41 protein-coding genes and 1 pseudogene (1 of these 42 running past the window's edge) are annotated in these 42,271 nt (G+C 67.0%); 16 read left to right on the top strand and 26 right to left on the bottom strand.

The window, feature by feature from the left end:
• Positions 1 to 119 (bottom strand): MmpS family transport accessory protein (locus H7J73_RS10125; protein WP_264067218.1); only part of this gene is annotated, 119 nt, incomplete at its 3' end.
• A 636-nt stretch (positions 120 to 755) separates the two neighbouring features.
• Here H7J73_RS10125 and H7J73_RS10120 point away from each other — a divergent pair.
• Entirely contained in the window at positions 756 to 1,346 is a 591-nt protein-coding gene (locus tag H7J73_RS10120) for a class I SAM-dependent DNA methyltransferase (protein ID WP_264067210.1), read from the top strand.
• Here H7J73_RS10120 and H7J73_RS10115 read toward each other — a convergent pair.
• The gene (locus tag H7J73_RS10115; RefSeq protein WP_264067209.1) at positions 1,339 to 3,024 is read right to left on the bottom strand and encodes an acetolactate synthase large subunit; all 1,686 of its coding nucleotides are present in this window, start codon (positions 3,022 to 3,024) and stop codon (positions 1,339 to 1,341) included. The genes H7J73_RS10120 and H7J73_RS10115 overlap by 8 nt on opposite strands.
• A 198-nt stretch (positions 3,025 to 3,222) precedes the next feature.
• On the opposite strand from H7J73_RS10115, the gene H7J73_RS10110 reads away from it, so the two are divergent.
• The 3 genes from H7J73_RS10110 to H7J73_RS10100 are packed head-to-tail and all read left to right on the top strand — an operon-like array spanning position 3,223 to position 6,442.
• A complete protein-coding gene (locus H7J73_RS10110) occupies positions 3,223 to 4,377 on the top strand; it encodes a PP2C family protein-serine/threonine phosphatase (protein WP_264067217.1) in 1,155 nt (384 codons plus the stop codon).
• A complete protein-coding gene (locus H7J73_RS10105; protein ID WP_264067208.1) occupies positions 4,374 to 6,005 on the top strand; it encodes a sensor histidine kinase in 1,632 nt (543 codons plus the stop codon). Before H7J73_RS10110 ends, H7J73_RS10105 begins: the two co-directional genes overlap by 4 nt.
• A complete protein-coding gene (locus H7J73_RS10100) occupies positions 6,002 to 6,442 on the top strand; it encodes a response regulator (RefSeq protein WP_264067207.1) in 441 nt (146 codons plus the stop codon). Before H7J73_RS10105 ends, H7J73_RS10100 begins: the two co-directional genes overlap by 4 nt.
• 32 nt (positions 6,443 to 6,474) lie before the next feature.
• Here the strand turns inward: H7J73_RS10100 and H7J73_RS10095 are convergent, their stop codons facing one another.
• Both H7J73_RS10095 and H7J73_RS10090 read right to left on the bottom strand, forming a co-directional pair.
• On the bottom strand, positions 6,475 to 6,936 hold the full coding sequence (locus H7J73_RS10095) for a GNAT family N-acetyltransferase (RefSeq protein ID WP_264067206.1): 462 nt from the start codon (positions 6,934 to 6,936) through the stop codon (positions 6,475 to 6,477).
• A 13-nt stretch (positions 6,937 to 6,949) separates the two neighbouring features.
• A complete protein-coding gene (locus H7J73_RS10090; protein WP_264067205.1) occupies positions 6,950 to 8,212 on the bottom strand; it encodes an amidohydrolase family protein in 1,263 nt (420 codons plus the stop codon).
• Positions 8,213 to 8,236: 24 nt separating this feature from the next.
• Here H7J73_RS10090 and H7J73_RS10085 point away from each other — a divergent pair, with 24 nt between their 5' ends.
• Positions 8,237 to 9,085, top strand: coding sequence for an AraC family transcriptional regulator (locus H7J73_RS10085; protein ID WP_264067204.1), 849 nt, complete (start codon positions 8,237 to 8,239; stop codon positions 9,083 to 9,085).
• A gap of 7 nt (positions 9,086 to 9,092) precedes the next feature.
• Here the strand turns inward: H7J73_RS10085 and H7J73_RS10080 are convergent, their stop codons facing one another.
• The 5 genes from H7J73_RS10080 to H7J73_RS10060 all read right to left on the bottom strand — a co-directional run bounded on the left by H7J73_RS10080 (position 9,093) and on the right by H7J73_RS10060 (position 15,147).
• Entirely contained in the window at positions 9,093 to 10,235 is a 1,143-nt protein-coding gene (locus tag H7J73_RS10080) for a hypothetical protein (RefSeq protein ID WP_264067203.1), read from the bottom strand.
• Positions 10,232 to 11,578 (bottom strand): hypothetical protein, encoded by a 1,347-nt coding sequence (locus tag H7J73_RS10075; RefSeq protein WP_264067202.1) that lies wholly within the window; start codon positions 11,576 to 11,578, stop codon positions 10,232 to 10,234. Before H7J73_RS10075 ends, H7J73_RS10080 begins: the two co-directional genes overlap by 4 nt.
• A 94-nt stretch (positions 11,579 to 11,672) precedes the next feature.
• Entirely contained in the window at positions 11,673 to 12,998 is a 1,326-nt protein-coding gene (locus H7J73_RS10070; RefSeq protein ID WP_264067201.1) for a CHAT domain-containing protein, read from the bottom strand.
• On the bottom strand, positions 12,995 to 14,590 hold the full coding sequence (locus tag H7J73_RS10065; protein ID WP_264067200.1) for a hypothetical protein: 1,596 nt from the start codon (positions 14,588 to 14,590) through the stop codon (positions 12,995 to 12,997). Before H7J73_RS10065 ends, H7J73_RS10070 begins: the two co-directional genes overlap by 4 nt.
• A 65-nt stretch (positions 14,591 to 14,655) precedes the next feature.
• Positions 14,656 to 15,147 carry a lipoprotein LpqH gene (locus H7J73_RS10060; RefSeq protein ID WP_264067199.1) on the bottom strand — a complete coding sequence of 164 codons (492 nt, stop codon included), beginning with the start codon at positions 15,145 to 15,147 and terminating at the stop codon, positions 14,656 to 14,658.
• Between the two features lie 177 nt (positions 15,148 to 15,324).
• On the opposite strand from H7J73_RS10060, the gene H7J73_RS10055 reads away from it, so the two are divergent.
• Complete coding sequence (locus tag H7J73_RS10055; RefSeq protein ID WP_264067198.1) at positions 15,325 to 16,797, top strand: amidase; 1,473 nt, start codon at positions 15,325 to 15,327, stop codon at positions 16,795 to 16,797.
• Between the two features lie 59 nt (positions 16,798 to 16,856).
• A complete protein-coding gene (locus H7J73_RS10050; RefSeq protein WP_264067197.1) occupies positions 16,857 to 17,774 on the top strand; it encodes an alpha/beta fold hydrolase in 918 nt (305 codons plus the stop codon).
• A gap of 9 nt (positions 17,775 to 17,783) precedes the next feature.
• Here the strand turns inward: H7J73_RS10050 and H7J73_RS10045 are convergent, their stop codons facing one another.
• The 3 genes from H7J73_RS10045 to H7J73_RS10035 all read right to left on the bottom strand — a co-directional run bounded on the left by H7J73_RS10045 (position 17,784) and on the right by H7J73_RS10035 (position 22,516).
• Positions 17,784 to 19,079 (bottom strand): competence/damage-inducible protein A, encoded by a 1,296-nt coding sequence (locus H7J73_RS10045; RefSeq protein ID WP_264067196.1) that lies wholly within the window; start codon positions 19,077 to 19,079, stop codon positions 17,784 to 17,786.
• 2 nt (positions 19,080 to 19,081) lie between these two features.
• Positions 19,082 to 19,747 (bottom strand): GNAT family N-acetyltransferase, encoded by a 666-nt coding sequence (locus H7J73_RS10040; RefSeq protein ID WP_264067195.1) that lies wholly within the window; start codon positions 19,745 to 19,747, stop codon positions 19,082 to 19,084.
• A 126-nt stretch (positions 19,748 to 19,873) separates the two neighbouring features.
• Entirely contained in the window at positions 19,874 to 22,516 is a 2,643-nt protein-coding gene (locus H7J73_RS10035; RefSeq protein ID WP_308207402.1) for a glycoside hydrolase family 2 protein, read from the bottom strand.
• Positions 22,517 to 22,790: 274 nt separating this feature from the next.
• Here H7J73_RS10035 and H7J73_RS10030 point away from each other — a divergent pair, with 274 nt between their 5' ends.
• Positions 22,791 to 23,924, top strand: a complete 1,134-nt coding sequence (locus H7J73_RS10030) for a nitronate monooxygenase (RefSeq protein ID WP_264067194.1) — start codon at positions 22,791 to 22,793, stop codon at positions 23,922 to 23,924.
• Between the two features lie 12 nt (positions 23,925 to 23,936).
• Here the strand turns inward: H7J73_RS10030 and H7J73_RS10025 are convergent.
• A pseudogene (locus H7J73_RS10025) lies at positions 23,937 to 24,367 on the bottom strand (hypothetical protein).
• Between the two features lie 172 nt (positions 24,368 to 24,539).
• Between H7J73_RS10025 and H7J73_RS10020 the strand changes: the two are divergent.
• Positions 24,540 to 25,211: a hypothetical protein gene (locus H7J73_RS10020; RefSeq protein ID WP_264067192.1), complete on the top strand. Its 672-nt coding sequence runs from the start codon at positions 24,540 to 24,542 to the stop codon at positions 25,209 to 25,211.
• Positions 25,212 to 25,218: 7 nt separating this feature from the next.
• On the opposite strand, the gene H7J73_RS10015 is transcribed toward H7J73_RS10020, so the two are convergent.
• Positions 25,219 to 25,866: a hypothetical protein gene (locus tag H7J73_RS10015; protein WP_276031111.1), complete on the bottom strand. Its 648-nt coding sequence runs from the start codon at positions 25,864 to 25,866 to the stop codon at positions 25,219 to 25,221.
• A 31-nt stretch (positions 25,867 to 25,897) separates the two neighbouring features.
• Entirely contained in the window at positions 25,898 to 26,506 is a 609-nt protein-coding gene (locus tag H7J73_RS10010) for a Pr6Pr family membrane protein (RefSeq protein WP_264067214.1), read from the bottom strand.
• 195 nt (positions 26,507 to 26,701) lie between these two features.
• Here H7J73_RS10010 and H7J73_RS10005 point away from each other — a divergent pair, with 195 nt between their 5' ends.
• The gene (locus H7J73_RS10005) at positions 26,702 to 27,949 is read left to right on the top strand and encodes a cytochrome P450 (protein ID WP_264067191.1); all 1,248 of its coding nucleotides are present in this window, start codon (positions 26,702 to 26,704) and stop codon (positions 27,947 to 27,949) included.
• Positions 27,950 to 28,021: 72 nt separating this feature from the next.
• On the opposite strand, the gene H7J73_RS10000 is transcribed toward H7J73_RS10005, so the two are convergent.
• Both H7J73_RS10000 and fdxA read right to left on the bottom strand, forming a co-directional pair.
• Positions 28,022 to 29,212: a DUF7159 family protein gene (locus H7J73_RS10000; protein ID WP_264067190.1), complete on the bottom strand. Its 1,191-nt coding sequence runs from the start codon at positions 29,210 to 29,212 to the stop codon at positions 28,022 to 28,024.
• Between the two features lie 185 nt (positions 29,213 to 29,397).
• A complete protein-coding gene (gene fdxA / locus H7J73_RS09995; protein ID WP_264067189.1) occupies positions 29,398 to 29,751 on the bottom strand; it encodes a ferredoxin in 354 nt (117 codons plus the stop codon).
• A 112-nt stretch (positions 29,752 to 29,863) separates the two neighbouring features.
• On the opposite strand from fdxA, the gene H7J73_RS09990 reads away from it, so the two are divergent.
• Positions 29,864 to 30,241: a thiol-disulfide oxidoreductase DCC family protein gene (locus H7J73_RS09990; protein WP_264067188.1), complete on the top strand. Its 378-nt coding sequence runs from the start codon at positions 29,864 to 29,866 to the stop codon at positions 30,239 to 30,241.
• Here the strand turns inward: H7J73_RS09990 and H7J73_RS09985 are convergent.
• The gene (locus H7J73_RS09985) at positions 30,238 to 30,774 is read right to left on the bottom strand and encodes a hypothetical protein (protein WP_264067187.1); all 537 of its coding nucleotides are present in this window, start codon (positions 30,772 to 30,774) and stop codon (positions 30,238 to 30,240) included. The two genes, H7J73_RS09990 and H7J73_RS09985, sit on opposite strands and share 4 nt — an antisense overlap.
• A 109-nt stretch (positions 30,775 to 30,883) precedes the next feature.
• Entirely contained in the window at positions 30,884 to 31,768 is an 885-nt protein-coding gene (locus H7J73_RS09980) for a TIGR03854 family LLM class F420-dependent oxidoreductase (RefSeq protein WP_264067186.1), read from the bottom strand.
• A 187-nt stretch (positions 31,769 to 31,955) separates the two neighbouring features.
• On the opposite strand from H7J73_RS09980, the gene H7J73_RS09975 reads away from it, so the two are divergent.
• Positions 31,956 to 32,402 carry a transglycosylase family protein gene (locus H7J73_RS09975; RefSeq protein ID WP_276031110.1) on the top strand — a complete coding sequence of 149 codons (447 nt, stop codon included), beginning with the start codon at positions 31,956 to 31,958 and terminating at the stop codon, positions 32,400 to 32,402.
• Between the two features lie 47 nt (positions 32,403 to 32,449).
• Here the strand turns inward: H7J73_RS09975 and H7J73_RS09970 are convergent, their stop codons facing one another.
• Together H7J73_RS09970 and H7J73_RS09965 are read right to left on the bottom strand one after the other, a co-directional pair.
• The gene (locus H7J73_RS09970) at positions 32,450 to 32,887 is read right to left on the bottom strand and encodes an SRPBCC family protein (RefSeq protein ID WP_264067185.1); all 438 of its coding nucleotides are present in this window, start codon (positions 32,885 to 32,887) and stop codon (positions 32,450 to 32,452) included.
• 17 nt (positions 32,888 to 32,904) lie between these two features.
• Complete coding sequence (locus H7J73_RS09965; protein WP_264067184.1) at positions 32,905 to 34,068, bottom strand: pyridoxal-phosphate dependent enzyme; 1,164 nt, start codon at positions 34,066 to 34,068, stop codon at positions 32,905 to 32,907.
• Positions 34,069 to 34,151: 83 nt separating this feature from the next.
• Here H7J73_RS09965 and H7J73_RS09960 point away from each other — a divergent pair, with 83 nt between their 5' ends.
• Positions 34,152 to 35,435: a cytochrome P450 gene (locus tag H7J73_RS09960; protein ID WP_264067183.1), complete on the top strand. Its 1,284-nt coding sequence runs from the start codon at positions 34,152 to 34,154 to the stop codon at positions 35,433 to 35,435.
• A 14-nt stretch (positions 35,436 to 35,449) separates the two neighbouring features.
• On the opposite strand, the gene H7J73_RS09955 is transcribed toward H7J73_RS09960, so the two are convergent.
• Entirely contained in the window at positions 35,450 to 35,851 is a 402-nt protein-coding gene (locus H7J73_RS09955; RefSeq protein WP_264067182.1) for a hypothetical protein, read from the bottom strand.
• Positions 35,852 to 35,937: 86 nt separating this feature from the next.
• On the opposite strand from H7J73_RS09955, the gene H7J73_RS09950 reads away from it, so the two are divergent.
• A complete protein-coding gene (locus tag H7J73_RS09950) occupies positions 35,938 to 37,269 on the top strand; it encodes a cytochrome P450 (RefSeq protein WP_264067181.1) in 1,332 nt (443 codons plus the stop codon).
• Here H7J73_RS09950 and H7J73_RS09945 read toward each other — a convergent pair.
• The 3 genes from H7J73_RS09945 to H7J73_RS09935 all read right to left on the bottom strand — a co-directional run bounded on the left by H7J73_RS09945 (position 37,243) and on the right by H7J73_RS09935 (position 39,783).
• The gene (locus H7J73_RS09945; protein WP_264067180.1) at positions 37,243 to 37,701 is read right to left on the bottom strand and encodes a hypothetical protein; all 459 of its coding nucleotides are present in this window, start codon (positions 37,699 to 37,701) and stop codon (positions 37,243 to 37,245) included. The genes H7J73_RS09950 and H7J73_RS09945 overlap by 27 nt on opposite strands.
• Before the next feature lie 67 nt (positions 37,702 to 37,768).
• Complete coding sequence (locus tag H7J73_RS09940; RefSeq protein ID WP_264067179.1) at positions 37,769 to 38,881, bottom strand: glycosyltransferase; 1,113 nt, start codon at positions 38,879 to 38,881, stop codon at positions 37,769 to 37,771.
• An 89-nt stretch (positions 38,882 to 38,970) separates the two neighbouring features.
• Entirely contained in the window at positions 38,971 to 39,783 is an 813-nt protein-coding gene (locus tag H7J73_RS09935; protein ID WP_264067178.1) for an acyl-CoA thioesterase, read from the bottom strand.
• An 11-nt stretch (positions 39,784 to 39,794) separates the two neighbouring features.
• On the opposite strand from H7J73_RS09935, the gene H7J73_RS09930 reads away from it, so the two are divergent.
• Entirely contained in the window at positions 39,795 to 40,157 is a 363-nt protein-coding gene (locus H7J73_RS09930) for a PNPOx family protein (protein ID WP_435405460.1), read from the top strand.
• Between the two features lie 15 nt (positions 40,158 to 40,172).
• Here the strand turns inward: H7J73_RS09930 and H7J73_RS09925 are convergent, their stop codons facing one another.
• The gene (locus H7J73_RS09925) at positions 40,173 to 41,090 is read right to left on the bottom strand and encodes a dienelactone hydrolase family protein (RefSeq protein WP_264067176.1); all 918 of its coding nucleotides are present in this window, start codon (positions 41,088 to 41,090) and stop codon (positions 40,173 to 40,175) included.
• A gap of 143 nt (positions 41,091 to 41,233) precedes the next feature.
• On the opposite strand from H7J73_RS09925, the gene H7J73_RS09920 reads away from it, so the two are divergent.
• A protein-coding gene (locus tag H7J73_RS09920; protein ID WP_264067175.1) for an N-acyl-D-amino-acid deacylase family protein crosses the window boundary here: on the top strand, positions 41,234 to 42,271 show its 5' portion. It continues 750 nt past the right edge of the window; only the first 1,038 of its 1,788 coding nucleotides appear in the window; the start codon lies at positions 41,234 to 41,236; its stop codon lies beyond the right edge, outside the window.

The following is a 42,271-nucleotide window of genomic DNA, read 5'->3' as shown; positions in this document are numbered from 1 at the left end:
TGACTCGCCGGATCCGGCGCCCCGAAAAACGTCTTGATCCGCATCACGGTGAAAGCCCCGATCAGCACCACCACGACAATCAGCACCGGAATCCAGGCGCGCTTCAGCACGCGTGTCATGCGGCGGCGGTTTCCGCGCTGGCGACTGGAGCGGGAATTCCCCGCGAAGAGCCGTTTGTCCGTGGCATATCGACCTCATTCTTCTTACCGTCGCCATAGATTAGTACATTTAAGTTCTAAGCGGCACCACAGAATACGCATGTAGCTGTGGGAAGCTTCACCAGAGGCTCGACGGTGAGCATTCGGCGTTCGGGGTGACGTTTATTTCACCACACTCGACTCGCCTTTCCCGCTGACGGGAAACAGTGTTGATTCCGGCGTCGCCGAACGCAGCGACCGGGCGACCGAACGAGGCCGGCCGGACGCATCTCCACCACTACGCAGTGCACTGTCGATCAACCACAGAACCGCGAATCATTCTTCACAACAAGGGAATTGAGTCAACCGCTGCGGCCGGCTCGGACACCGAACGATATCGACGACCGAACGATCCCGACGGAACGCGCCGTCGACGGGCACGCGCCAGCGGACGGAAGCGCAATTTCCCGCACCCTGCGGAACAGCTCCGAATGCACGTTGTGCTAACACCCCGCCACCGGTCAATTCACGTACATGCGTACGTAAACCCCGGCCCTCAACGACCCTAGCCGGCGGTGCCGGGGAGTTTGCCCGCTGCTGGCGACCTACTATCGACGCGTGAGCACCAGGTGGCAGCGGACAGGTGCGCCGCGCGGCGACGACTACGACGCCCGCTGGGATGCTCTGGCCGCGCAAGGACACAACCCGCACGGAGAAGCCGACCTCGTCGAGGAGCTCCTGCGCGAGGCCGGCGGTTCCCGCGTGCTCGACGCCGGCTGTGGTACCGGCCGGGTGGCGATCGAGCTGGCCCGCCGGGGGTTCGCCGTCACCGGTGTCGACGCCGATGCCGGGATGCTGAACGCGGCCCGCGTCAAGGCGCCCGCGCAGACCTGGATCGAAGCGGATCTGGCCGACCTCAGCGGACATGTCGACGGTGTGTTCGACCTGATCGTGCTGGCCGGCAACGTGATGATCTTCCTCGAGCCGGGCACCGAAGGCGACGTGCTCCGAGACCTGGCCGCCCGGCTCCGCCCGGGGGCGCTGGTGGTCTCGGGATTCTCGCTGCGGCCGGACCGCCTGTCGCTCGGCGACTACGACACGCTGGCGACGGCCGCCGGGCTGGAACCCGTCGCACGCTGGGGGACGTGGGATCGTCGACCGTTCGACGACGGCGACTACGCGGTGTCGGTGCACCGGCTCGTCAGCTGAACGAATCGTCCAACTCGCCGAGCGACGCGATGAGTGCGCTGTTGGCCGAATAGTCGACTGGGCAGGCGATGATGCTGACGGTGTCGGCCGCCAGGGCTTCCCGCAGAGTGGGCAACAGTTCGTCGGCCGAGCCGATTCGGTAGCCGGTGGCGCCGAAACTCTGCGCATAGGCCACGAAGTCAGGGTTGGTGAACCGGGTGTCGACGTTGTGGCCGATTTCGAGGTCCATCTTCCAGCTGATCAGCCCGTAGGCATCGTCCACCCAGACCAGGATGACCATCGGGGTCCCGACGCGCAGCGCGGTCTCGATCTCCTGGGAGTTCATCAGGAACGAGCCGTCGCCGGTGGACACCAGGATCTTCGCCTCCGGCCGGGCGATCTTGGCGGCGATCGCACCGGGCAACGTCCAGCCCATGGTGGACAGACCGTTGGAGATCAGGCAGGTGTTCGGCTGGTAGGTCGGGTAGAGCCGCGCCATCCACATCTTCAGTGCGCCCGTGTCCACCAAGGCGATATCGCTGCGCGCCAACGCCGCCCGCGTGTCGGCGACGATGCGCGCGGGCGCCAGCGGAAAACTGTCGTCGGTCCGGCCGCGATCGAGTTCCGCGGAGAGCAGGGTGCGGATACGCTCGCCGATGGCGGTGTATCGCTGCTCCGGACCGACCGCCTGGGCCAGGGCGTCGAGGCTGCGCCCGATATCCGCGTGCAGGCCGACGGCCACGTCGTAATGGGTGTCGACCTCGGCCGGAAAGCGGTGGATGTGGATGATCGGAGTGTCCCCGCGCGGGTTGATCCGGATCGGGTCGAACTCCTGGAGTTCGTAGCCCACAGCGACGATCGCGTCGGCACTGTCGAAGCCGAAGTTCACGTAGTCGTGCCGCATGAAGCCGACGGCGCCCAGCGCCAGCGGGTGGTCATCGGGCATGACGCCCTTACCGTGGAACGTGGTGGCGACGGGGACGCCGAGCGTCTCGGCGAACCGGCGCACCGCCTCGGCGGCATCGGCGCGGGCGGCGCCGTGCCCGGCCAGCACGATCGGGTTACGCGCCGCGCGCAGGATCTGCGCGGCCCGGTCCAGCTGCGCGGCAGACGGGTCGTCCGGGCGCGGGACGTTGACGTGCAGGGGCCGTGCCTCGGGAGCCGCGTCCGCTTGCTCGACGTCCTCGGGTACCGCGAGGTAAACCGCTCCCGGGCGTTCGGTCTGTGCGAGTTTGAAGGCCTTGCGGACCATCTCCGGAACCGACCCCGGCGTCGCTACCAGCGCCGACCACTTGGTCACCGGGGCGAACATCGAGACCAGGTCAACGCCCTGATGCGATTCCTTGAAGCTCCGCCGCATCCCGACCTGAGCCGAAATGGCAACCAGCGGCGTCGAATTCGTGGTCGCATCGGCGACACCGAGGAGCAGGTTGATGGCGCCGGGTCCCAGCGTGGCCGAACACACCCCGGCTTTTCCCGTCAACCGGCCGTACACCTCGGCCATGAACGACGCACCCTGCTCGTGGCGGGTCAGCACATAGTCGATGGTCGACCTCGACAACGCGTCGACCAACCGGATGTTCTCTTCGCCCGGGATGCCGAAGACATGCGTGACGCCCTCGTTCTCCAGGCATTCGACGATCAACTCGGCCGTCGTTCGACTCTGGGTTGGACTCTCGGTTCGACTCGTTTCGTCCATGGGCGAGAGCCTAGTCACCGGCGGTTTCCCCCAACGCGCAGACTCACGCGCCACTGCCGGTATTGTTAGCCCGACGTCGGACTCCAGCACAGGGGTACGTGTGTCGGGATTGTCGTGACGTGAGGACCTGTTTTGGGGATGGTTGGGCCGCATGGCGCGGAACTGGCTGTCGGGGCCGAGATCGCTGTCGCCTCACATATGAAGCCGTTATCCCTGTTGCTCGTCGAAGACGATCGTGGCGATGCACTGCTGGTCGAAGAGCTGATCGCCGATGCGGTCGGCGATATCCGACTGGTGTGGGCGGAGTCGGTGGCCGCCGCCCAGCGTGAACTCGCCCACTTCCGCCCGGACTGCGTCCTGCTGGATCTGAACCTGCCGGATGCCAACGGGATCGCCGCGCTCGACGACGTCGCCAAGCTGGACGCCACCTTGCCGATCGTGGTGCTGACCGGCCTCAACGACGAACATTTCGGAATGTCAGCCGTCGCGTCCGGCGCGCAGGACTACCTGATCAAGGGCCGGGTTGAGCCCGAGGTACTGCGGCGTGCCCTGTTGTACGCGATCGAACGCAAGCGGGCCGAGCTGACCGCGGTCGAACTGCATGCCAGCGAGCTACGGGCCAAGGAGAACGCGCGCCTCGAACGCGGTCTGCTGGCTACGCCGTTGCTGCTGGAGAACCCCGGCGTCGATATCGTCGCCCGCTACCGGTCCAGTCGCGAAGATGCCCTGCTGGGCGGCGATTTCTACGACTTCATCCAGACACCTGATCGCACCGTGCACGTCGTGGTCGGCGACGTAGCCGGACACGGCCCCGACGAGGCCGCTCTCGGGGTGGCGCTGCGCATCGGCTGGCGGGCACTGACCTTCGCCGGTCTGCGCGGCAATGAACGAATGCGTGAGCTCGAACGCCTGCTCCGTGCCGAGAGTTCCAGTGTCGGCACCTTCGCGACGGTCCTCAGTCTCGCCTTCGCCCCCGACAGCCTGCGGTTCACGGCGATCCGGGCCGGCCATCCCGGCATGCTCGTGCACGGACCGGACACGGTGGACTGGCTGGAACCGCCCAGCGGGCGGGCGCTGGGCCTCAGCGGTACCGATTGGCCGCTCAACGAGCTGGAACTGCCCGAGGGGCACGCGATCGTGCTACTGACTGACGGCCTGTTCGAAGGGCATTCCGGGCGCGGTAACGAGCGCCTCGGCGAGGACGGCCTCCTCGAGTTGGCCCGGTCGTTCGCCTCACTGCCGGGTCCCGAGTTCGTCGATGCGCTGATCGCCAGCGCCGAGCGCCGGGCCCAGGCCTGGGGCGGGTTGACCGACGATATCGCGGTGGTGCGGGTCGAACGGGCGGCGCGATGATCGATCCGGGTCCCTGGCGCAAGAGCCCGTTCACCGTGCAGGGCCTGCAGATGCTGGTGCTGGTGGTGATGGGCATCCTGGTGCTGGGCGGCGCGATCGGCGGCGGGATCCTGATGAACCGCACCGACGATGTGTCCGGCGAGCTGATTGACATCATCCAGCCGTCGCGATCGGCGGCCTACCGGCTGCAGGCTGCACTTCGCGACCAGGAAACGGCGGTTCGCGGTTACGCCATCAGTGCCGATCCACAGTTCCTGACGCCCTATCACGAAGGTATGACCGCCGAGGCGACGGCGGTCGACGACATCCGCCAACGGGCCACCGGCCGCTCGGAATTGATATCCGACGTGGAGGCGATCGAGCAGGCGTCGGCGACGTGGCGGACCTCGTTCGCCGAACCGCTCATCGCCGGTGTGACGCCTGGCCGGCCCGGGGTGGTGAACTCCGATCTGGCCGAGCGCGGGAAGACCGAATTCGACAGTATCCGGACACTTTTCGACGTCCAGAACCAACACCTGACCACTGCTCGCGCGGACGGCATCACCAACCTGAACGCGATCCGGACGTGGCGGGACCGGGTACTGATCGCCATCATCGTGGTGGTGCTGATCGCGGCCATCGCGCTGGCGATCGTCATGCAGACGGCGGTCACCCGCCCCCTGAACGCGCTGGCTGCGGCGTGTCGGCGGACCAGCGAAGGACACTTCACCCAAGAGATTGTTCCGCAGGGCCCCAAGGACATTCGGGCCATCGCCATGGATGTCGAAAACATGCGGCAGCGAATCGTCGACGAACTGGAAACGACGCAGGCGGCCCGCGCCCTGTTGGTGACACAAACCGAAGCCCTCGACGAGCAAGCCACCGAATTGCGCCGCTCCAATGCCGAATTGGAGCAGTTCGCCTACGTCGCCTCGCACGATCTGCAGGAGCCGCTGCGTAAGGTCGCGTCCTTCTGCCAGTTGCTGGAGCGCCGCTACGGAGACAAACTCGACGAACGTGGCACCGAGTACATCGGGTTCGCCGTGGATGGCGCCAAACGCATGCAGGCACTGATCAACGACCTGCTCACCTTTTCCCGTGTCGGCCGACTGAACTCCGCCTACGCCGACGTCGACCTGGAAGCCACGTTGAGCACCGCGGTGGAGAATCTCGCCGCCGCCATCGAGGAGTCCGACGCCACGATCGAACGCCCGAATAGCGAACTCCCGACGATCAACGGGGATTCGACGCTGCTGGCCATGTTGTGGCAGAACCTGCTCGGAAATGCGATCAAGTTCCGCCGCGAAGGGGTGCCGCCGCGGATCGAGATCGGCTGCGTACCAGGTACCGGTGACCACGATGGTCATTGGTTGTTCACCGTGTCGGACAACGGAATCGGCATCCCGGAGGAATTCACTGACAAGGTGTTTGTCATCTTCCAACGCCTGCATGTCCGCGATGCCTACTCCGGCACCGGTATCGGACTGGCGCTGTGCAAGAAAATCGTCGAGCACCATGGCGGAACCATCTGGATCGACAGCTCCTACACCGAGGGAACGCGATTTCGGTTTACCCTGCCCGAAGGTGCGGTACCCACTGACAAGTTGGACCGTAATCCCGCGGCCACTACGGAAGGACCACCACCATGACTCCCGCCAGTCGAGCGATCGACGTCCTGCTCGTCGAGGATGACCCCGGTGATGAGCTGATCACGCGGGAAGCGTTCGAGCATAACAAGATCAACAACACACTCCACGTGGCGCACGACGGGCAGGAGGGTCTGGACTTCCTCTACCAGCGCGGCAGCTACGAACACGCGCCTCGACCGGATCTGATCCTGCTCGATCTGAATCTGCCCAAGTACGACGGCAGACACATCCTGGAAAAGATCAAAGGCGATCCCGACCTGTGCCACATTCCGGTCGTTGTGCTGACCACATCGTCAGCGGAAGAAGACATTCTGCGCAGCTACAAACTGCACGCCAACGCCTACGTCACGAAACCGGTTGACCTGGATCAATTCATGGGTGCGGTACGTCAGATCGACGAGTTCTTCGTTCAGGTCGTCCGGCTTCCCCACACCTGATTCGCGGCGCGAGCTGGCGCGGGGGCGCCGCCTCAGCCGGGATTCAGCACCTTGCGGTAGAACACCCGCCGGAAGCCGTCCTGGCTCCCGCGGGCGGTCTCCTGGTAACCCAGCTTCGGGTAGAACGTCAGGTTCTCGGTCATCGCCTGGTTGGTGTACAGCCGCACCTCGGTCAGGCCCTGTTCGGCGGCGTCGAATTCGGCGCGGTCCATCAGTTGCCGACCGTAGCCACTGCCCTGGGTGGCGGGCGCGACGGCGATGACGTCGAGGAACAGGTGGTCGCCCTTGTTCTCGGTGACGAGGAGGCCGACAAGTGTTGTGCCGCGGTCGATCACCCAGATCCGTGACGACTGCAGCAGCTGCGCATAGTCAGCCGTCATCGGCGCCGGCGGCCGACCGATCCGCTCGACGTACTTGGTGTATGCCGCATTCACAAGGTCGGTGATCGCGGGCAGGTCTGTGGCGTCGGCGCGCCGCAGGCAGGTGTCAGCCACGACCGCAGCGTACTCACCTGGTCGCGAGGTGCTCCTCGGCGTATCGCGCCGCCCACTCCTTGCGCGGCCGGATCGACACGTCGACATCGGTGGCCGTCGCACGCAGCGCACCCACCGTCGCCTGCTCCTTGGGGATCCGCGCGAACGGATCCCACCCGAAGAACCGGCACGAATTCTGCCAGGTGATCTTGTTGATATCGACGTCGTCAGCACCGGCGGCGTTGAGTTCGGCCAGCACCTGCTCGGGCGCGTCAGGCCAGAAGCAGTCCGAATGCGGATAGTCGCACTCCCAGGCGATGATGTCGATCCCGATCTCATGCCGCAGCTTCAGCGATGTCTTGTCGGTGACGTAGCAGGCCAGCGAGTGGTCACGGAAGACGTCACTGGGCAGCTTGTCGCCGAAGTCCCGGCGCAGCCACTTCTGGTTCGTGTAGTGCCGGTCGCTGCGGTCGAGGTAGAACGGGATCCAGCCGATACCCCCCTCGGAGAAGGCGAACTTCAGGTCGGGATAGTTACGCATCGCCGGACCCCAGAGCAGATCCTGGGCGCACATCGCCGAAACCTGCGTGGCCAAGATGATCAGGTTGTCGATCGGCGCGTTGGGCGCCATGCTGATCGCCCCGAATCCGGTGCCGATGTGCAGGCACATCACCACGTTCTCCTCGGACAGGGTCCGGAAGACCTGGCCCCAGTAGTCCTCGTCGTGGTAGCTCGGAATGCCTTCCAGATGCGGCAGTTCCGGCATGGTCACCGCATGGCAGCCCTTGGCGGCCACCCGACGGATCTCGGCACACATGGCCTCGGGGTTCCAGGTCGGCAGCACGGCGATCGGGATGAAGCGGTCAGGGTAGCTGCCCGCCCATTCGTCGATATGCCAGTCGTTGTACGCCGACACCATCACCAGCGTGACGTCCTCGCGGTGCTGGTTGAGGTGCCGGGCCGAGAAGCCCGTGAACGTCGGGAAGCACATCGAGGCCAGGATGCCGTTGCGGCTCATATCCTTGACCCGCGCGTGCACGTCGTAGACGCCGGGCCGCATCTCGGCGAAACCGGCGGGGTCGCGGCCCCACTCCTCCGGAGGCCAGGACACCACTGCGTTGAGTCCGCTGACTCCCTGTGGTTTGCCCTGGTAGAACCACCGGTCGACGCCCTGATCGTCCTGTACGACGATCGGTGCGTCCTCTTTGTACTTGGCGGGTACGTGGTTGAGGAACATATCGGGAGGCTCCACGACATGGTCGTCGATGCTGACCAGAATCAGGTCGTCGGTATTCATATCCAACTAGTACCCTCTAGCGGTGTGACCGTCTCTGCGCCATCGGACAGAGGTTTAGCCCAACCGGCCAAGTTGGCCGCACCGATTCGCCCGGTGATCGAACTCCGCCGTGGCGGCCATGCCCTGGCGGGCAGTTATCTCTACGAGGGTGACGGGCTGATCACCGGCTGGCACTCGCACGAGGTTCATCAGATCGAGTACGCCCTGCATGGGCTGGTCGAGGTCGAAACCGATACGGCGCACTACCTTTTGCCACCGCAGCAGGCGGCGTGGATCCCCGTCGGCCTCGAACACCAGGCCGTGATGAACCCCGACGTGAAGACGGTCGCGGTGATGTTCGACCCCGGTTTGATCCCGGATGGCGGCGGCCGGGCCCGGATCATCGCAGTGTCGCCGCTGATCCGCGAGATGATGATCTATGCGTTGAAGTGGCCGATCAACCGGCCCGCCGGTGACGACGAGTCGGACAATTTCTTCCGCACATTGGCGGCCCTGGTCGCCGAGGCGCTGGATCACGAAGCGCCACTGAGTCTTCCGACATCGGACAACCCGATCGTGGCGGCCGCGATGGCGTTCACCAAGGAGCACCTCGACTCGGTGACGGCCGACCAGGTCTGCCGGGCCGTCGCCGTGTCGGAACGCACGCTGCGCCGGCTGTTCCAGGACACTCTCGGCCTGCCGTGGCGAACCTACCTCCTGCATGCCCGCATGCTGCGGGCGATGGCGATGCTGGCCGCGCCGGGACAGTCAGTACAGGACACCTCGACCGCCGTCGGCTTCGAGAGCGTGAGCTCGTTCACCCGCGCGTTCACACTGTTCTGCGGGGAGACCCCGTCGTCGTATCGGCGCCGCGTCACCCAGACCCAGGCGTGACGACAGTTCAGTAATCCCATTCTGCGGCAAGGATCTCGGCCAGGTACGCGTCCTGCGCCGGCTGCTGCAGCCGGTCGCGCGCGAAGCGGCGGATCCGCTCACGGATCTCCGGTGACTCATCGGACTGGACGTCGTCGCCGACCGTCACCCGGGTCGAGGCCCAGTCCCGATCCCAGGCAACGGATTCCGTCACCGGCAGCCGGCCTGCGTCAAGCAGAGGCAACAGTGCCCGACCGCCGGCATCGAGCACACCGGTCCCGCTGATGTCCCCGGTTCGCAGCGACACCACCACCCCCGACGCCGACTGAGTACCGCCCACTGCGACGGTGACGATCGCGACAGCCAGCCCGCCGCGGGTCTCGACGGTCCAGTGCACGGTGTCCTCGGCCGCATCGAATATGCCCGGCGCCACAGTCGTCCACCGGAGCGAATCCACCCCGTCGGCGATGGCGCCCACACCGCCGCGACCGCCGTCGGTACCCGCGGCCAACGCGTAATCGTCCCGCCGGCCGGCAGACACGTCGGCCCCGGGCGGCGGTAGCTGATCAAGAGCGGCTTCCAACCGCGCCCAGCCGGCGCCCTCCAGTCCGATATCCGACGCGAGCTCGCCGCACGCTCTGGCGAGACCGACCACCCGGGGATCTCCACCGAGAGCGTGCGCGGTGAGCGCCACCGGATGCGGGGCGAGCAGCTCCCCGACGTCGGAGTCCGGTGTGTCGTCGGTGAAGTAGTCCTGGGCCGCGACCGTCCGCAGCGCGATCTCGGCATCCAGCAGCGCCGCGTCCAGGGCCGGGATACCGGCGCGCGCACTGGCGGGCCACCACCGGCGCAGCCAGTGTCCTAGCGCCAGTGCGCGCAGCGGATCGACCGATCCCCCGATCAACTCGACGCCGGCGATTTCGAGGTTCGGTCCCGCGCTGCGAGCCGCGCCGTCCAGAGCGGTGACGACGGCGTTGTGCCCGGATTCGCCCAACACCCGCCACAGCCAGTCGGCCCGGCGCACATCGGTGAACGTGATCTGCGGTGCCGCCGCCGGGTCGTCGACCGGCCAGGACAGCACCGCACCGCTGACCTCCAGCAATGCGGTCGCGGGCACCGGCGCAGGCCGGGCCGCGGTGCTCCACAGCCCGGATTCGGTCACCAGTCTCATCCGGCGCTCCCTCCGGCCGGATGCAATTCCAGCATCGCCTTGATGCGCTGTCGATGATCCAGGCTCACCGACCGCGCCACCCCCTCGAGCAGTGCCCGTACCTCGTCGACGTCATCGCAGGGTTCCTGCCAGACGTCACGGCCGTGTAGCCGCGCCCAGAGCCGGCTGACGTAGGGGCGGACGAATGCGGAGAGGTCATCGATGACCTGCTGCTGGCGCGGGTGCACCGGTCCCCCGTCGATCAGATAGCGCCGCGCATGCAGGACATAGGCCTCCTTGCGCAGCCGTGCCTGAATCCGAGCGGCCAACTCGTAGGTAGTGTCGGCGTGGTCGGTCAGCGGGTCGAGTTGAACCGCCAGCGCGATTCCCGCCACCAGGGCGGCCTGCTTGTCGTCGGCCAGCAGTCCCCATGGCGCGCAGGCCCGGTCGACCTCCTCGGCGCACAGGGCCGGAATATCGGGCAGCTCGTCGCGATCCATGGCGCGGCGCAAGGTGGCCCGGACCCGGTCGACAACGGTCCGGTCGAGCGGACGCTCACTGCTCGACTCCGGACCGATTGGTGGCAGCTGTTGCGGGGCAACGGAACTGAGCCCGACCTCGACGATCGACCAAGGTAGCTCCTGGGCCGGCCGCCGTGCCAGTGCCCCGAGGTTGAAGGGCGTCGCATCCGCGATCAGTGCCGACCACGCCCGCTGGCGCGCGACCGCTTCGCGATGGCCGGCGGCCGGGCCGAGGACGGTGGTGAGTCCGGCCAGGAACGGGCCGGTGATGGTGTCGCCGGGCTGGATGTCACGCCAGCTGCGGTCGCGCTGTCGAGTCAGCCCGGCGATCACCCGTGGGTCGGCCACGTAACGGTTGAGCACCTCGATGGCGGTGCGATCCCGGTCCCGGTGGATCTCGCGCAGGACGGTTTCGGGGCTGCGCTGACCCGGCCGGTCCGGCGCGCCCGCGGTGACGGCCAGCTCGAAACACACCGGGAAATAGAGCTCCTGGCTATTGCCGGTGGTCAACCGCAGGCGCCGCCGCTCCAGTTTCAGTGCCGCGAACCATGCTGCGGCACAACGTAAATAGTGAGCATTGTCCACAACCAGGTCATAGACGGCCGCGGCCACCTCAGCGTCGAGGACCGGCGCCGAGAACTGGGGATTGGCCCGTAATCGCAGAACCAGCGGATCGAGGATGCGTTTGACTGTCCTGCGCAGAGGCCCGCCGTCGTCACCGCTGAGCACTTCTACACCGGGACCGATCGCCCGCCACGCCTGATCGATGACCGCCCGGCGAGGGCGCTGCCCGTCCGGACCGGGCGCCCCGGCGACGGGTATCGCCTGCGGGCTGGTGCTCATCTGCCAAGGATAGGCGCGCCGAAATGGTGAGGCGGTAGTTGTCGAGACCGGCGAGCCCGGTGCGCGGGGACTGCCGGGCTCCCCCTCGCACCGGCTACCGCTGCCCGTCCACCGCGAACGTCACCAGTGCCGCCCAGTAGACCGGGCTGGCCGTCACGTCCCCGTCACGCCAGCGGCGCATCTGCGCCCGCTGCCAGCGATTCACCGCGAGCGCCGCCTCCGGCTGCTGATGCGCCTCATCGACCGCGCAGACCAGCTCAGCCATCGGATCCATACCCGGTTCGTCGGGCGCGCAGAATTGCCGGTAGCCGGCGCCGGTGGGCAGTGACCACAACGTGGCGGTGACCAGTTGCGCGCCACCGAGGATCATCGCCGCAACCAGGCCGGTGGCCTCGTCGAACCGGTAGTCGCCGCCGGACTCGCAGGCCAGCAGCGCTACCCGCGGCGGTAGCGGCAGGCGCAGCGCCATCAGGTCGGCGGCGGTCAATGCGCGCTGCTCCGCCAGGTGGATCGCCGCCCGGTCCGCATGTCCGAGATCACCGTCGGCGGCGCTCGCGTGCCCGACGAACAACAGTCGACTCGGAGCCTGCTGCAGCAGCGCCGCCAGCCAGTCGCGGTCGGCATCGGTGCGCCGGAACAAGTCAACGGCGGCACCGGCGCCCGGCAGCACCTCCTGCCGCCGCGTCAGCTCACCGAAGTGCCGCACCAACGGAGTCTTCGGGGTCGGCCGGCCCAACACCGAACCCAGTGCCGAATCTGGGCGCTGGCCCGGCACTTTGGGGTCGAGGATCAACAGTGGCGGGTGCTCGAGCAACTCCGAATACGGTGTCGGGGTGCGCGGTGAGTGCACGATATTCGGCGGCGCCGCCATCAGCACGTCCACCAACTCCATCAAGCGGTAGCCCTCGGTGCGCGCGCTCAGATCATCGAGCCGCCAAGGGATCCGCGCCGGTTCCTGGCCGCGGGCCGTGGTGGCTGCCGCTCGCGCCCGGACCAGTTCCTCCTGGGTGGGCCCGGTGGTGGGAACAGCCAGCAGACCCCAGGGCACGCCGGCCAGCCGGGCGCTCGGCGTCACGAACAACACCGCGCGGGGCTGGGCGATGCACTCCATCAGCAGGTCCCAGCCGGCCGGACCGATCAGGAGGACACCGAGCACGTAGGCGACGGTCAGCTCTGTCTGCGCGGCGGCGAACGCCCCAGTCGTCAGGGCCCTTTCGACGGCCTGTCCGCGGCTCTCGCCAGGGTGCGGATCAGGCAGAGCGTCTGCCAGCTGCTGCAACGCCGCCAGCAGAATGGGTTGCTCCACCACCCAGGTGACAGTCCTGGCCGGCTGCCGCAGCACTCGCAGGCTCGCGTAGGTCGCAATGCCGACGTCGGCGAACCTCAGGACCAGCGTGAGGGGCTCGGCGGCAGCGGTCACGGCGAGGTCGACCAGGCGGTCTCGGCGGCGGTGACGTCGCGGTGATATCGCGCCTGCGCCAGGGCACGGTAACGCCCGAGGATGGGTGCGCTGTCCGGCTGCATCCGCAGGGGTGGCAACGGGCCCAGCCGGGTCAGCCCCGCAGCGACCGGTGCCGGCGGTCCCGCTGCGGCCACCGCCAGCTCTGCAGGCTCTGACGACAAGGCGGTCGTTGCCCAGTCCCCCGGCTGCCCGGATGGCGGAACCGAGCTGAATGTGCCGCGTGCACTGTGGTATTCGATGAGCTCACTGATCAGCTGGGTGTTGTCGGCCTCCCAGGCCACGGCGAAGGCACCTGCCAGCATCGGCGCGGCGACCCGGCTGGCCCATCGCAACCTGGCGTCCGCGTCGGCGATCGAATAACGCACCGAATCCACCGCCAGCGCCGCAGGCACTTTCAGGTCGGCGGCACGCTCGAGCTTGGCCGCGGCGTTGCGGTACGCGGCACTGCCGGGCTCGGCGTAGGTCACCCCCAGCGCAGTCGCCTGCCTGGCCTGGGCCGCCTGCCAGTTCTCCGACGGATCACCGGCGCCGTCGAAGCCCAGATCGGCCAGACCGTCGGCGCGCCAGATGGTGCCGAGGTGATCGTCGAGTCGGGCGTACTGCAACCAGCTGGCCCGCGGCCAGGAATCCAGCGCTTCCCTGGCGCGCCCAACCAGGTCGACCGCCTCGGCGAACCGGCCCAAGAAGATCGGAATCCAGCTGCGCTGCAGCAGGATACGGTGGATGTACAGGGGCTTGCCGAGCTCACGCCAGTGCCGTTCGGCCTGTGCGAAGCACTGGTCGGCAGCTTCGAGTGCACCCGCGCCCATCCGGGTCAGGCCGAACAACAGCCAGCAGCGTGATACGTCGTCGGCGCGGGCGTAGCGGGCGATCACCGGATAGGCCTGCGCCACCAGTTGCTCCGTCATCAGGTGGTCACCAGCTGACCAACTCGCGGCACCGCGTTCCAATTGCGTTCTGGCCGTGGCGAGTTCCCAGCCGCGTGCAGCCGCCCTGGCACCAGCCCGGTGCAGCCAGGGGATCGCCCGGGCCAGCTGACCGGTCTCGACACAGAACCTGCCGTAACCGGTGGCCGCTGTCACCAGCAGGTGGTCGTCGGCTTCGCCGGAGTCCGCGCCCGGTGGGCCGAGGTCGGCGATCACCCGCTCCCACATCGGCGCTGCCCTGCTGTGCAGATCATCCTCGCCGAGGGCCCTGGCGCACAATATGGTGGCGTAAGTCAGCAGATGATCCTGCTCCGGTGCGAGTAGCGCCAGTTCGATTGCGGCGGCGTCATGCTCACCGTCGGCCGCGAACAACCCGACCTGCAGGAAGCGTGTCTGGCGGACGCCTGGCCCGATCGTCCGAATGCAGTCAGCCACAGCATCATTGGCACCGCGGGTCAGATAGATGCTGCCGAGCTCGGCGACGACGTCGATCAGCAGATCCTCGCGACCACTCTGCGCGATCCGCGCCAACAGCGATAGCAGCAGGTCTCGGGCGCGCTCCTCCTCGGCCGCGAACGCGAGTCGACGCGCGCGGTGCAGGTCCTCGTCGAGGTCGGGCGACACGGCTGCATCATAAAACGCGCGGCGGGCGCGCCTGGTACACCCGCCGCGCGCCGGAGCTACTCCGCTCAGTTGCAGGTCACCTTGACGGTGAACTTCTTGTTGATCATCCCGGCCATCGGGTTCTTCATATCGGCGCCCGTGGCTTCACCGGTGATGGTGTAGGAATTGCCGTCCACCGAAACCACAGCGGAGCCGACCTTCATACCCATACTGTCGCTGACGGCCAGCGAGTTTCCGTCGACCACCATGCCCAGCGATTCGACCGTCGGAGTGGCGGCATCGGTCATCACGATGCCGATGCCCTGTTGGCCGCCGACGGCACCGCTGGCCACGGTGATCTTGCCTGCCGACTTCACGCAGGTGACGGTGTTGAGATCCAGGCCGGCCAAATCTGCGCCATCGACCTTGACCTCGTTACTGCTGGCCGCTGTGCTTGCGGTCGCACTGCTGGCAGCCGGGCTGCTGCTGGCACTGGTGTGGCTCTGGTTTTCCGAGCAGGCCATCAGGATCGTGGCACCCGTGCTCAATCCGATCACTGCCGCGAGAACTCGTTTCACGGGTCTTCCCTTCCTCTCCGCGCCGCCTCGTTGGCGCCGTCGAAGGGAAGTACAGACGGGGACCCGCGCTACCGATCCCAACATCCATCGTCCTGATCGCCCTTGCCCTGAGCCGAAAAGCCGTCGAGTCCCGCCAGGAGTTGCCACCCGCAGCCGGAGCCCGCAAGATCCTCGCTAATGGACGCACATCTCGCCTTTGAACTCGCCGGCGTCGACGCGATCGGGCAGGGCAGTCTCGTTGCCTCCGGCGAGTTGTCAGCCACCGAACTTCTCGACGCCGCGATCACCAGGGTGGAGGCAGCGCGCGATCTCAACGCCGTCATCACCGACCTGTTCGAGCGCGGACGCGAGCAGGCGGCCACCCTTGACGCCGACGGCTCCCTGCGCGGGCCCGATGCCGGCCCGGTGGCGGGAGTTCCGTTCCTACTCAAGGATCTTGGCGCGTCGCTGGCGGGCGCACCGGAGGCGATGGGCTCCCGGGCCTTCCGAACCCACATCGCGACGGAGACCGCCGGGATCATCGAGCGGTACCTGGCGGCCGGGCTCGTCGTGTTCGGTAAGACCAACACCCCGGAGTGGGGTAACCACTGCACCACCGAGCCGTCGCTGTTCGGGCCGACCGTCAACCCGTGGTCCCCACTGATCACCCCCGGCGGGTCCAGCGGCGGGTCGGCTGCAGCGGTGGCCGCGGGCGTCGTCCCGGCGGCCAGCGGTGGGGACGGCACCGGCTCCATCCGCGTTCCCGCGTCGTGCTGCGGAATCGTCGGACTCAAACCGCGGCGCGCGCGGACCTCGTTTGCGCCCGGCGCCGGCCACGGGATGGAAGGTCTGGTCAACAACCACGCGCTGACCCGATCCGTGCGCGACAGCGCGGCGCTACTCGATATCGTGGCGGGCGCCGCACCGGGCGATCCATACTCCGCGCCGCCACCGGCCGCCCCTTACCTGACGTCGATGTATGAACTGCCCGCCCCGCAGAAAATCCTGATCGCGACCACCTCACCGTTCCCGGGCACCACCACCGACCCCGAGGTCGCCGCGGCCGTCGAGGCGACCGGCCTGGTGCTGGAATCCCTGGGCCACCACGTGGAGCCCGGAGCGCCGACAATCGATCCGGACGAAGTCACGGATGCGATCGCCGTCCTGCATACCGTCAGCAACGCTCAGCTGCACGCCATGGCGACCGCCCATCTCGGTCGCGAACCACACGAGGACGAATTCGAGGCCAGCACCTGGGTGATGGTCCGAGAAGGGTTCCACACCACCGGCGTCGCCTACGCCGCGGCCATCGACGCCGTCCACGCCCAGACCCGTCGCTTCGTCACCGCCATGGGCGATCACGACGTCCTGCTGGTGCCAACCCTGCTGACTCCCCCGCCGCCGTATGCGCTGCTCGACCAGCCGCGCGGCACCACCAGGGCGTTCTTCGACGTGGAGTTCGCCACCACCGGATGGACAACGCTGGCCAACGTCACCGGCTGGGCCGCGATCTCCCTGCCGCTGGGCACCACCTCCGGCGGGCTACCCATCGGGGTTCAGCTGATGGCGCCGGACGAGACGATCCTGCTGCAGTTGGCCGGCCAGCTCGAAGCGGCGACGCCGTGGGCGTCGCGGCGACCAGCACGCTGGGTGGCACCCGTAGCTAACTGACCGTCCTGGTCTGAGCCGACTGTGTCGGGGCCCACAATCCACATGCGACACTGGGCCACATGGTCGTCCCCATCGCACGCCCCAAGCTGGAAGGCAATGTTGCCGTCGGCGGTGATCGCCAGATCGGTTTTGCCGAATTCGGTGATCCACAGGGCCGGGCCGTTTTCTGGCTACACGGCACCCCCGGTGCCCGCAGGCAGATTCCGGTGGAGGCCAGGCTCTGTGCCGAACAGCAGGGCATCCGGCTGATCGGCATCGACCGGCCCGGGATCGGCTCGTCCACCCCGCATCAGTACGGCACTGTCGCCGACTTCGCCCACGACCTGCACACGATCGCCGACGTGCTGGGCATCGACCAGATGGCCGTGGTCGGGCTGTCCGGCGGCGGCCCATACACCCTGGGGTGCGCGGCCGTGCTGCCCGACCGCGTGCTGGCCATCGGCGTGCTGGGCGGGGTCGCCCCCACCATCGGCCCCGACGCCATCGGCGGCGGCGTGATGGCGCTGGCGTCCTTCGTGGCGCCCGCACTTCCGATCGTCGGTCTCCCGCTGCGGCTGGCGGCGGTCAGCTTAATCCGGCTGATCCGGCCGGTCGCCCCCGTGGCGTTGGAGCTCTACGCGCGGATGTCCCCCGAAGGTGACCGCCGGATGCTGGCCCGCCCGGAATTCAAGGCGATGTTCCTCGACGATCTGCTCAACGGTGGCCGCAAACAGCTCGCCGCCCCATTCGCCGATGTCGTGGTGTTCGCCCGCGACTGGGGCTTCCGGCTCGACGAGGTCAAGGTGCCGGTGCGGTGGTGGCACGGCGATCTGGACCACATCGTGCCGTATACGCACGGCCAGCACGTGGTGTCCAGGCTGCCCGACGCCGAGCTGTACACGCTGCCCGGCGAGAGTCACCTCGGTGGCCTCGGGCGGGCCGAGGACATCTTGGGCACCATGATGGAACTCTGGGACGACGCGACCGCCACCCCGTAGTTGGCCCGCTCACTCCTCGCTCGTGAGCACCCGTCGGAGCAGGTGCATCGCGATGGTTGTCGATCGCTCGCGGATGTCGGCCCGACTCCCTGGCAGTCGCATGGTCCTGATGGCTGACGCACCGCCGCGCACCTTCACGCAGAAACACACGGTGCCAACGGGTTTCGCGTCGGTTCCGCCGCCGGGGCCCGCAATGCCGGTGATCGCGATCGCGGTATCCGCCGAAAAGCGATGTAACGCTCCGTCTGCCATCGCCTCGGCGACACCTTCGGACACCGCGCCTTCGGCCGCGATCAGCTCCGCGGGCACGCCGAGCAGTTCGGTCTTCGCGTCGTTGGCGTAGACCACGGCACCACCGATCACATACGCCGAGGAACCGGGGCGCTCGGTGAGCCGCGCCGCGACCAGCCCGGCGGTGCACGATTCCGCCGTCGCGATGCGCCGGCCGGACAACAGTTCGGCGACCTGATCGTCGACCAACGCACCGTCGGTCGAGAACACCTCCTCGCGGTGGCGCTCACGCAACAGCTCGACCAACCGGTCGTAGACGGGCGCTGCGTCCGGCTCGTATCGGGTGACGATTTCCAGCTCACCCCGCCGCAGGCAGGTGGTGATTTCCAGACGGTCGAAGGCGTCGATGACGTGTTCGCCATCGCGCAGGGTTTCCGCCAACTCCGATTCCGGCAGGCCGAACATCCGCACGGTGTCCTGGCGGTACTGCGTGCGCCCGGCAATCGCCTGTTGCAGCGCCGGGGTCTCGGTGGCCGTGCGCCACATCGGTTGCAGCTCACGCGGCGGCCCGGGGAGCACCAACACGGTCGGCCGACCGGGTCCGTCGCCGGGCACGATGACCCCGGGAGCCGTCCCGACGGGATCGAGCACCACCGCCCCGGCCGGGATCATGGCCTGCTTGCGGTTGGCGGCGAGCACCGACTCGAAATCGGCGTCATTGCCGGGGCCTGTCGCGCGCCGTGCCATCAGACGGGTGAGGATCTCGGCGATCTTGGCCTCGAGGGCGGCGTCGAGAATCAGCTCCCGGCCACAGAACCGGGCGACCACCGCAACGGTCATATCGTCGGCGGTCGGGCCCAGTCCCCCGCTGGTGACGATCAGGTCCACACCTTCACCGGCCAGGAAACGCAGCTGCGCCTCGATGTCAGCCGGACGATCACCGCAGATGGTGATGTGCGCCAGCTCCACGCCCAGCTCCAGTAGGCGATCGGCGACGAAGGGACCGTTGCGGTCCTGGACCCGGCCGGTCAGTACCTCGGTGCCGGTGACGACGATTCCCGCGCGGACGCTCACCCTTACGACGGTGCGACGCCCGGCGCGCGGACGATCATCGGAACGGCAGGGAAGTACGCCGCCATCTCCGAACGCGACTTACGCAGTGCTGCAGTGCCATAGCCGTGTTTGCGGTGCTCGGGGTGAATCCAGACGCGGACGTTGACCTCGCCGTCGACGAGCTCGCCGAAGACCATGCCCACCTTGTCGGTACCTTCGACCGCCACGAACCACGCCGCCTCTTCGGCCGCCACCCGGTTCAGCGCCGCCTGGATCTCGTCGTCCAGATTGCCTGCGGGAGCACCGGAACCGTCACCCGCTGCCTTGATTTCCTCGGTGCGCGCGGCGAACAGATCGCGGTCGGTGGCGCTGGCGAAGGGGCGCAGCGCCAGCGTCTCCCCCTTGCTGGCGGGCCGCTCGTTGAGCGTGAAGTGCAGCTGGCTGTTCAGATCGTCGAGCTCGGCGGCGATCGTCCGGCGCGAATCCTTGGTCAGTTGGTTGAACGACAGACCGAGCACGGCCTCGGCAGACCGAGCCGAGGTGCCGAGCAGTGCCGCGATGGCGTCGACCGCGGTCGCCCGGTCCTCGGCCTCGACGATCGCGTCGAGCACCTCGTGCCGGCGGTTCAGTGCGGTCATCAGGGCGTCGGTGATTTCGCGGCGGTCGGCGGCGATGTCTTGATCAGGCATGGCCCAAGCCTAGAACAGCCGACCGTCCGCGCCGCACCCGTCGGCGGGGTTCCGTATCGCCGTCGGCTACGGACTCGTCGACTCGCCGGTCTCCGCGCACCTGGCGTGACGCTAGCGCACGGGCGGCTATTCACCTGGGCTGACCGGCACCACGACCGGGTCGGTGTTGTACCCGCTGACCCGAACCCACGCCGGTGTCCCCGCCGAGCCCGCCGGTACCGTCGCGCGCAGCGTAACCGTCTCACCGGGGAACACCGTGACGTAGTTGTCGCTGTACTCGATCGGGAGGATCTCGTCGCCGTCGCGCGCCGACATCACCTCCGCGCGTTCGAAGAACGCCACCTGTCTGGACGGGTTGGCGAGCTGGATCGTCACGGCGGCACTGTCGTCGGAGGCGCGCTGAGCGTGGATGTCCAGCGGCGCACGCGCCATGGTGTTCAGTGCCGTCATGTCCGCCCAGCTGGCCTGCCTGAGGTCGAACGCCGCATCGTTGCGCGGATCGCCGACGTCATCGCGCTGCTGTGACTGCCAGTAGACGTTCTCGCTGAGCACCGTGTCGGAGTTATCCAGTAGCTCGCAGCGCACGAAGTACACCGGCGAGTCCACCGGAATCCGCGGCAGGCTCAGCGCCGGAGTCGCTCCGCCGGAAGGGATGTCGATCCCGTCGACAGTGCGGTCGTCGCGCACCCGGCCGGTGAGATCGTAGGTGCGAACCCGGACCTTGAGGTCCTTCTGATTCTGCGGTGACTGGTTGACCGCGGTGATCTTCGCCTGGGCGTGATCGCCGGTGGCGTAGCTGTCGAACACCACCGATAGTGGCCGCAGTCCCGTTTTGGCGCCGTAGTAGGCGCCGCCGGGACGCAGGTAGTAGTCGAACAGATTCCCGAAGAACGACGGCCAGTGGTTGTTGAGCATCCAGTAGATCGTCATCTTGTGGTTGTCCCACCCATTCGCGGCGAACGCCTCGAACTGGGCCCTGGTCGACTCATAGTGTGCGAGTTGGGCTTTGCGGGCGAATTCCTCGGCGCTTTGCGATGTCCCGTACCGGCGGACCACCGCGGTACGGATGCTGGAGAGCTGCGAATTGCTCGCGTTGGAGCCGGCGTGGAAATACCAGTCGTCGTTGATCGGCCACAGCTTGTCCGCCGGGATGAACTGTTTCAGGCTGGCATAAGGCGGGATGTGTTCGTTGTCGCCCTGTTCGGCCGACGATCCGCGGGTGGCGGCGTATTGACCGGCGAACCAGTAGCTCGGAGGGCGCCAACTGTAGGGACCGGCCATCTGGATGCCGTCCCAGGCGATATCGCCGTCCTCGTCGTGGTTGATCGACGACACGGTGTCCACCACGGCGTTCTGCCAGTGTTCCTCGGCGAGGATGTCGTGATACCAGCCGCGCACCTCCGGGGGTGGTCGGCCGTCGCTGCCGTTGGCCCAGATGAAGGCCGAGGCGTGTGGGCCGAACTCCTCGATCTGGGACCGCATACTCGCCTGCGCGACGTTGCGGTCCTCTTCGTCCCACTGCCACCACTTCTCCCACTGGTTGCAGCACATCCACCCGTACATCAGCGGGATACCGAGCTCGTCGGCGGTCTCGGTGAGGTGATCGCCGGGGAACTTGCCTTCCAGCCGCAGCATGTTGAGGCCGAGATCCTTGACATAGTGCAGGATCGCGGTCTCCCGGCCGGGGTCGTACTTGTAGAGCAGGTCAGGGGTGTACGTCGCGCCGCGGATCAGGAAGTCTTTGCCGTTGACCGTGAGGTAGAAGTTGCCGCCCTGCCCCAGTTCGGGGAACTGGTCGTCGGAATCGCGGTGCTGGGTGACGGTGCGGATCCCGAAGCGCTGGTGGGCGGTGTCGACCACACGGTCGTACTGGCGGAACTCCAGCTGCAGGTCGTAGAGATCCGGCTTGCCCATGGTGTAGGGCCACCACAGGTCCGGGTGAGCCACCGTGAGAGCAGTGAACGCATCTGGACTGAAACTGATCTCGCGTTGTTGGCCGGGATTGAGCGTCACCGGTTGCTCGACCTGGATGCCCGGCTTGCCCGCCCGGGTGATGGTGGCCCGCAGGACACCGCGGATCTTCTGCGACGAGTTGTTACGCACGTCGGCGTCGATGGTCAGGCGCGCGGAATCGGTGGCGGGCAGCGGAAGTTCGGTGGTGACCGTTGCTGTCCCCAGTGTCGCCGCGCCAGAGGTCCGCAGGTACACCGGTTTCCAGATACCGGCGTTGCGGTCCGGGGGGAACGAATTGCCGTTGGCCGGATTCTTCTGGGGCCCTTGGTATCCGAGGTACTTCCAGTTGAGCCAGTCATACCAGCTGTCGGCCAGTTCGACGCCGTCGACATCCTGGATCGCCTGCTCCGGGGTCACCTTCACCGCGAGGGTGTTCTGCTCGCCGGGCCGAATCCACGGCGTGACGTCGAGGTCGTGGCTGACATACATCCCGACGATCTGTTTACTGTCGGCCACCATCTGGCCGTTCAGCCAGATCTCGGCCCGGTAGTTGATACCAGGAAACCCGAGCGCGTAGGTGCTGTGCCCGGCCGGCGCGGTGAACGTGGTGCGGTACCACCAGTCTTGCTGATAGAGGTCCGCCGGCACGTCGTCGCGCAGGTTGGTGCCGAAATACAGATTGGGATAGGTGCCGTCATCCTGCAGTGCTTCCAGCACGGTCGAGGGCATCTGCTTGATGGCATGCCAGTCGCTGTCGCTATAGCCGGCGCTGGAGACTGCCGCCCCGTCGGCGGACACATCGCGCGCCGAGGCCAAGCGCCAACCCTGTGCCAACTCGATCGTCGAAGGCGCCGCTTCGGGGCGGGCAAATGCAGGAAAATCGCCGGCACACAGCACCAGCAGAAGTACCAGCGAACAGGCGAGGGTTTTCAGGCTGGCGGTTCGACGCGTCCCACTCGATATGGCCGGCCTCCTGACGTGTTTACGCCGAATACATTACGAGATCCGGGAGTCGCCGACGAACTGGAGCGGCGCCGTACTAAACTAGAACACGTTTCAGTTTCGCCCATCGCCCCAGCAAGGAACAGGCATGCACACTTCACTCTGTGACCAGCTCGGCATCGAATTTCCGATCTTTGCCTTCACCCACTGCCGCGACGTCGTCGTCGCCGTCAGCAAGGCAGGTGGTTTCGGAGTGCTGGGGGCGGTCGGCTTCACCCCCGAGCAGCTCGAAATCGAGCTGAAGTGGATCGACGAGAACATCGGCGAGCACACCTACGGCGTCGACATCGTCATCCCCAACAAGTACGAGGGTATGGACTCCGGGCTGTCCGCCGACGAGCTGGCCAAAACGCTCGTCGACATGGTGCCCCAGGAGCATCTCGACTTCGCCCGCAAGATCTTGACCGATCACGGTGTTCCGCTGACGGCGGAGGACAACGAGAGCACCCTGCAGCTGCTCGGCTGGACCGAAGCCACCGCGACACCCCAGGTCGAGGTCGCGCTCCGGCACCCCAAGATGACGCTGATCGCCAACGCGCTCGGGACCCCGCCGCCGGACATGATCAAGCACATCCACAACGAGGGCCGCAAGGTCGCCGCCCTGTGCGGCTCCCCCAGCCAGGCGAAGAAACACGCCGAGGCCGGCGTCGACATCATCATCGCCCAGGGCGGCGAGGCCGGCGGGCACAGCGGCGAGGTGGGCTCGATCGTGCTGTGGCCGCAGGTGGTCAAGGAAGTGGCACCCGTGCCGGTCCTGGCCGCGGGTGGCATCGGCAGTGGCCAGCAGATCGCCGCGGCGCTGGCCCTCGGGGCGCAGGGCGCCTGGACGGGCTCACAGTGGCTGATGGTCGAGGAGGCCCACAACACTCCCGTCCAGCAGGCCGCCTACATCAAGGCCGGCAGCCGCGATACCGTCCGCAGCCGCTCGTTCACCGGCAAGCCGGCCCGGATGCTGCGCAACGACTGGACCGAGGCCTGGGAGAACCCGGACAACCCGAAGCCACTCGGAATGCCGTTGCAGTACATGGTTTCCGGGCTCGCGGTGTCGGCGACCAACAAGTATCCGAACGAGACCGTCGACGTCGCCTTCAACCCGGTCGGCCAGGTGGTCGGACAGTTCACCAAGGTGGAGAAGACCGCCACCGTGATCCAGCGCTGGGTGCAGGAGTACCTCGAGGCGACGACCACCCTGGAGGAACTGAACGCCGCGGCCTCGGTTTAGGACTCACGCTGCTCAGGGCTGAGGCGGTTCAGGACCGAGGCCTAGGCGTAGAAGTCCTGCTGCCAGCCCTTCGCGCCGGCGCATTCCAGTGCAAGGCCGTCGACGGTTTGCGCCATGGCCTTGCCCGCCTGGGGACACGGCGCACCCACCGTCTGCACTCCGTATAGCGGTGGGGACCACACCCAGAACCCGGAATCCACCGGCGGCCACTGGTTTGGGATGTAGTGGCAGGCGTAGGTCTGGCCGGTGGCTCCGCGGCCGAAGATGAACCGTTCCCAGCTGTAGCAGGCCGTGCTGAGCTCGACGCCGTAGACCATGTTCGGCACATCGGCCATATCCTGGGCGGGAGCCGCGGCGGCCGTCGGTGCGGTCGTCACGGTCGCCGCGGCGACGCCTATGACTGCACTGGCCGCGCTCAGCGCAATGGTTAGTTCGCGAATCATGTCCCGCCCTCAGCGTGTAGAAGGTTCGTGATCTTCGCAGACCTCGCCCCGCCAGCCCTGCGGGTGGAAAGCCTAGTGCGTGGGGTGGGCGGCCATGATCAACTCAGATCTTTTGCACGAAACGCGGCACGGGCAACGGTGGCAATGCCGCTCAGAGTGGTTACCTTGACACATGCTGTCCAGCCGAAACTTCCTGATGCTGGCGGGACTTGGCGCCCTGCTCGCGACGTTCGTCCTGTTCGCGGGTGTGGTGATCCGCCAGGGTGGCCCGACGGCGTTGCCGGCCGCCGATGCGGCCCCCGCTACCTCGACATCCAGCACGTCGACCACGTCGACGACGACCTCCAGTGCCACTCCCACGACCACCGGTACGAGTGCCACCTCGGCGACTACCAGCACGTCAGCCGACTCAGGTGCCTACGCCACCGACAGCCGCGGCTTCGTGGATTCCGCCGCGCGCTGCGACGACGGCCAGACCGCGGTCGCCGTGGGGCACACGCAACGATCGCTGGTGGTGATCTGCTCGGTCGGCAGCGGCTACCAATACCGCGGAGTGCGGGTCAGTGACGGCGCCGGCCTGAAGGCTGCGGCAACGGCGACCAGCGACGGCTTCGAGGCCGAGACCGACGGCTCGGTGTACTCGGTATCGCCGACGGAGTTGCTGGTCACCGCTGGCGGCAAGGTCATCTACCGCGACACCTGGATCCAGTACCGGCAGCAGCCGACGTTATCGACCGCCACGACGTCGACCGCCACTACGTCGACCAGCACGAGCACCTCGACGACCAGCACGACTACCTCGACAACAGCGAGCACGGCGACCTCGACGAAGGCCACCGGCTGAGCTTTCGCTACGGAGCTGGCGCAGGCGCCGGTACGTCGGCAGGCGCCGGCGGAACCACAGGTGCCGGCGGCACCGCAGGAGCCGGAGCGGCGGCAGGAGCTGCCGGATCCAGCGGCGGCGGGACGGCGCCTGGTGCGCCGGACTGCGGACCCGCGGGCATCCCGGCCGGCGGCATCGCATCGGCGTCCATGGGGCGTTGGGTCAGGAGCAGCAGCGCGTCGCCGCCGCTGACGTCCTGGGTCTGGACGGCGTGCCAGAGATCCCGCAGATACGACAGCCCATGACCCTGCGGCGGCTCGGTGGGATCGTCGGTGGTGCCTGGCGGCAGGTTCTGCGGGCTCGGCAGGTGCGGCACGCCGTTGACGGGTGGCGCAGTTGCGGGCGCGGGCAGTGCGGCCGGATCAGCGGACATGTTCTGCACCGAAGCGGGAGCGGGGAGCACCGGAGTGGAGGCGACGGGACCGGGCTGAGCCGCGTCGGCCAGAGCCGGCGCCGGCGGGACCGGAGCAGCCTGGGCGGGAACGGGCTGGTTGGGGTCCGGCCTGAGCGGAACCGGGTCAGCGGCCGCCGTCGGCGTCAGCGTCACTGCCGTCAAAACTCCGAGTGCACCAAGGGCGGCGGACAACGCCACCCGGCGGGGTTCGATACGCACCATAGTTATTCCTTCACCTCAGCCGCCCCATTCGTTACAAGGACAAGACGCGGGCTTTTACTGCCATCCGTCCGGCGACTGACAGGCCGTAGCCCAGAACTACGAGACCGACGGCCAGGATCGCCACATTGCTCAGTACGCCGCTGACCCCGATGCTGATGGGGTCGAGAAAATAATAGGGCGCCCGCCGACCGGCCCGGTTCAGCACCAGCAGGGCCAGCCCCAGATAGGCCGCCGGGTAGGACAGCCACGCCAACGGCTGCCACCAGCGGACCAGGCCCTGGCTGTGTCCGACGAGCAACCAGTCGGCAAGGGCGAGAATGGGCACGACGATGTGCAACAGGATATTCGGGCCGGTGTAGCCCATGCTCAGGTTCACCAGGTACAGGTTCCAGATCACGCCCGCCACGACGACGTACATAACCACCGCGCCGCGCAGGCCCACCCTGCTGTCGGCCCGAGGTGAGACCAGAGTCCACAAGTAATAAGCCCCGGCCAGCACATTGGCTTGATAGGTGAACGTCAGTAGCCGCCACAACATCCCGGATCGGGACTGTGTTTCCACCAGAGCCATCGCCGCCAGGACAGCGGCGACGATGCCCACCCGCAGCACAACCCGGACGGGCTGCTCGGCAAACCGCATGGGGTAGTCAAACACGGCAGCCTCCGATTCACTCGGTTCGACGCGTCCTGGTGTGCTCTTCCTCCGGTCGGAACACGTTTCAGTTCAAGGATTTCAGAACCGGCCACGGGGCGCCCATCAGCGGTGTACCAATGCAGACGAGACCTAGAACATGTCGCAAAAAAACGAATCTCGCCGCAATAAAGGAGCCAGCCGATGCCGAGTCCGAGCCTGCCACCCGGTTTCGATTTCACCGATCCTGACCTGAATTGCGCGCGACTGCCAGTCGAAGAGCTCGCGCAGTTGCGCCAGAGCGCACCGATCTGGTGGAACGAACAGCCACTGGACTCCGGGTTCAAGGACGGCGGGTACTGGATGGTGACCAAGCACAAGGACGTCAAGGAGGTTTCCGTCCGAAGCGACATCTTCTCCAGCCTGGCGAAGACCGCCCTCCCCCGCTATCCGGAGGGGTCCACCCAGGATCAGCTCGAGACCGGCAGTTTCGTCCTGTTGAACATGGACGCGCCGCGGCACACCCATCTGCGCAAGATCATCTCGCGGGGGTTCACCCCGAGAGCCGTCGAACGGCTCCGCGAGGACCTCGGCCAGCGCGCCCAGAACATCGCCAAGACCGCGGCCGCCGAAGGCCGCGGCGACTTCGTCGAACAGGTGTCCTGCGAACTGCCCCTGCAGGCCATCGCCGGCTTGATCGGCATCCCGGTGGAAGATCGCAAGAAGATCTTCGACTGGTCCAACCAGATGGTCGCCGACGACGATCCAGAATTCGCACACAACGACGGCCGCAACTCGGCCATGGAACTGATCATGTACGCCATGCAGCTGGCCGCCGTCCGGGCCGAGCAACCTGGCGAGGATATCGTCACCAAGCTGATCCAGGCCGACGTCGATGGGCACAAGCTGACCGACGACGAGTTCGGCTTCTTCATGGTGTTGCTGGCGGTGGCAGGCAATGAGACCACCCGCAACTCGATCACGCACGGCATGATCGCTTTCGCCGATCACCCTGACCAGTGGGAACTCTACAAGCGGGACCGGCCGTTCTCCGCGGTCGACGAGATCGTCCGCTGGGCGACGCCCGTCACGTCCTTCCAGCGGACCGCGCTGGCCGACTACGACCTGTCCGGGACGCTGATCAAGAAGGGCCAGCGGGTTCTGATGTCATACCGGTCGGCCAATTTCGACGAAGAGGTCTTCGACGATCCGTTCGCATTCAACATCTTGCGTGATCCCAACCCGCATGTCGGTTTCGGTGGAACCGGTGCGCACTACTGCGTCGGCGCGAACCTGGCCAGGATGACGATCGAGCTGATGTTCAACGCCATCGCGGACCACATGCCGGACCTGACTCCCGTCAGTGCACCGGAAAGATTGCGGTCGGGCTGGCTCAACGGCATCAAACATTGGCAGGTCGATTACCAGGGCCAGAAAGATCAATTGGTCTGACTGGTAAACCGATCCCGATCTGTCGACCGGGCGAGATCACCGACGGCTGAGAACCTCCACGGTGACGGCTGATCAGTTCCCGAGGTGCAGCTTTTCCTTGAGCCAGGACCGAACCGGTGTCTGCGGTTCGGGCGGCGCCACCACCTGCGGCGCCGGCGGCGGCACGTATGCGGGCGGAGGCACGTACGCGGGCGAGGCCACATCGGCCGGCGGCGCGACGGCGGCCGGGTCGTCGGGTACATAGGCCGGGGCCTGCGGCTCCGGCGCGTAGGTGGACTCCGGTTCCGGCGCGGGAGGCAGCGCTTCCTCGGGTGCCGGGGCCGGGTCGACTGCTTGCGGCGGCGGCGCATCAGCCACCGGGACCGCGGGCGGTGCCTCCGGCACGATCGGCGCCGCGATCGGCGGTGTGCCGGCGGTCTGGAGGACCTCGCGACTCTCGACCGGTATCGATTGGGCCGGAACCAGATGGGGGCCCAGCGCCAGCGAAACCGACACCACGAAAGTCACCGCACCGGCCACCAGCATCGTCATCGGGGCGGCGTAGGACTTGCGCTTGATGACGCGACGCGGTTCGGGGGTGTACTCCCAACGGTCTTCCTCGCCGGTCCCGAACAGCGACTGAGCTCCGGCGGAGGTGGCAGAGGCCAGCGCGGCGCCGTGCGCCAGAGCCAACTCGGCCTCCGGCGGATCGAAAACCGGCAAGGCCAGCGCCTCCTCAAGCCGGGTTGCGACGGCTTTGAGCCCACCGACCGAACCGACCACGAAAAGCCCTTCGGGGCGCCAGTCGTCGCGATCGAAGATGGCGGTCACCCAGTCGATGAGCGCGTTCTCGCTGTCGAGGGTGTGACTGACCAGTGTTTCGACTTCACCGTCATAGGTGTCGACCAGCGACAGCATCACCGCATCGGGCTCGACGACGCACACCGCGGTGCGTTCGTAACCGATCACCCGCCCGATGCTGCAGGCCAGCGCTTCGGCGGCTTGCGGAAGTTTCACCAGCACGATGTTGTGCAGACCGAGGCCGGCAAGAGAGTCCAGCAGCTGGGAGGCTTCCAGGTCGGCGTCGTCGCTCCACGTCACGCCGATGGAGTGCAGCCGCTGACCTTCTGCCTCGGCGATGCTGAGCACAGCCTCGGCCACTTCCTCGGAGGCCCGGGTGGTGAACTCGTCGTGTTCGAGGGTGGCTCCGTCACCGGTTTGCCCTTCCACCAGCACGGTCTGGACATTCGTCGGCGTCACCAGGAGACCGAGCACGGTGTCCACGTATGTACTCCCTTCGTGCCCGGGCCGCGCCACCGCCGCTGGATGCGCCATCCAGAAACGCCGTCACGCTGTCCGGGGTAGCGAGGCCAGGAGCTGACCCGCATCGCGTGAGCCTACCCGCGCACAGGTATAGCGGCTCGATGCTCTTTCTTTACCGGATCGTGACGTGAAAAGCCAACGCTGGATCAGCTCGGCTGACCTGACCTGCACGGGACGGCTGCGATCAGCGGGGTGTCGACACCAACAGCCCCGAGCCGGGTCGCGCCACCCGGCGCACCGAGGGGCTGCTCTCGGCCCGGCAGCACCATGGTGAAGAACGCGGCGTTGTCGGCCAGGTGCTGTTCCTGGTCTTCGGGCAGGTCGGTCTCGTAGTAGATGGCGTCGACCTTGCAGATCAGCTTGCAGGCGCCACAGTCAACACATTCGTCGGGGTTGATGTAGAGGGTGCGATTGCCCTCGTAGATGCAGTCCACCGGGCACTCGGCCACGCAGGATTTGTCGGCGATGTCCACGCACGCTGTTCCGATCACATACGTCATGGTCCTGACGTTAAGTGCGCCGGCGCGGAATGGGCCGCGGCGAAAGTCCCTTCTTCGGGGACCTTGGCAACCAACTCGGCCGTGACCACGACCCCGGTGGACAATCGATCTCATGACCGGCGTGCTGTTCTTCGACGGTGAGTGCGGAATGTGCACCCGGGCCCGCAACACCCTGGTCCGCTGGGATCGCACCGGTGAGCTGCTGACTGAGCCGTATCAGCAGGCCGGCACGGCGCAACGCCTCGGCGTTGCGCCGGAGCGGCTACCCGAGTCGGTCTGGTGGCTGGATTCGTCCGGGCAGGTCTACGCCGCCGCCGAAGCCGTCAACGCCGCGCTCTCGGCCGCTCTGGGCACTCGACTGCCGCTGAGGTTCTATCGAATGGTCGGCGTCCGGCAAGTGCAGGAAGCCGTGTACCGCTGGGTGGCCACGCACCGCTACCGGTTCCCGGGCACGACGCCGTACTGCCAGTCGGATCCGGCCGGCTGCTAGACCGGCCGAACCGCCGCCGCGGAGCAACTCAGCGGCTTTTGATCCTTGAAATGCACCGCAGGCATCCCGTCGACGTAGATGTAGTCGACATCGGCGGCCCACGAGGTGCCGGGCTTCACCCACGGCGGGGCGTCCTGCGGGTAGGCGACGGTGTAGTCGCTATAGAAGTCGACTCCGGCCGGGCAGCCAGACGTCTTGGGCGGCAGCGGATTCCACGCGTGGACGATGATCGGATTGAGCAGCCGCCGACCTTGCGCGCAGTTGGGCTGGCATTCCACGGAGTTGTCGGTGCCCGTGCCGGTCGCACCGTCGGCACCCCAGGAGGTCCACGACATGTCCTGCATGACGCTGGTGCCGTCGCAGCCGTACATGATCGTGCCGGGCTGCTCCACCACGGGCAGATCAGGGGTGTAGCAGGCGCCGAACATGTAGGCGGTGGCACCGGCTGTGACCGGATCGGCCATCGCGACGGGCGCAGCGAGACCGAACGCCGCCACCACCGCCGAGGCCGTAATGACTGCTGCGCGGATCATGACGCTCCTTCGGGATGGCCGACGTGATCTCGCATGCTAACGAGCCCGCACACGTCCCGCCCGTCCAGCGGGCTCGGTCACCAGCGCTGCCGGGATTTCCGCGGCCGGTTCAGTTCTCTCGTGGCAGCAGTTCGGCGATGAAGCGGTCGATGAACTCGTCGGCCCCGGTCGGTCCGGCCGGGCGCACGACGAATTTCGTCAGGCCGGCTGCAATGTAACCGTCGAGCTGGCGATGCAGATCGGCCCAGCTGCCGGCGATGAGGTCGGCGGGCTCGACATCGGGTCGTCGGCTTCGGATCGCCGCCACGGCCTCGGCGCCGAGGCCGCCCTCGGCGACAGCCAGGCTGATCCCGAAGTGGTCTGGTTCGATCTCACGGCCGACCTGCGCGGCTTCGGCTTGAATCTGCTCACGGGCCCGCCGCGCTTCATCCGGGGTCAGGAAGCTGCCCAGCCAGCCGTCGCCGAAGCGGCCGATCCGCCGAAACGCCGCGGGAGCCGAACCACCCAGCCAGATGTCGAGCGGCACGGCGGTGGGGTCACCGACACCGGCCCCGGTCACGGTGAAGAAGTCGCCGGCGAAGTCGACGTCGTCGCCGGCGAGCGCCGCGCGCAGCAGCTGCAGCGATTCGTCGAACACCGCCGCGCGCTGCCCGTCGGGAACCGCGAATATTTCCCGTTCGGACGGGATCGCGGACCGCAACCCGAAAGCGGGGAGCACTCGCTTGGGGCCGAGGGCGGCCAACGACGCCAACGTCTTGGCCACCAGCACGGGGTGCCGGCCGCCGGGCAGTACCGCCACCGACGTGCCGACCTTGAGGCGCTGGGTGCGCCCCAGCGCGAACGCCATCCCGACGAACGGGTCGACGGCTTTCGAGTAGACGAGTTCGGAGAACCACAACGAGTCGACATCGGCAGCTTCCAACCGGTCGACGATCGCGCCGAGATGTTCGGGACCGGTGTCAGCACCGAGGCTTACACCGAATCTGATCTTCACCACGCCACCCTAACCAGCACAGGCCAGGTCCCTGCGGTGAAGCGTGGGCGCCGCGCGCTCGTCGCAGCCCCATTTGTGCCCTCGTGCCGGACAGGTCACGACGCAATCTCGGGCACATCACTGACGCCCCCAAAAAAACTTTTGTGACCGAAGTAACGCTTGCGTCAGTTGGGGCGAAACATGCCATATGAAATCCATCCGGAAGTTCTTCGCAACGGCGGCAATCACCGGTGCCTTCCTGGTCGCAATCATCGCCGGGCTTTTCTCCGCATCCACCGGCACCGCGCATGCGGACACCGCGAATTGGGATGCGATTGCACAATGCGAATCCGGTGGAAATTGGTCGACGAATACCGGCAACGGGCATTATGGCGGTCTGCAGTTCAGCCAGGCGACCTGGACTTCCAACGGCGGTTTCGGCTCGCCCGCCACCGCCTCACGCGAGGAGCAGATCCGGGTCGCAGAGAATGTCGCGCGCACTCAGGGAATGGCCGCCTGGCCCAAATGCGGCGCCAATGCGGGAACAGTTCCCTTCGCCGCGACGGGAAGCCAGATCAGCCTTCCGCAATGGCAGCCCGGCATGATCCTGCGCAAGACCATCAACGACATCATGGCGCTCATCCCCCACGCCTAGACTCCGCGCAGGGCTACGCCGCGCGACGAACTGGAAGCTCGGCTGAGCTACCCGCTCAACGAATTCAGCACCTTGGTCATCTGGGTTTCGGTTTCGCCGGCGAGCTTCTCGAAAACCAGTTTCATCGCGGGGCTCATCAGCTTCGCCGGGCCGTGCATTTCGAGGTCGGCCCGATAGTCGAGTTGGGCTCCGCCCTGGGCGGGCGTGACGACGATGGTGTCGGTGGACGTGGCCGACTTGTTGGTCCCCTCGAAGACCAGCCGGCTCTCTGTCAGCTCCCGCAGCACGTACTTGAGCTCGGCGGTGACTCCGACGATCTTGGAGACGTTGTGCCAACTGGAGCCGATGGTGACCGGGCCGTCGTCGATGCGGGTGCAGGTTTGGGTACCTGGGTCCCACTCCTCGGCGTTGGCGAAATCCTTCAGATAGTCCAGAACCTGCTTCGGCGCTGCGGTGACGGTGAATGTGCGGGAAACGGATGGCATGGCGCCTGTGTACCCAGTCAGCCCGGTGCTTTTAACCCCGCACCGCATAGCGGAATTATGACGTTGTCGGCACGCAGCAGCTCCACCGCCAACTCCCAGTTCCAGGGACGTTCTGGTGCAGGCGTGGCGGCCACCCGCGCAGCGGCCCAGCAGACCGCCGACGTCGGCTCCACATAGAGACCCTGCGCGGCAAGTTCAGCCCGCCCGGCCCGCACCTGCGCATCGCTGACCGCCACGACCGTGCCGCCGGTGGCGCGCACTGCGGCCAGGATCTGTGCACCTCGCGGTGGCGCCGCAATCGCGATGCCTTCCGCGACGGTCGGCTGCGCCTGCACCGGGGCCACCGTGTCCTGCCGAGCGGCGAAGGCCACCTCCAGCGGCGAGCAACCCGCCGCCTGCACGGCTACCAGGGTCGGCATCCTCGCGGCCAGACCCGCGCCGACCAGTTCCCGGAACGCCAGATAGCAGCCCAGCAGCATGGTGCCGTTGCCGACGGGCACCACGACGGTCGACGGCAGCTCGCCGCCGCAGTGCTCCCAGATCTCGTAACCGTAGGTCTTCACCCCGTGCAGGAAATACGGATGGAAGACGTGGCTCGCATAGAACACTCCCGGCGCCTCGGCAGCGTCCAGCGCCGCCGAGGAGGTGTCGGCGCGGGTTCCGGAGACCAGGGTCAGCTCGGCGCCGTGGGCCCGCATCTGGGCGAGCTTGCCGGGCGATGTCGAGGCCGGGACGAAGACCTGGATCGGGATGCCGGCGCGGGCGAAGTACGCCGCCGCGGCCGTCCCGGCGTTCCCACTGCTGTCCACCAGTGCCGAGGTCACCCCGAGGCGCTTGGCCAGGGTTGCCAGCACCACCGCGCCGCGGTCCTTGAACGACAGCGTCGGCATCAGGAAGTCCGCCTTGAGCCCGACGTTGGGCAGCCCTCGTGCCTCGACGATCGGCGATCTGCCTTCGCCCAGGCTGATTTCGGCATCGAAGGGCACGGGCAGCACCGATTCGTAGCGCCACAGGGAACCACGACTCCCCTGTACCGCGGTGATATCCAGGGCGGGTGCCGAATCGATGTCGAACACCCCGCCGCAGTTACAGCGCCAGGCCAGGGTCGAGACGTCGTAGCGCGCGCCGCAGGCGCCACACACCAGGGCCGGTAGTCCTTCGGCGGCTGTCGTGCGCTTCATGCTCACCGAACCAGCTTTCCTCATCCCGGCGCGATCTCTCCATCTGGCCACGTGGTGAAGTCAGGTGAATCTAGGCTCCCCTGGTGGGAATCCTGACACCTGTCAACGGAGCGCCGCCGCCCGATGTACCGCTGCCCGACATCAACCTGTCCGCGTGGGAATTCTGGGCCCTTGACGACGACATCCGCGAGGGTGCCTTCGCCACGTTGCGCCGGGAGTCCCCGATCACGTTCTTCGGCGCGACGACCGGGCTGGCGGGTTTCGATCCCGGACAGGGGCACTGGGCGCTCACCCGCTACGACGACGTGCATTTCGCCAGCCGCCACCCCGATGTCTTCAGTTCCAGCGGCGGGATCACGATTGGTGACCAAACACCGGAACTGGCAGAGTATTTCGGCTCGATGATCGCGATGGACGATCCGCGTCATCAGCGCCTGCGGGCGATCGTCAGCCGGGCGTTCACCCCGAAAGTGGTGGCTCGCGTCGAGGCCGCGGTGCGCGATCGCGCCCGCCGTCTGGTCGCCGACATGGTCGCCAAGCACCCCGACGGTAACGCCGAACTGGTCGCCGAGTTGGCCGGCCCGTTACCGCTACAGGTCATCTGCGACATGATGGGCATCCCCGCCGCGGATCACGATTCGATCTTCAGATGGACGAACGTCATCCTCGGGTTCGGAGATCCGGACCTGACCACCGACTTCGACGGTTTCGTCAAGGTCGCGATGGATATCGGCGCCTACGCACACGCGCTGGCCGACGACCGCAGAGACCACCCGCAGGAGGATCTGACCACCAGCCTGGTCCACGCCGAGGTCGACGGCGAACGGCTCACCTCGGCCGAGGTGGCCTCGTTCTTCATCCTGCTGGTGGTGGCCGGAAACGAGACCACCCGCAACGCGATCAGCCACGGCCTGCTGGCCCTGACCCGCTATCCGCAGGAGCGCGATACCTGGTGGCGTGATTTCAACGGCCACAGCAAGACCGCGGTCGAAGAGATCATCCGGTGGGCGTCGCCGGTCATCTACATGCGCCGCACGCTGACCCGCGATATCGAACTCAGCGGCGTTTCGATGGCATCCGGCGACAAGGTCACGCTCTGGTACGGCTCGGCCAACCGAGACCAGGAGAGGTTCCAGGATCCGTGGCGCTTCGACATCCGTCGCGACTCCAACCCGCATCTGGGATTCGGCGGGGGCGGTGTGCACTTCTGCCTCGGCGCGAATCTCGCCCGCCGCGAGATCAGTGTGGCCTTCGAGGAGTTGCATGCGCAGATCCCCGATATCCGTGTGACGGATGAGCCGGCGCGGCTGCTGTCGTCGTTCATCCACGGGATCAAGCGGCTGCCGGTCCGTTGGACCCCGCGGTGACCGACCTCGCCCGACTACAGGGTGGCGGCTTTCGGACCGATCGACGAACAGATGGCGCCCGACGGCGTTGCGATCCCGGCGCAGCCCGTGCCGTTCGCGACATAGTTGACCCCGGGGATGTACGGCGACAGGTAGACCTGCGCGATCTCATAACCGTTGGCCAACTCGCACCGGCCGGGGCTGGCACCGGATGCGGCGATGCAGACCTGCGACGACTTCGGGTTCGCCGTGCCCTTACATGCCGCCGGGGTCAGCGTGGCGGTCACCATCTGGGTGCCGGACACCTCGACGACGCTGGGTGCACTGAGGGTGAAGTCGCAGGCCGCGGGGACCTCACTGGACGCGGACCCTGCGGCCGCGATGGCGCCGAGCACGACACCCAGAGTCACCGGAAACACCGCGAGACGCGCAATCATGTTCGAAGCGTATGCGTTGACCACGCAGCAGTCACAGCGAATCACCAGGCTGGCACGTTCTCCGTGGTACTCGTAGCGTGATTCACATGAAGCAGCAGTTGCACTGGATATCGATGCACGGCGTGGTCCGCGCGCTGGTCAACATCGGGGCGCGACGCGGTGATCCGCAGGCCCGCCTGGTCGCCGACCCGGCCGTCCGGGCCGATCCCGTCCCGTTCTACAACGAACTGCGCGGTCGCGGGCAACCGTTGATCCGCTGCCGCACCGGGTATCTGACGGTGGATCACGGCGTCGCCCACGAGTTGCTGCGCTCGGACGATTTCCGCGTCATCTCGTTGGGCTCCAACCTGCCCAGCCCGCTGCGCCGGCTCGAAAACCGCACCAGGACACCGGGATTGCATCCGCTGCGGCCACCGTCACTGCTCGCGGTCGAACCGCCTGAGCACACCCGGTATCGCAAGACCGTCTCGTCAGTGTTCACTCCGCGGGCTGTCGCGGCACTGCGGGGCCGGGTGGCGGCCACCGCGGAGGCACTGCTCGACGAATTGGCGGCGAAAGGGTCTACCGAAACACGCGCCGTCGATGTCGTCGACCGGTACTGCGCCCAACTCCCGGTCGCGATAATCAGCGACATCCTCGGCGTGCCCGACAGCGAGCGTGCGAAGATCCTGGAGTTCGGCGAGCTGGCGGCGCCCAGCCTGGACATCGGGTTGACGTGGAAGCAGTACCGCCGGGTGCAGGATGGCTTGGACGGTTTCAACACCTGGCTGGCAGATCATCTCGAGCGCCTGCGGCGCGAGCCGGGCGATGACCTGATGAGCGAGTTGATCCGGATCTCCGACTGCGACGCGCACCTCGACGACGACGAGTTGCGGGCGGTCGCCGGCCTGGTGCTCGCCGCCGGGTTCGAGACGACGGTGAACCTGCTGGGCAACGGGATCCGCCTGCTGATGGATGCCCCGGATCAGCTCGCCCGGCTGCAGGACAATCCGGCGCTCTGGGCCGGTGCGGTCGAGGAGATCCTGCGGTTCGATTCGCCGGTGCAACTCAGCGGCCGGGTGGCCCGGGTCGACACCGAGGTGGCCGGCACCCGCGTCGCTCGCGAAGAGATGGTGGTGATCTATCTGGCGGCGGCCAATCGTGACCCCGCCGTTTTCGAGCATCCCGATCGATTCGACATCGAGCGATCCAATGCTGCTCGGCACCTTGCATTTTCGGGTGGACGGCATTTCTGCCTCGGTGCCGCGCTGGCCCGTGCCGAGGGCGAGGTGGGACTCAGTTCCTTCTTCAACCGGTTCCCGGATGCGCGACCGGCGGGCCCTGGCCTCCGTCGGGACACCCGGGTCCTGCGCGGCTGGTCGACGCTGCCGGTCACCTTGGGACCGCAGCGATTAGCGCCGGTGAGCGGCGTGCGGTGACTCCTCGACGGCGCCGGCAGTGTTCTCCAAGCGGTTGTCCGAGCGGTCGTCGATCACTTCGGCATCGTCGTTCGTGTCGGCCTTGACACGCGGGTCGATGCTGTCGGCGTGAGCCCGACGTTCGTCCAGGTCATCGCGCGAGCTTTCGACGGATACGCGGTGCGACTGCGCACGCTCCTCGAGACGGGCCGCCTCGGCGGCCTTGACCTCGGCTTCGGCCTTGGCGGCCCGCGCCTTGGCGGCGGTCTCGTCGGCCAGCGCCTCCCGGCGGGCGACCACCGCCGATTCCTGCTCGACTTCGCCGCGGATCCGCTCGGCTTCGCTGTGCAGCTTGTGATTGCGCCTGCTGCGGGCTGCCCAGGCGAGCGCACCCAGAACAAGCACCGCCGCGACGATCCCGATGACAATCCACATGGTGGTGTTGGTAGCCATAACGGCTCCTTTGATTGGTGGGCCGCGCCTACGACAGCCCCGTCAATAACTCGGGGTTCCCAAATCGTCAGGCGCCAAACGCACCCAGCGCGGTCAGCATGCCCTGCGCCGCGCTCGGCCAGGTGAAACGTTCCGCCCGCCGGCGGGCATCGTGGCGGCGCTCCCGCTCCGGTCGGCCGATGATCCCGGTGACCGCCGCGGCGATGGCGTCGGGGTCGTTGTCGGCGCACGCACCACTGTCGGCCGTCAGGATTTCGGTCAGCGCCGAGGTGCGGGACACTACCGCCGGGGTACCGCAGGCCAGGGCTTCCAGCGCGGCCAGTCCGAAGGTTTCGTGTGGCCCTGGCGCCAACGCCACGTCGGCAGACGCCAGCAGCGCCGCGACCGACTCCCGGCTGTCGATGAAACCCGTGAAATCGACAGGTAGGCGGCCCGCCTGGCGTTCCAGCCGATGGCGCAGCGGTCCGTCACCGGCGATCACCAGCCGTGCGTCGATTCCCGAATCCCGAAGTGCCGCAAGGGTGTGAATGCTTCGATCGGCTCGTTTCTCGACCGACAACCGACCGCAGTGCACCAGCAGCAGCTGCGCGGGAGACGCCCACCGGCCACGCACCGCGGCGGAGAAATGGCGTGGATGGAACACGTCCAGATCGACGCCGAGGGGAACAGTCAGTACGTTGGGCGCCCGGATCCTGTCGAACTCCTCGCGGGCGAACTGAGTGGTGCACAGCACGGTGTCGTATTCCTGCGCAGTGCGACGGTTCGCGTAATCGGCTACCCGCCTGGCAATTCCGGGCGGCAAGAGTTGGCCCGTGAGTCGGTCCAGTCGTTCATGGGAGATCATCACCGTGGTCACGCCGTGGCGAGAACCCCACCGCCCCAGTGAGCGCAGCGTGCAGCGATCCGATACCTCGATCGCGTCGGGCTCGAGTGATTCCAGCAAGGCCGTCACTGGCCGGGGCAGCACCGCCCGGTACCCACCGGTGAGCGGAATCTTGCGGGCCGGCACCGAAATTCGGGTGACACCCGACGACAGCTGGCTGCGGGCGGCGTGCGGTCCTGGCACGATAAGGAACACCTCGTGGCCACTGGCGCAATACTCCGCACCGAGTCGGTCCACCGCGGTACGCAGGCCGCCCGAGCGCGGGCCGTAGAAATTCGCGACCTGCACGACCCGCATCATGGGAGCATCACATCGGGGTGGCGTGTGCGGTCATCAACAGCAGCTCAACCGGGACCTGAATGGTCGATGAACTCCCCCGCCACGGTTCACTCCCGCTTGGGCGGGAAGTAGATTTCCTGCGTTGCGGTACACACGAGTTCACCGTTGCGGTTGAACATCGTGCCGGTCGCCAGGGACCGGCCCGCGGTGGCACTGGGGCTCGATTCGTCGTAGAACAACCAGTCCGACATCCTCGGCGGCCGATGGAACCACACCGAGTGTCCGCGCATCGCCGAGATCGGCGGCCCGGCCATCGTCTTCCACCGCGGTACCAGGGTGGGCTCGATGAGGGTGACTGCCGACAGGTAGGCCGCCAGACAGTCGGCCAGCACGGGGTCGTCGGGAATATCACCTCTGGGACGCAACCACATTCGGCTTTGCGCTGCCCCCTCGGCGGTGGTCACATTGCGTCGCTCGAACCAGTCCAGACTGGTCCACGTCCCGTGAGCCGGTATCGATGCCAGCGATTCCGGTTCGGCCACCACGGGCATGCTCGGTTGGTACTCGATGTCCTGCACTGCGGAACTGAACGAGGTGGTCGCTTCCATCAGCACCGTTGCGTTCTGCCGGCCCGTGACCCGTCGCGCCGCGAAGGTGCGACCGTCCTGCAGCGGGGCGACCTCGAAATCGACGGGATACCTACCGTCGCCGGGGCGCAGGAAGTAGACGTGCATGCTGTGCGGCGCGCGGCCGCCGGCGGTGCGTGCCCCCGCCATCAGAGCCTGGGCGGCGATGTGGGCACCCAGAATGTGGTGGGCCGGTCCGTCGAATTGCTTACCGACGAACATCCCCGATCCCGGGGTCGTTGACACCTGGTCGAGGTCTAACGAATCGAGCACAGCGCTCAGCGTGGATTCCATCACCCGGCATCATGCCTGGTGTGCCTTTCGGTGGACCGCTGCAACGCTTCGTGAACCTCGTCAACGCGGGGGTGACAGCGCTGGCCGGCGCCCCGGTGGTGGGCCGATTCGTCGAGCGCTACATCACCACCATCAGCTACGTCGGCCGAAAATCCGGGCGCACGTTCAGTCTCCCCATCGGATATCGCCGCACCGGCGACGACATCACCATCGGGGTCTCGATGCCCGACCAGAAATCGTGGTGGCGCAATTTCCTCGGCGCGGGCGCACCGATGACCATCGCCCTCGACGGCACCGAGCGCACCGGGCACGCCGTGGCCACGCGCGACGACCGGGGCCGGGTGACGGTGGCGCTGCACCTGGACGCGCAGTAGCTCGACGCGCGGCAATCAGACCAGGTATTTCCCGAACCACTCCTGCAGCTTCTGCCAGGCATCGGCCGCCGCCTCGGCGTTGTACCGCGGTCCGCTGTCGTTGAAGAACGCGTGGTCGGCGTTCGGTTCGACGACCAGCAGGTGGTTCAGGCCGGCCTTGTCCAAGGCGGTCTTGGCCGCGTCCTGGGTCGAGGTGACCCTTGTGTCGAGCGCGCCGTAGAAGCCGAGGACGTTCGCCTTCGACCCGGCGAGATCAGCGCCGTCGGGGAACGGGCCGTAGAACGGCACCGCCGCGGCCAGTTGCGGTTCGCCCGCCGCCAGCAGCTGCCAGGTCAGCCCGCCGCCGAAGCAGAAGCCCACCACCGCCAGCTTCTTGCCCGGTGCCCGGCGCCCGAGCTCCTCGACGCCGGACTTCAGGTCGGCGACGAAGCGCTGCGGATCGACCTTGCCCAGCGCGGCGGTGGCTTCCGCGGGATCGGTGAAGGTGGCGGTCCCGCCCTCCTCGGAGAGTAGGTCGATGGCCAGCGCCGAGTACCCGACCCCGGCGAGCCGGCCGGCGACCGTCCTTACCCAGCTGTTGAGTCCTTTGTTCTCGTGGATGACGAGCACCGCACCTTTGGGATCGGCTGCTTCGGCCCACGCGCCTTTCAGTTCGCCGGCCGGACCGGCCCAGGTGATATCGGTGGTCGGCAATTCCTCCTCCATTCCCGGAGCCGTCCCCGCCGCCGAAGCGGGGGTGCCGGTACTCCCGGAGGCAATCGACGAGGCCGGGGTAGCGCCGCGCTCGTCACTGCAGGCCGCGATCAAAGCTGTTGCGGAAGCTGCGGATACACCCAGCAGCGCCAGGCGGCGCATCGCCTCACGGCGCGACAGCAATCCGTCCACGTGATCGGTGGCGATCTCTTCGGCGATGTAGCGCTGTAAGGGAGTCACCTCATCGAGTATGCGCCGGAGGTCGTCGAGGGCGCGCAGGCCGACTGGGACCCGGCCGACTGGAACTGAGCCTGTGAACACATCAACAAATGTGTTCACTAAATCGTTGACACCCGCGACTGGAACAGGTTCTATTAGCGGTTGTGACCTTCGACACGATCATCCGCAATGGCCGCTGGTTCGACGGCACCGGAGCTCCGTCCTGCACCCGCAATATCGGCATCAAGAATGGCCATATCGCGACGATCACCCCGCACCACCTCGACGAGGCGGGCTGCGCTGACGTCATCGACGCCGAAGGCAAGTGGGTATTGCCGGGACTGATCGACATCCACACCCACTACGACGTGGAAGTGCTGCTGCGGCCCTCACTGTCGGAATCGGTGCGCCACGGCGTCACAACCATCACACTCGGTTCGTGCTCGCTGTCGACCATCCACGTCGACGGGGTGGACGCCGGCGATATCTTCGGCCGCGTCGAGGCGATCCCCCGCGAGGACGTGATCGGCGCCGTCGAAACGCACAAAACCTGGTCGAACTGCACCGAATACATCACCGCCCTGGAATCATTGCCCCTGGGACCTAATGTGACGGCCTTCATCGGCCACTCCGATTTACGCACGGCCACAATGGGTCTCGACCGCGCAACCCGCAGTGATGATCAGCCCACCCCCGCCGAGCTGGCCCAGATGGAGCGCTGGCTCGTCGATGCGCTGGATTCCGGCTTCCTCGGGATGTCGTCGATGCAGCTGCTGTTCGACAAGCTCGACGGCGAGATCTGCCGGTCACGTACATTGCCCTCGACCTACGCCAAACCGCGCGAGCTGCGCAGGCTGAAATCGATACTGCGCCGACGCGGCCGGGTATTGCAGTCCGGGCCGGATATCGAGAACCCACTGAATTTGGTCTCGAATGTGGTGCAGTCGTTGGGCGTGGGCCGCCGCAAGCTCAAGACCAGCCTGCTCTCGGCCGCCGACGTGAAATCCAACCCGTACGCGTGGCTGATCTTTACACCGTTGTCGCGAATGGTGAACCGGTTCGGCGGCGACTTCCGCTGGCAGCACCTTCCGGTGCCGTTCGAGGTGTATGCCGACGGTATCGACCTGGTGATCTTCGAGGAGTTCGGCGCGGGTGCGGCGGCCTTGCACCTGCAGGACGAGGTGGAACGCAACGACATGATG

Origin of the sequence: Mycolicibacterium komossense (assembly GCF_025822605.1) — a bacterium.
Taxonomy (GTDB): domain Bacteria; phylum Actinomycetota; class Actinomycetes; order Mycobacteriales; family Mycobacteriaceae; genus Mycobacterium; species Mycobacterium komossense.
Note: the sequence above shows the minus strand (reverse complement) of the source record. Positions and strands in the feature narration are given on the sequence as shown.

Bases quoted from the DNA above. Each gene is read 5' to 3' on its own strand.
- H7J73_RS10115 (WP_264067209.1), bottom strand. From the start codon at position 3,024: ATGGACGAAACGAGTCGAACCGAGAGTCCAACCCAGAGTCGAACGACG.
- H7J73_RS10110 (WP_264067217.1), top strand. From the start codon at position 3,223: ATGAAGCCGTTATCCCTGTTGCTCGTCGAAGACGATCGTGGCGATGCA.
- H7J73_RS10105 (WP_264067208.1), top strand. From the start codon at position 4,374: ATGATCGATCCGGGTCCCTGGCGCAAGAGCCCGTTCACCGTGCAGGGC.
- H7J73_RS10100 (WP_264067207.1), top strand. From the start codon at position 6,002: ATGACTCCCGCCAGTCGAGCGATCGACGTCCTGCTCGTCGAGGATGAC.
- H7J73_RS10090 (WP_264067205.1), bottom strand. From the start codon at position 8,212: ATGAATACCGACGACCTGATTCTGGTCAGCATCGACGACCATGTCGTG.
- H7J73_RS10080 (WP_264067203.1), bottom strand. From the start codon at position 10,235: ATGAGACTGGTGACCGAATCCGGGCTGTGGAGCACCGCGGCCCGGCCT.
- H7J73_RS10075 (WP_264067202.1), bottom strand. From the start codon at position 11,578: ATGAGCACCAGCCCGCAGGCGATACCCGTCGCCGGGGCGCCCGGTCCG.
- H7J73_RS10055 (WP_264067198.1), top strand. From the start codon at position 15,325: ATGGACGCACATCTCGCCTTTGAACTCGCCGGCGTCGACGCGATCGGG.
- H7J73_RS10050 (WP_264067197.1), top strand. From the start codon at position 16,857: ATGGTCGTCCCCATCGCACGCCCCAAGCTGGAAGGCAATGTTGCCGTC.
- H7J73_RS10040 (WP_264067195.1), bottom strand. From the start codon at position 19,747: ATGCCTGATCAAGACATCGCCGCCGACCGCCGCGAAATCACCGACGCC.
- H7J73_RS10030 (WP_264067194.1), top strand. From the start codon at position 22,791: ATGCACACTTCACTCTGTGACCAGCTCGGCATCGAATTTCCGATCTTT.
- H7J73_RS10020 (WP_264067192.1), top strand. From the start codon at position 24,540: ATGCTGTCCAGCCGAAACTTCCTGATGCTGGCGGGACTTGGCGCCCTG.
- H7J73_RS10015 (WP_276031111.1), bottom strand. From the start codon at position 25,866: ATGGTGCGTATCGAACCCCGCCGGGTGGCGTTGTCCGCCGCCCTTGGT.
- H7J73_RS10010 (WP_264067214.1), bottom strand. From the start codon at position 26,506: ATGCGGTTTGCCGAGCAGCCCGTCCGGGTTGTGCTGCGGGTGGGCATC.
- H7J73_RS10005 (WP_264067191.1), top strand. From the start codon at position 26,702: ATGCCGAGTCCGAGCCTGCCACCCGGTTTCGATTTCACCGATCCTGAC.
- fdxA (WP_264067189.1), bottom strand. From the start codon at position 29,751: ATGACGTATGTGATCGGAACAGCGTGCGTGGACATCGCCGACAAATCC.
- H7J73_RS09990 (WP_264067188.1), top strand. From the start codon at position 29,864: ATGACCGGCGTGCTGTTCTTCGACGGTGAGTGCGGAATGTGCACCCGG.
- H7J73_RS09985 (WP_264067187.1), bottom strand. From the start codon at position 30,774: ATGATCCGCGCAGCAGTCATTACGGCCTCGGCGGTGGTGGCGGCGTTC.
- H7J73_RS09975 (WP_276031110.1), top strand. From the start codon at position 31,956: ATGAAATCCATCCGGAAGTTCTTCGCAACGGCGGCAATCACCGGTGCC.
- H7J73_RS09970 (WP_264067185.1), bottom strand. From the start codon at position 32,887: ATGCCATCCGTTTCCCGCACATTCACCGTCACCGCAGCGCCGAAGCAG.
- H7J73_RS09965 (WP_264067184.1), bottom strand. From the start codon at position 34,068: ATGAAGCGCACGACAGCCGCCGAAGGACTACCGGCCCTGGTGTGTGGC.
- H7J73_RS09955 (WP_264067182.1), bottom strand. From the start codon at position 35,851: ATGATTGCGCGTCTCGCGGTGTTTCCGGTGACTCTGGGTGTCGTGCTC.
- H7J73_RS09950 (WP_264067181.1), top strand. From the start codon at position 35,938: ATGAAGCAGCAGTTGCACTGGATATCGATGCACGGCGTGGTCCGCGCG.
- H7J73_RS09945 (WP_264067180.1), bottom strand. From the start codon at position 37,701: ATGGCTACCAACACCACCATGTGGATTGTCATCGGGATCGTCGCGGCG.
- H7J73_RS09940 (WP_264067179.1), bottom strand. From the start codon at position 38,881: ATGCGGGTCGTGCAGGTCGCGAATTTCTACGGCCCGCGCTCGGGCGGC.
- H7J73_RS09935 (WP_264067178.1), bottom strand. From the start codon at position 39,783: ATGGAATCCACGCTGAGCGCTGTGCTCGATTCGTTAGACCTCGACCAG.
- H7J73_RS09930 (WP_435405460.1), top strand. From the start codon at position 39,795: ATGCCTGGTGTGCCTTTCGGTGGACCGCTGCAACGCTTCGTGAACCTC.